Consider the following 41,102-nt stretch of genomic DNA (forward strand, 5'->3'; position numbering starts at 1 on the left):
AGCAGTCCTGGGCTCAAAACCGTCGCGTCGAACTGCGTAAGTAATTCGTCATGCGAACGTGCCGTCGTGCTGTAACTGTTCTGGCTCTCAGTCTCGCACCGCTTGCGGTGTGGGCTGCGGTTCCTGTGGTCGATAACAATTCCGGAAACAATAGCGGGACCAGTTATCCGCCTGCGGGTTACGGTACGAACGGCGCCTATGCCGGGGGAGGGGTTTCGGCCCCTGTCTCGGCACAGGGCGAGCTGTTCAACCAACTGCAATCCATGCAGGAGCAGATTTCACGCCAACAAGGTGTGATCGAAGTTCTGCAAAATGATGTAGCGCGCATGAAGCAGGAAAACCTGGAGCGATACCAGGATCTTGATCGGCGCATAGGAACCGGCGTTGCACCAGCCGCCACTCCTGATAATTCTTCCACCGGTGGCACGTTGAATGCCCCCGGCGCAGCAGCTGCTGCAGGCGCCAGTGCAGGTGCAGGAGCGGCCGCCGCTCAAGCACCAGCCGCCAGCAGTGAACCGGGTGATCCGGCGAAGGAAAAACTGTATTACGATGCAGCCTTCGACCTGATCAAAGCCAAGGATTTCGACAAGGCCAGCCAGGCTTTTGCCGCTTTCCTGCGCAAATACCCGAACAGCCAATACGCGGGCAATGCCCAGTACTGGTTGGGCGAAGTCAATTTGGCCAAAGGTGATCTGCAAGGTGCAGGTCAGGCATTTGCCAAGGTTTCGCAGCTGTACCCCAAGCACGCCAAAGTGCCTGACTCGCTGTACAAGCTGGCGGATGTAGAACGCCGCCTGGGTCATACCGACAAGGTCAAAGGCATTCTGCAGCAGGTGGTGTCCCAATATCCGGGCACTTCCGCCGCTCAGTTGGCTCAACGCGATTTGCAACGCATGTAAGCTGGCTTGACCAGAATTGAAGAAACCCGCGCTTGTCGCGGGTTTTTTCGTTAGAATTCACGCCCTTTTTCTGAAATACGCTTTTTGGGATTCGCGCGTTGGCGGGGTTCCTTGAAGAGCCTGACGGAGGCGGACAGCCTGTTTAGCTGTTACGCCCGTGGCGACTATGCAAGACACATTGAGAATTACCGAAGTTTTCTACTCGTTACAGGGGGAAACGCGGACTGCCGGGCTGCCCACCGTTTTTGTGCGCCTGACCGGTTGCCCATTGCGTTGCCAATACTGTGACAGCGCTTACGCGTTCATCGGCGGCACCATTCGCCCCCTCGACGATATCCTCGAGCAAGTGGCCGGTTTCCGTCCGCGCTACGTCTGTGTCACCGGCGGCGAGCCGCTGGCGCAACCCAATGCCATCCCATTGCTCAAGCAGTTGTGCGACGCCGGTTACGAAGTGTCACTGGAAACCAGTGGTGCGCTCGACATCTCGGCGGTAGATTCCCGGGTCAGTCGCGTCGTGGACCTGAAAACCCCAGGTTCGAAAGAAGCGCATCGCAACCGCTACGAGAACATCGAACTGCTGACGCCCAACGACCAGGTGAAGTTTGTCATCTGCTCGCGGGAAGACTACGACTGGGCTGTGTCCAAGCTGATCCAGTACGGCCTTGATCGACGTGCCGGCGAAGTCCTGTTCTCGCCAAGTCACCATGACCTGAATGCACGGGACCTGGCTGACTGGGTAGTGGCGGACAATCTGCCAGTGCGTCTGCAATTGCAGCTGCATAAATATCTTTGGAATGACGAGCCGGGGCGCTGATATGACCGAACAACTGAATACAACCGAAAAACGTGCGGTGATCCTGCTGTCCGGCGGCCTGGACTCGGCAACCGTCGTGGCCATGGCCCGCGCTGAGGGCTATGCCTGCTACACCATGAGCTTCGACTACGGTCAGCGCTCCCACGCCGAATTGCACGCCGCCGCGCGTGTCGCCCGCGACCTGGGAGTGGTCGAGCACAAGGTGATCGGCCTGAACCTGAACGGTATGGGCGGCTCGGCACTGACCGACACCAGCATCGATATTCCGGAAGAGGCGGGTGAAGGCATTCCGGTGACTTACGTGCCGGCGCGTAACACCGTGTTCTTGTCCCTGGCACTGGGCTGGGCCGAAGTGCTCGGCGCACGCGACATCTTTATCGGTGTGAACGCGGTGGACTACTCCGGTTACCCGGACTGCCGTCCCGAGTTCATCGAATCCTTCGAACGCATGGCCAATCTGGCGACCAAGGCCGGTGTCGAAGGCAACGGCTTCCGTATCCAGGCTCCGCTGCAAAACCTGAGCAAGGCGCAGATCGTCGAGGCAGGCGTGAAGCTGGGCGTTGATTACGGACTGACCGTTTCCTGCTATCAGGCGGACGATAAAGGCTATGCATGCGGCAAATGCGACAGCTGCCGCCTGCGTGCAGAAGGCTTCGCAGCCGCCGGAATCAGCGACCCAACCCCTTATTTTTGATTTATTTCAAATTAGGTGTTGAATAGTCCTTAGAAATCAGTATTATACGCGCCACCACACAGCGGGTCGTTAGCTCAGTTGGTAGAGCAGTTGGCTTTTAACCAATTGGTCGTAGGTTCGAATCCCACACGACCCACCATTTTTGTAGCAGTTTTAAAAGTCTGGAAGGCCCACGCAAGTGAGGATTTCCGGATTTTTTTTTGCCCGCGATTTGTGCTCGGCTCAACGCGGGACTACACCGCGTGACGCAGGTCAGAATCATCTTTTGCATCCGCGGGATATTCTGTAGCCTTGCCCGGCTCCAACGTTGTGCCTGATGAATACTAACGCTCCCGGCGGTACCCTCAAGGGGTCCGGAGCCGGGTGTATACTCGACTTTCGCGCGAAAGCGCCCGCAGGTCTTGCGATCATGACGCAAATTTCTGAACGTCTTCTGGTTCAAGCTCACCTCGACGCCAAGCAGCCCAAGCCGCTGACCACCGAGGAAGAGGCTTTTTACCGCGCCGCCATTGCCGCCGAGCTCAAGGCTCAGGACGCAGTGCTGGTTGCCCACTTCTATTGTGATCCGGTGATTCAGGCCCTGGCCGAAGAAACCGGCGGCTGCGTCTCCGACTCCCTGGAAATGGCCCGCTTCGGCAATGCCCATCCGGCCAAGACCGTAGTGGTCGCGGGAGTGAAGTTCATGGGCGAGACCGCGAAGATCCTCAACCCCGAAAAACGCGTGCTGATGCCGACCCTGGAAGCGACCTGTTCGCTGGACCTGGGTTGCCCGGTGGACGAGTTCTCGGCGTTCTGCGATCTGCACCCGGAACGCACGGTGGTGGTGTATGCCAACACCTCGGCGGCGGTTAAAGCTCGGGCCGACTGGGTGGTGACATCAAGCTGCGCGCTGGAGATCGTCGAAAGCCTGATGGATAACGGCGAGACGATCATCTGGGGCCCGGACAAACACCTGGGTACCTACATCCAGCGCAAGACCGGCGCGGACATGCTGTTGTGGGACGGTGCCTGCATCGTTCACGAAGAGTTCAAGTCCAAGCAGCTCGAAGACATGAAGGCGCTGTACCCGGACGCAGCCATTCTGGTGCACCCGGAGTCGCCGACGTCGGTGATCGAGCTGGCGGACGCTGTCGGTTCCACCAGTCAGTTGATCGCCGCCGCGCAAAGCCTGCCGAACAAGACCCTGATCGTCGCTACCGACCGCGGCATCTTCTACAAGATGCAGCAGCTGTGCCCGGACAAGGTGTTCATCGAAGCCCCAACGGCCGGTAACGGTGCCGCGTGCCGCAGTTGCGCGCATTGCCCGTGGATGGCGATGAATACCCTTGAGCGGACGCTGAAGAGCTTGAAGGAAGGGACGAACGAGATCTTTGTCGATCCGGCGTTGATTCCCCAGGCGATCCGGCCGTTGAAGCGGATGCTGGACTTCACCCAGGCGGCGCGGATGAAGTTGGCCGGGAACGCCTGAGTCACAAGAAAACTGTGGGAGCGGGCTTGCTCGCGAAAGCGGTCTATCAGTCGACATTTGCCGCGACTGAAACAGCGCTTTCGCGAGCAAGCCCGCTCCCACATTGATTTTTGTGTGGCGGGATTACTTGGTTTTCTTCGGAATACGAACGAGCTGCGTATTCGAATACATGTCATGCCAGCTGCGTTTCTGCTTATCAAACAGCGGCCAGAGAAAACCCAGGCCCACGCACAGCCACGACCCGATCGACACCACAAACCTTAACAACGCCTGCCACAGGCTAATGGACGAACCGTCGGCGTTCTGCACGCGGATTCCCCACACCTGCATACCCAAGGTCTGGCCGGACCAGGTCCAGAACTTGGCGAAGAAACCGAACAGCACGAACAACAGCACCGTCGACAGCAATGGATCACCGTCCAGCGCGCCGGCTTCGGTCAGGGTGCGCATTTTGTCTTCGCCGATAATCGCCATCTGGATCATCTTGTAGATGCCGCTGGTGACGATCAGCAGGGCGGTGCACAACAGGAAGTCATAGAACATCGCTGCCAGGCGACGACCCAAGGCGGCGGCGGGGAAGTCGCCCTGGGGTTTGAGCAGGTGTTTCGACATGGCAGCCTCTGGCGGAAAAAGAAGCCATTTTACGGATTTACGCGCACAAAAAAGCCCCTGATGTCAGCATCAGGGGCTTTTTCGTTACAGAAGGTTAGGCTTCTGCTTGTACTTCGTCAGCCTGCATGCCTTTCTGGCCTTGCACAGCGACGAAAGTCACTTTCTGGCCTTCTTTCAGGCTCTTGAAGCCGTTGCCCTGGATGGCGCGGAAATGCACGAACAGATCCGGACCGCTTTCAGGAGTGATAAAACCAAAACCTTTCTCGTCGTTAAACCACTTGACGGTACCGCTCTGACGTTGGGACATTTCTTATTTCCTTTGACGCAAAAATTAATGACAGTCTCTTTCTCATGAAAGAGTACTGGGGCTGGTTGCAGGAGAGTAAGAAGACGTCGAACGGGATGTAGCTAACTTGTAGGCTACTGCCCAGGTCACGATTCCAAGCGACCCATGCAAACACAGTGAACAAACTCTACGCCAACTAGCCAATAAAAAACAAGCCCCTGTGAGGGGCCCGGTTTTGCTCAGGTTGGTGGCTGTTAGACGGTCCACTAGTGCGGGCTTATACGATTGCCGTGTTCAATTGTTTTCGATCGTTATAAGCCAAGTTCATTATCGAACGGTTGCACTGTTTTATGGCGGTTGCGTTACAGATTAGTGCACTGTTAACGCAACCGCGTTACTTATAGAAACAGTCAATCAACCACGATAGTAGCGTTGTGGAACAAATGGCATTTTGCTTACAAGCAAAGGCACCTTTTTCCCACGAACAATTGCCCAAACCGGAGTGTCGAGAGCGATGTAAGCACTGTCGACGTAACCCATGGCCAGAGGACCGCCGAGGGTCGGCCCGAAGCCGCCGCTGCACACGCTGCCGATGATCTCGCCGGCTTCGTTGACGATCTCTGCGCCTTCGCGCACCGGAGTGCGTTCTTGCGGCAGCAGGCCAACACGCTTGCGGCTGACCCCGCCTTGTTGCTGGGCGAATACCGTTTCCGCACCCGGGAAGCCGCCGGCCCGCGCACCATCGGCACGACGAGGCTTGGAGATGGCCCACAGCAGACTCGCTTCGATCGGCGTGGTCTCGGTGTTCATGTCGTGGCCGTACAGGCACAGGCCGGCTTCCAGGCGCAGGGAGTCACGGGCGCCAAGGCCGATGGCGGCCACTTCCGGCTCGGCCAGCAGGGCGCGGGCGAGGGCTTCGGCATTGGCGGCCGGTACGGAGATTTCGAAACCGTCTTCGCCGGTGTAGCCCGAACGGCTGACAAAGCAGTCCACACCCAGCAGTTTCACGCGGGCGAACTGCATAAAGGTCATCTTCGACACTTCAGGCGCCAGGCGTGCGAGCACGGTCACGGCGGCCGGGCCTTGCAACGCCAGCAACGCGCGTTCTTCGAACAGCGGCTCGATGGTGCACTGATCGCCGATGTGCTGGCGCAAGTGCGCCAGGTCCTGATCCTTGCAAGCGGCATTGACCACCAGGAACAGTTCGTCGTTACCGAGGTTAGCGACCATCAGGTCGTCGAGGATGCCGCCGGTCTCGTTGGTGAACATCGCGTAACGCTGCATGCCCACCGGCAAGTCGATGATGTCCACCGGCACCAGGGTTTCCAGGGCCTTGGCGGCATTGGCACCGGTCAGGCGGATCTGGCCCATGTGCGAAACATCGAACAGCCCGGCCTGCTCACGGGTGTGCTGGTGTTCTTTCATCACGCCCAACGGGTATTGCACCGGCATGTCATAGCCGGCGAACGGCACCATGCGGGCGCCGAGTTCGATGTGCAGTGCGTGCAGCGGGGTTTTCAGCAATTGTTCGGTGGACATATTCAGCTCCTGAAAATAATGCGGATGCGTGCATCAGCACTCGATAATGTTGACCGCCAAACCGCCACGGGCGGTTTCTTTGTATTTGCTTTTCATGTCGGCGCCGGTCTGGCGCATGGTGCGGATGACCTTGTCGAGGGAGACGAAATGTTGCCCGTCGCCGCGCAGGGCCATGCGCACCGCATTGATCGCTTTCACCGAGCCCATGGCGTTGCGCTCGATGCACGGCACTTGGACCAGCCCGCCAATCGGGTCGCAGGTCAGGCCGAGGTTGTGTTCCATGCCGATTTCCGCGGCGTTCTCCACTTGCTGCACCGTGCCGCCGAGGACTTCGCACAAGGCGCCGGCCGCCATCGAACAGGCGACGCCGACTTCACCCTGACAGCCGACTTCAGCGCCGGAGATCGAGGCGTTTTCTTTATAGAGAATGCCGATGGCCGCCGCGGTCAGCAGAAAACGCACGACCCCGTCTTCGTTGGCGCCAGGGATGAAGCGCATGTAGTAATGCAGCACCGCCGGGACGATCCCCGCCGCACCGTTTGTGGGCGCAGTGACGACGCGCCCGCCATTGGCGTTTTCTTCGTTGACCGCCAACGCGTAGAGGTTGACCCAGTCCAGCACTGACAGCGGATCGCGCAGGGCCGATTCCGGGTTCTTGCACAATTGCCGATGCAGCGCGGCGGCACGGCGCTTGACCTTCAAGCCGCCGGGCAAAATGCCTTCGTTACGGCAACCGGCGGCGACGCAGTCCTGCATCACTTGCCAGATGTTCAGCAACCCGGCGCGGGTTTCCGCTTCCGGGCGCCAGGCGCTTTCGTTGGTCAGCATCACCTGACTGATCGACAAGCCGTAGGTGGTGCAATGAGTGAGCAGGTCCTTGGCGCTTTTGAACGGGAAGGTCAGCGGCGTAGCGTCTTCAACGATACGGTCGGCACCGGCCGCATCTTCATCGACGACAAAACCGCCGCCGACCGAGTAGTACTCGCGGCTGCGGATCTGAATGCCGGCGGCATCGAAGGCGCGAAAGATCATGCCGTTGGGGTGATACGCCAACGGTTTGCGGATCATCGCCAGGTGTTCTTTTTCGTTGAACGCAATGCTGTGTTCACCGAGCAGGTTCAGGCGACCGTTGCCGCGAATTTCTTGCAGGCGGGCGGCGACGGTTTCGGTGTTCACGGTGTCCGGGTGTTCGCCTTCCAGGCCGAGCAGCACAGCCTTGTCACTGCCGTGGCCCTTGCCGGTGGCGCCGAGCGAGCCGTAGAGCTCGACTTTGACGCTGGCGGTGGCGGTCAGCAACCCTTCACGGCGCAGACCTTCGGCGAAACGCGCAGCGGCACGCATCGGGCCGACGGTGTGGGAGCTGGAGGGGCCGATACCAATCTTGAACAGGTCGAACACGCTTAACGACATGAGTTGTTCTCCGGTTTCTTGTTATAGGAATTCGCGGAATCTGGGGCTTTGCACGGTCCCCTGTGGGAGCGGGCTTGCTCGCGAATGCGGTAGGTCAGGCAACATTGAGGTGACTGATCCACCGCATTCGCGAGCAAGCCCGCTCCCACAAGGGGTAATGCAGTGGGGCGGATTAACCGCCCCACACAGTTTTAAGCGTAGCTTTCGATCGACGGGCAAGCGCAAACCAGGTTGCGATCGCCAAACACGTTGTCGACGCGACCGACCGGTGGCCAGTATTTGCCTTCGATCAGCGATGCAACCGGGTAAACCGCTTGCTCACGGCTGTACGGATGCGTCCACTCGCCAACGATTTCCGCCGCGGTGTGCGGAGCGTTTTTCAACGGGTTGTCGTCCTTGTCCAGCGTGCCGTTTTCCACCGCGCGGATTTCTTCGCGGATGCGGATCATGGCGTCGCAGAAGCGGTCCAGTTCTTCCTTGGATTCGCTTTCGGTCGGCTCGATCATCAGCGTGCCGGCCACCGGGAAGGACATGGTCGGGGCGTGGAAGCCGAAGTCGATCAGGCGCTTGGCGACGTCATCGACGCTGATGCCGCTGCTGTCTTTCAGCGGACGCAGGTCGAGGATGCATTCGTGCGCTACCAGGCCGTTGCTGCCGGTGTAGAGCACTGGATAGTGCTCTTCGAGGCGACGGGAAATGTAGTTGGCATTCAGGATCGCCAGTTGCGAAGCACGCTTCAGACCCGCGCCACCCATCATCCGAATGTACATCCAGGTGATTGGCAAAATGCTCGCGCTGCCGAACGGTGCCGCGCAGACCGCGCCTTCCTTGCGTTCCATGGTGCCGTGACCCGGCAGGAACGGGGTCAGGTGCGATTTCACACCAATCGGGCCAACGCCCGGGCCGCCACCGCCGTGGGGAATGCAGAAGGTTTTGTGCAGGTTCAAGTGCGAGACGTCGCCGCCGAACTTGCCCGGCGCGCAGAGGCCGACCATCGCGTTCATGTTGGCGCCGTCGATGTACACCTGGCCGCCGTGGTCGTGAATGATGCCGCAGATTTCGCGGATGCCTTCTTCGAACACGCCGTGGGTCGACGCGTAGGTGATCATCAGCGCGGCGAGGTGTTCGCGGTGCTCGATGGCTTTGGCGCGCAGGTCTTCGATGTCGACGTTGCCACGGGCATCGCACGCGGTGACGACTACGCGCATGCCGGCCATGTTGGCGGTGGCCGGGTTGGTGCCGTGGGCGGACGATGGAATCAGGCAGATGTCGCGGCGGTCTTCGCCACGGCTCTGGTGATAGGCGCGAATCGCCAGCAGGCCAGCGTATTCACCCTGGGAGCCGGCGTTCGGTTGCAGGGAGATCGCGTCGTAACCAGTCGCGGCGCAGAGCATCGCTTCCAGTTCGTCGGTCAGTTGCTGGTAACCGGCGCTTTGTGCGGCCGGGGCGAACGGGTGCAGGGCGCCGAATTCAGCCCAGGTCACCGGGATCATTTCGCTGGCGGCGTTGAGTTTCATGGTGCAGGAACCCAGCGGGATCATGGTGCGATCCAGGGCCAGGTCCTTGTCGGCGAGCTTGCGCAGGTAGCGCATCAGCTCGGTTTCCGAGTGGTAACGGTTGAACACCGGGTGGCTGAGGATCGGCGATTGGCGCACCAGTGCCGCTGGAATCGTCGCTTGAACCGAAGCGGCGAGGGCGGCGAAGTCTGGCAGCGACTTGCCGTCGGCCAGCAGGGCCCACAGGGTTTTCACGTCGGCTTGGGAGGTGGTTTCGTCGAGGGACAGGCCCAGACGTTCGGCATCCACGACGCGCAGGTTGATCTGCTGGTCGCGGGCCTTGTCGTGCAATGCGGCAGTGTTGGCGCCGGTCTTGATTGTCAGGGTGTCGAAGAAGTTTGTTTGCTCGACATTCAGGCCGATCGCTTTCAGGCCTTGGGCCAGAATCGCGGTCAGGTGATGCACGCGGTTGGCAATCTGCGTCAGGCCTTTCGGGCCGTGGTACACGGCATACATGCTGGCGATGTTGGCCAGCAGTACTTGCGCGGTGCAGATGTTCGACGTGGCTTTCTCACGGCGGATATGTTGCTCGCGGGTCTGCATCGCCAGACGCAGGGCCGGCTTGCCGAAACGGTCCACGGAAACACCGACCAGACGGCCCGGCATGTCACGCTTGAACGCATCTTTAGTGGAGAAGTAAGCGGCGTGCGGGCCACCGAAGCCCAGCGGCACGCCGAAGCGTTGCGCGCTGCCGATGGCCACGTCGGCACCGAATTCACCCGGCGGGGTAAGTACGGTCAGGGCCAGCAGATCAGCCGCGACGGCGACCAAAGCGTTGGCGGCGTGGAAGCGTTCGGTCAGTTCGCGGTAATCGAACACGTCACCGTTGCTTGCCGGGTATTGCAGCAGTGCGCCGAAGAACGGCGTCACGTCAGTCAGCTCTTGCTCGTCGCCAACCACCACATCGATGCCCAACGGCTCGGCACGAGTGCGCAATACGTCGAGGGTTTGCGGGTGGCAATGCACGGAGGCGAAGAAGGCGTGGCTGCCCTTGTTCTTGCTCAGGCGTTTGCAGAAGGTCATGGCTTCGGCAGCGGCGGTGGCTTCATCCAGCAGCGAGGCATTGGCGATCGGCAGGCCGGTGAGGTCGCTGATCAAAGTCTGGAAGTTCAACAGCGCTTCGAGACGGCCCTGGGAAATCTCCGGTTGGTACGGGGTGTAGGCGGTGTACCAGGCCGGGTTTTCCAGCAGGTTGCGCAGGATTGGCGACGGCGTGTGGGTGCCGTAGTAGCCCTGGCCGATGTAGGTCTTGAACAGCTGGTTTTTGCCGGCAATGGATTTGATCAGCGCCAGGGCATCGGCTTCGCTCAGGCCGTCTTCGAGGCCGAGGACGCTGGTGCCTTTGATGCTTTCAGGGATGACGCTGGCGCTCAGGGCTTCCAGGGAGTCGAAACCGAGGCTGTTGAGCATCGCTTGCTCGTCACCGGAACGCGGGCCGATGTGGCGGGCGATGAATTCGTTGGCGGTGGTCACATCTACAGAAACAGAAGGTACTTGGGTCATGTCAGCGCTCCTCAGGCTTCGGCGTTGGCTTTGATCAGGCGGTCGTAAGCGTCCTGATCCAGCAGTTTGGCGACAGCCGAGGCGTCGGTTGGCTGGAAGCGGAAGAACCAGCCTTCGCCCAGCGGATCTTCGTTGACCAGTTCCGGGCTGCTGTCGAGCGCCGGGTTGACTTCCAGCACCTCGCCATCGAGCGGCATGTACACGCCGCTGGCGGCTTTTACCGATTCCACGGTGGCGGCTTCAGCGCCTTTGTCGTAGGACTGCAGCTCAGGCAGTTGTACGAAAACCACGTCGCCCAAGGCGTTCTGCGCGAAAGCGGTGATGCCGACTGTGACGCTGCCGTCAGCTTCGGTGCGCAGCCATTCGTGATCTTCAGTAAAACGCAACTCGCTCATGGAAACTCCTAAGGGGGCCAGACTCGTCTGGTGGACGCGATTGAATGCTTGGGCTAAAGCCCTTCTTTATAGGTGGCTACTAAGCAAGATCGCGGCCAAGGTTGTTAAAGCCTTATAAATCAGCATGTTGTGTACCGCGGCGGTATAGGCGGACCTAAAGCGTGTAGCGAAATCGCTACAGCCTGAAGCAAAGAAAAAAGCGTAATGGGATCAAAGCCTTGCACAGCGGTGATCAGGGGAGGGTGTAGCGATATCGTTCCGCTGTAGCGCTTTCAGTACAGATGAAGGTCGCTTTTAAACAGGTTTTCCGGCCTTACACAAAACCTGTGGGAGCGGGCTTGCTCGCGAATGCGGTGTATCAGTCGCCATCAATGTTGCCTGACACACCGCATTCGCGAGCAAGCCCGCTCCCACATTTTTGACCGAGTCAGGCTCAGGGTTTGTTTGGGATGCCGTACTTACGCAACCGATGAGCAATCGCCGTATGAGAAGTCTGCAACCGACTGGCCAGTTGCCGAGTCGAGGGATAGCTGACGTAGAGTTTTTCCAGCAACGTTTTCTCGAACTCTTCCATGGCCTGTTCGAGGCTATCCACTTCGCTGTCACTCTGCCGCGCCACTGAGGTGCCGGCGATGTCGAGATCACCAATATCCACCAGGCTGCTTTCGCAAATCGCGGCGGCGCGGAAGATCACGTTTTGCAATTGCCGCACGTTGCCCGGCCAGCGGTTGCCCAGCAATGCCGGGTAGGTGCCCGGCGCCAGGCGACAGACCGGGCGCTGAATCTGCGCGCAGGCCTGCTGCATGAAGTAGCGAGCCAGCAGCAAAATGTCCTGGCCACGTTCACGCAGGGGCGGGACTTCGACGTTGAGCACGTTGAGGCGATAGAACAGGTCTTCGCGGAAGGTGCCTTCGCTGACCATTTTTTCCAGGTCGCGGTGGGTCGCGCTGAGGATGCGCACGTTGACCTTGACCTCACGATCACCGCCCACCCGACGGAAGCTGCCGTCGTTCAAAAACCGCAGCAGTTTCGCCTGCAAGTACGGCGACATCTCGCCGATTTCATCGAGAAATACCGTGCCCTGGTTGGCCAGTTCCATCAGCCCCGGTTTGCCGCCCCGTTGCGCGCCGGTGAAGGCGCCGGGTGCATAGCCGAACAGTTCGCTTTCGGCAAGGTTCTCCGGCAATGCTGCGCAGTTCAACGCCAGGAACGGTGCACTGTGCCGCGCGCTGATGGCGTGACAGGCCCGGGCCACCAGTTCTTTACCGGTGCCGGTTTCGCCCTGAATCAACAACGGTGCATCGAGGGCCGCGACCCTTTGGGCGCGGGCCTTCAACGTACGAATCGCCGGGGATTCGCCGAGCAGCGCATCGAAACCTTCGGCGTGGTCGTGGTGAAGGGCGGAAAGGCGTTCGCCGATCCGGTTCGGCTGATACAGGGTCAGCAGGGCGCCGGCGTCGGTGATCGGCGTGGCGTCCAGCAACAGGGTCTGGCCATTGACGGTGATTTCCCGCAGCGGCAGGCGGAAGCCGTTTTCCAGCAAGGTATCGAGCAATGCCGGGTCGGCAAACAGTTCGGCGATGCTTTCTCCAGCGGGTTCACGACCGTACAGCGCGATGAGTGCCGGGTTGGCCAGCAGCACTTTGCCGGCACTGTCCAGGGCCAGCACCGGGTCGGTCATCGCCGCGAGTAACGCGTCGAGCTGCAAGTGCCGGCGCTGGCCGGGCAGGATGTCGACCACCGTCATCGCCTGCACGCCGCGCACGTTGAGCAAGGCGTCGCGCAGCTCTTCGAGCACTTCGGGGCTCAGGGTCGGGGCGTCGATGTAGACGTTCGGCGGAACCATTTCCACCGCATCCAGATTGAGATTGCGCCCACCGAGCAAGGCCAGGACTTCCTGGGTAATGCCGACGCGGTCGATGAAGCTGACGTGGATACGCATGGGGCGGTTTTTGGTTCTGGAATGCGGAGGGTGGCAAGTATGCCTTGGTGGAGGGCTGGGGTGAAATCTTGAGATTCAGGTTGGGGTTGAAAGCCACCCCTCACCCCAGCCCTCTCCCCAAAGGGGAGAGGGGGAAAGGGAGCCGATCTCTGTTGCTTTCAAGTCCTGAGTTCGACTTGATATTTCAGGTCGATGTAGCTCGAACATGCAACTCGGTCAGTTCCTTCTCCCCTCTGGGGAGAGGGTTAGGGTGAGGGGTGGCCTCAGGATTCACTCCAAATGTTCGGGCTTCACCGGATCACCCGATTTCATATCCAGCTGCACTCGCACATCTTCAAACATCGCATCGTAATGCTTGTGCACCGAGCCAATGCTGCTGTGGGTCTTGGGGATTCCGTACTTCTCGGCAATGTGCGTCACGTTGCTGGCGAAGTTGTAGGCCTGGTCCTTGGGCAGGAAGAACTGCTCTTCCATGTCCTTGCCCTGGATGCTGCCATGCAACGTGAACTGCATGCCTTTGCCTCCTTCGGGATCCTGGGTGACTTCATAGTCCAGGCACAGGTTGTAGCTGACATCATCGTCATTCAGCGCGTGGCGCTCGAAGTGCAAGTGACCCGGTTCAAACGTGGCCATTGGCGTCTCTCCTTATAAATAAGTAATGCCAGGTGTCGCCGTGCTGATGCGCGTGCCGGCCTTGCCCTGGACGATGGCTTCGATGTCCGAGAGTGAACCGATGACCGCGACTTTGCCAGTATTGCGGGCAAACTCACACGCAGCCTGGACCTTCGGCCCCATGGAACCGGCGGCGAAGCCGAGTTTTTCCATGGCGTCGGGGTGGGCCTGGGCGATGGCTTTTTGCGTTGGTTTGCCGAAGTCGATGAACGCGGCGTTGACGTCGGTGGCGATCACCAGCAGATCACTTTCCAGCTGTTCGGCCAGCAGCGCCGAGCACAGGTCCTTGTCGATCACCGCTTCCACGCCTTCGAGTTTGCCGCTGGCACCGTACATCGTGGGAATGCCGCCACCGCCGGCGCAGATCACGATGCTGCCCTTGTCCAGCAGCCACTTGATCGGGCGGATTTCGAAGATGCGTTTCGGCCGAGGACTGGCGACCACGCGACGGTATTTGTCGCCATCCGGGGCAATCGCCCAGCCTTTTTCGGCGGCAAGTTTTTCCGCTTCGGCTTTCGAGTAGACCGGACCGATCGGTTTGCTCGGGTGCTGGAACGCCGGGTCATTCGCATCGACTTCGACTTGGGTCAGCAGCGTGGCGAACGGCACTTCGAAGTCCAGTAGATTGCCCAGTTCCTGTTCGATGATGTAGCCGATCATGCCTTCGGTTTCGGCACCGAGCACGTCCAGCGGGTAGGGCGACACCGAGGTGTAGGCCGCCGCCTGCAGCGACAGCAGCCCGACCTGCGGGCCATTGCCGTGGGCGATGACCAGTTGGTTGCCGGGGTAAATCCGGGCGATCTGTTCGGTGGCGACGCGGATGTTGGCGCGTTGATTGTCCGCGGTCATGGGTTCACCACGGCGGAGCAGGGCGTTACCGCCCAGGGCGACGACGATACGCATAGTGCAGTCCTTTCAGAAAAGGGTTCGGGCAACACGGTCCTCCTGCCGAAACCCGATCCATTGTGGGAGCGAGCCTGCTCGCGAAAGCGGTGTATCAGCCGACATTGATTTTGGATGTCAGTCCGTCTTCGCGAGCAGGCTCGCTCCCACAGGGGCCGGTGTTTCGCCAGTGGGAGCCGGGCGAGGCTTTTAGATATCCGCCAACGCCGACACCAGAATCGCCTTGATGGTGTGCATGCGGTTTTCCGCTTGCTCGAAGGCGATGTTGGCCGGGGATTCGAAGACTTCTTCGGTCACTTCGACGCCATTGGCCAGGTGCGGATAGCGCGCGGCGATGTCTTTGCCGACTTTGGTTTCGCTGTTATGGAACGCCGGCAGGCAGTGCATGAACTTCACGCGCGGGTTGCCCGAGGCCTTCATCATCGCGGTGTTGACCTGGTACGGCAGCAGTTGCTCGATGCGCTCGTCCCACGCTTCCACCGGCTCACCCATCGACACCCAGATGTCGGTGTGGATGAAGTCCACGCCCTTGACCGCTTCTTTCGGGTCTTCAGTGATGGTGATGCGCGCGCCGCTTTCTTCGGCGAAGGCTTTGCACTGATCGATGAAATCCTGGTGTGGCCACAGGGCTTTCGGTGCGCCGATGCGCACGTCCATGCCGAGTTTGGCGCCGATCATCAGCAGCGAATTGCCCATGTTGTAGCGGGCGTCCCCGAGGTAGGCGTAGCTGATTTCATGCAGCGGCTTGTCGCTGTGCTCACGCATGGTCAACACGTCGGCGATCATTTGCGTCGGGTGGAATTCAGCGGTCAGGCCGTTGAACACCGGCACGCCGGCAAACTTGGCCAGCTCTTCGACGATTTCCTGTTCGAAGCCACGGTACTCGATGGCGTCGAACATTCGGCCCAACACGCGGGCGGTGTCTTTCATGCTTTCTTTGTGGCCGATCTGCGACGACACCGGGTCGATGTAGGTGACGTGGGCGCCTTGGTCGTGGGCCGCGACTTCGAAGGCGCAACGGGTGCGGGTCGAGGTTTTTTCGAAGATCAGTGCGATGTTCTTGCCTTGCAGGTGCGCACGCTCGGTGCCGGTGTACTTGGCGCGCTTGAGGTCACGGGACAGGTCGATCAGGTAGTTGAGCTCGCGGGTGGTGTGGTGCATCAAGCTCAGCAGGCTGCGGTTGCGCATATTAAAAGCCATGGTGGATCTCCTTGGGTTTCGGTTATCCCCCGACCTCACGCTTTATAAGGGTGAGGCCGGGCGCAAAAATTAATAGTCGATAGGGTCGCGAATGATCGGGCAGGTCATGCAGTGGCCGCCGCCGCGACCGCGACCGAGTTCGCCGGCACTGATGGTGATGACTTCCACGCCAGCCTTGCGCAGCAGGGTGTTGGTGTAGGTGTTGCGGTCGTAGCCGATCACCACGCCTGGTTCCAGGGCCACCACGTTGTTGCCGTCGTCCCACTGCTCGCGTTCGGCGGCGAAGCTGTTGCCGCCGGTTTCCACCACGCGCAGGGCCTTGAGATTAAGTGCGGCGGCCACGGTGTCGAGGAAGCTGGTTTCTTCGCGACGAATGTCGATGCCACCCGGTTTGCTGTCGTCAGGACGCAGGGTGAAGGCGACGATCTGGTTCACCACTTCCGGGAAAATCGTCACCAGGTCGCGGTCGCAGAAGCTGAACACCGTGTCCAGGTGCATCGCCGCCCGGGACTTAGGCAGACCGGCGACGATCACCCGTTCCACTGCGTTGTGCTTGAACAGGTTCAGCGCCAGTTGGCCGATGGCCTGGCGGGACGAACGTTCGCCCATGCCGATCAACACCACGCCGTTGCCGATCGGCATCACGTCGCCGCCTTCGAGGGTGGCGTTGCCGTGTTCCTGGTCCGGGTCGCCGTACCAGACCTGGAAGTCGGCGTTGGTGAACTCCGGGTGGAATTTGTAGATCGCGCTGGCCAGCAGGGTTTCCTGACGGCGCGCCGGCCAGTGCATCGGGTTCAGGGTCACGCCACCGTAGATCCAGCACGTGGTGTCGCGGGTGAACTGGGTGTTGGGCAGCGGCGGCAGGATGAAACTGGAGTGGCCGAGGAAGTCGCGGAACATCTCGATGGTCTTGCCGCCGAAACTGCTCGGCAAGTCATCGGCGGATACGCCGCCAATCAGGTACTCGGCGATTTTGCGCGGCTCCAGGCTGCGCAGCCATGAACCGACTTCGTTGACCAGACCCAGGCCTACGGTGTTGGCGGTGATCTTGCGGTCCAGAATCCAGTCCAGCGCTTCGGGGATCGCGACGATGTCGGTCAGCAGGTTGTGCATTTCCAGCACATCGACGTTGCGTTCTCGCATCTTGGTGACGAAATCGAAATGGTCACGCTTGGCCTGGGCGACCCACAGCACGTCATCGAACAGCAGTTCGTCGCAGTTGTTCGGGGTCAGCCGCTGGTGGGCCAGGCCTGGGGAGCAAACCAAGACTTTGCGCAGTTTGCCGGCTTCGGAATGTACGCCGTACTTCACTTTTTCCGTGGTCATTACAGTGATCCTCCAGATTGAAACGGTTACAGAGTCAGGAAGCCGTCATACAGCCCGTAGGCCGCCACCAGGGCACCGACGACGACGGCGGCGAAGATCAGCTTCTCGACAGTGGTGAAAACCGGTTTGCCCACTTCGATCTTGGCCTTGGCGAACAGGATCGCGCCGGGGGCATAGAGCAGGGCGGACAGCAGCAGGTATTTGATGCCGCCGGCATACAGCAGCCAGACCGCGTAGATCACCGCGATACCGCCGATGATCAGGTCTTTCTTGCGCTCGGCCAGGGCGTTTTCATAACTCTCGCCACGCACCGCCAGCAACAGCGCATAAGCCGCCGACCACAGGTACGGCACCAGAATCATCGAGGTGGCGAGGTAGATCAGCGACAGGTAAGTGCTGGCGGAAAACAGCGTGATGATCAGGAACACCTGCACCATCGCGTTGGTCAGCCACAGCGCATTGACCGGCACGTGATTAGCGTTTTCCTTGCGCAGGAACGCCGGCATGGTGTGGTCCTTGGCGGCGGCGAACATGATCTCCGCGCACAGCAGCACCCAGGACAGCAACGCGCCGAGCAGCGAGATGATCAGGCCGACGCTGATCAGTACCGCGCCCCAGTGACCAACCACATGTTCCAGCACTGCCGCCATCGACGGATTCTGCAACTTGGCCAGTTCCGGTTGGGTCATGATCCCAAGGGACAACACGTTCACCAGCACCAGGAACAACAGCACGGTGATAAAACCGATCACCGTGGCTTTACCCACGTCGCTGCGTTTTTCCGCCCGGGCCGAGAAGATGCTCGCGCCTTCGATACCGATGAACACCCAGACGGTGACCAGCATCATGTTGCGCACCTGGTTCATCACGCTGCCGAGGGTGGTGTTTTGTGTGCCCCAGATGTCGGCGGTGAAGATGTCCAGTTTGAACGCGAACACCGCGATCAACACAAACAGCAGCAGCGGCACGACCTTGGCGACGGTGGTCACCAGGTTGATGAACGCCGCTTCCTTGATCCCGCGCAGGACCAGGAAGTGCACGGCCCACAGCAGCACCGACGCGCCGATCACTGCGGCAACGGTGTTGCCTTCGCCGAAGATTGGAAAAAAGTAGCCGAGGGTGCTGAACAGCAACACGAAGTAACCGACGTTACCCAGCCAGGCACTGATCCAGTAACCCCAGGCCGATGAGAAACCCATGTAGTCGCCGAAACCGGCCTTGGCGTAGGCGTAGACACCGCCGTCCAGGTCTGGCTTGCGGTTGGCCAGGGTCTGGAATACGAAGGCGAGGGTCAGCATGCCGACCGCCGTGATCGCCCAACCGATCAACACGGCACCGACGTCCGCACTGGCGGCCATGTTCTGCGGCAGAGAGAAGATCCCGCCACCAATCATTGAGCCGACGACCAATGCAACGAGCGCACCGAGTTTCAGTTTTCCGGGGGATTCAGACATTGCATGACTCCAGTGCAGGAGAAGAGAGGCAACAGAATAAATCTGTTAACTGTTCAATCAGCTGACATAGATCAGTGCATGGGCACATTCCATTGTTAATGAAAGACTTATGAACTTTTCACGTGCATAACTGTATTGCTGGAAAAGCCCGGTCCAGAGGCCTCCGGCAGATCGAGGCAGGAATAACGCGTTGTGCGTTGAGTTTTTTAAGCTAGTTCGTTTTGGCGAATACGCAACTTTCAGTTGTCAGAATGTGGCCGGTTATAAATAAAAGTTGTAATAAGGTGTTAGTTGTTGAACGTTATTGCGGGTTATCTATTTAGTTAAATTAAATCACTTGGGGCTGTCTCGATGAGTTTGCTGCTGGCGTATCGACCACCTTACGACTGGGCAGCGATGCTGAATTTTTTATCGGCGCGGGCGATTGCCGGGATGGAGACGGTGGTCGATGGCGTGTATTCGCGCAGCATCGGCTTGAACGGTGTTCACGGCACATTTTCGATCACACCCGCCGGCGTGGATGCGCTGGAGGTGACGCTGGATTTCCCTGATCCGGGTGCCGTGCCCGAGATTGTGGCGCGGTTGCGGCGGATGTTTGATCTGGATGCCGACTTGCCCTCTATCCATCGACATCTGGCGGCAGATCCGTTGATGGCGCGACTGATCGCCGAGCGTCCCGGATTGCGCGTGCCGGGGGCGTGGGACGGTCTGGAACTGGCGATTCGCGCGGTGTTGGGGCAGCAGATTAGCGTGGGCGCGGCGATCAAACTGGCGGGGAAACTGGTGGCGCAGTATGGCGAGCCGTTGCGCTCACCGCTGTCGGGGCTGACCCATGTATTTCCCGGGGCGGCGGTGTTGGCGGCGGCGGACCTGGCGACATTGGGCATGCCGAAAAGCCGAGGCCGGACGCTGTCGGGTGTGGCGCAGGCGTTGCTGGATGATCCGCTGTTGTTTGAACCGGGGCGGGACAGTGGGGGGGCGCGGTTGTTGGCGTTGCACGGGATTGGTGACTGGACGGCGCAGTACATTGCGTTGCGGCAGTTGCGGGAGGGTGATGCGTTTCCGTCGGGGGATGTGGGGTTGATTAATGCGTTGGCGGCGCTTGAGGGAGAGCCGGTGACGGCGCGGGAGTTGTTGTTGCGGGCTGAAGTGTGGCGGCCGTTTCGGGGGTATGCGGCGCAGCTTTTGTGGACATCGTTGAGTCGGGCTGATTGAGCTGATCCGGAAGGATGGGTGGCTGTTATGGCCCCTTCGCGAGCAAGCCCGCTCCCACAGTGGACCGGGTTTTCCTGGAGGAATGCGATCCACTGTGGGAGCGGGCTTGCTCGCGAAAGCTATCTGAAAATCACCACCACTGCGCGCGATGGGCACCCAATTCAGACGCCGGCAGTGTCCATTGTAACGGCGTCCCGGTGATTTTCAGCGGAACGTGCAACCGATGCGCCGGCCCCCAAGGTGTCTGTTCAACCAACAGCCCTTGATCGCTGTCATCTTCCGCCCGCAACGGCTCATCCGTCCCGGCACCCTGCTCGATCAACAACTTCGCCGTCCGCGCCAACGACAACCGTGCTGACCCTCCACTGCCCAACAACATGATCGCCGCTGCCGCCATCAAATACCCGGTGGCGTGATCCAGCGCCTGCACCGGCAACGGCGTGGGTTTGTCGGCCTTCTTCCATTGCTGGCCAGCCTCGGCAATCCCGCTGCTCATCTGCAACAGGCTGTCGAAACCCCGACGATTCTGCCACGGGCCACTCCAGCCGTAGGCGTTGAGGCAGACATCGATCAACCCGGGGGCCAATGCCTGGCGTTCAGCCACGCCGTAACCCAAGCGTTCCAACGCATCGGCGCGGTAGCCGTGGAGCAAGATGTCGGCGTCCTTGAGCAGGCTTTCGAATACCGCGCGATCAACCTTGTCGTGCAAATCCAGGCGTGCGCAGCGTTTGCCGAGGGTGACTTCCGGCACGACGCCCGGCTCGTTCCAGGTCGGCGGGTCGATGCGCAAGACATCGGCGCCGAGCCCGGCGAGAAAACGGCTAGCGGTGGGGCCCGCGAGTACGCGAGTCAAGTCCAGCACCTTGATCCCGGCCAGCGGTCGCGCCACTGAGCCATGCCACGGTTTGGTGTTTTGGCCCGGATTGGCGGCGAATTGAATCAACGGCTCAGCGTTCACCGCGATGCCTTGAGGATGAGCCTGCCATTGCGCCCAGGTACGCATTTCGGCGGCGCAGCCACCGGCCTCGACCACGGCGGTTTCCAGATCGGTCTTGGCCCACTTCGCCACCTGACTGGCCATGCCGGCGCGGTCGGCACAAGCGCCGAGGACCCGTTCGGCAGCGGCGCGGTGATGCGGGGCGTTGGTGTGCAGGCGGATCCAGCCATCCTTCGTCGCATAGTCACCGGCGACCGGGTCCCACAGCGGCGGCACGCTCCAGCCCACGGGGCGAATAGAGGTGGCGAACCAAAACGAGGCCAGGCGGCGATCGACTTCAGGGCTGGGCAGGCGACGGGTTTGCTGCTGCAGCAACTGGCTGACAGCCTGGCCGGCGGCGCCGATGCTGGCGCAGGCCAGGTCGGTGACGGCGAACGCCGAGGGCAGGGCGCCGCTCGACGTGAAGGGGATTGGGGTGTGCGGCAAGCCGAGTGCGGCTTGAATGGACGTGAGTAAATCAGTCATCGAAGGCCCTCCGGAACGAGGGTTCGATCATAGATCAAAACAGATGACAGGCCGGATGAAATCCCCATGTGGGAATTAACTCCTGTGGGAGCGGGCTTGCTCGCGAATGCGGTGTGTAAGCAACATTGATATCGACTGACACGACGCCTTCGCGAGCAAGCCCGCTCCCACAGGGGGGATTTGCGGTGGATTGTTAAACGCGGAACTGATCCATTAATTTCATTTGGTGCGTGGCCAAAGCATTGAGCTGGCTGCTGATTTGCGCCGACTCTGTGGCTTGGCCGGTCAGGGTTTCGGTAACGGTACGGATCGCCGAGACGTTGCGGTTGACCTCTTCGGCCACGGCGCTTTGCTGTTCGGCGGCGCTGGCGATTTGCAAGTTCATGTCGCTGATCACCGTGACCGCGTCGCTGATCTTGCCCAGGGCCTGGACCGCTTGCTGGATTTGCCCGGCGTTGCTGTGGGCCTGGGTCTGGCTTGAATGCATAGTCGCGACGACGCCGCGAGTGCCGGTCTGGATGCGTTCGATGACGATGCGGATTTCTTCCACCGAGTCCTGGGTGCGTTTGGCCAGGTTGCGCACTTCATCGGCGACCACCGCGAAGCCACGACCGCTTTCCCCGGCCCGGGCCGCTTCAATCGCCGCGTTGAGCGCCAGCAGGTTGGTCTGTTCGGCGATGCTGCGGATCACTTCCAGCACTGAACCAATCTGCTCGCTGTTGACCGCCAGGGCTTCGACTTCGGTTACGGCTTTGCTGACTTCATCGGCCAGCAAGTTAATGTCCCGGGTGCTGCGTTCGATGATTTGCATGCCATCCCGCGCCGATTGGTCAGCGCCTTTGGCTGCGTTGGCGGCGTTCGATGCACTGTTGGCGACGTCGTGGGCGGTGGCGCTCATTTCATTGGACGCGGTGGCGACCTGGTCGATTTCGCGGAACTGCACCTGCATGCCTTCGCTGGTCTGGCGGGCGATTTCCGAAGACTGGTCGGCGGTGCCACGGGCGTCGGTGATGCTTTGTTTGATCTGCGCGATGGTCGGTTGCAGCTTGTCGAGGAACCGGTTGAACCAGCTCACCAGTTCGCCGAGTTCGTCTTTCTTGCTGTAGTGCAGGCGTTGGGTCAGGTCGCCGTCGCCGCTGGCAATCGCCTTGAGCATTTCGGCGACGCTGTTGATCGGCCGGGTGACGCCGGAGGCGGTGAGCCAGATCAGCAGCAGACCGACCAGCCCGGCCGCAATCGCCACCATCAGGGCCTTGATCGTGCCGCTTTGCTGCGCATCATCGAGCACCGCTTGCAGCTTCACCGAATCGGCCAGCAGCACCTGTTTCGGCAGGTCGATCACCACGCCCCAGGCTTTGGAATCGGGGATCGGGCTGACCGGGTACACCGCGCGGATCAGCTCGCCCTGTTCGAGAATCTTCGGCGAACCGTTGCCGAGCAGTTGCAGGACTTCCTTGCCGTCTGCGCCAAGGGTTTCGCCGATGTTTTTGCCGACCTTGCCGGCGTCGGCGCTGTAACCGGCGAGCACACCGCTGCCGGAGACGATCAGCATATGCCCGGCGTTGTTGAACAAATCACGCTGGGAATCCATCGCCGCCGCTTGCAGTGAGTCGAGGGCGATGTCCACGCCGACCACGCCAATGGCCTTGCCGTCCACCAACAGCGGCACGGAAATGGTGGTCATCAGCACTTCCTTGCCGCCGACGGTATCGGAATACGGGTCGAGCAGGCAGGTGCGTTTGTTGTCGCGAGGGCAGGTGTACCAACTGTTGTATGGGGTGCCGCTGAGGCTGAGGGTGGTTTTAGTCATGTCGTCTTCGACCATGATCGTGTTCAGCCCGACCCCGCCCGCGCGGCTCCAGTAACTGGCGAAGCGCCCGGATTCATTGGACTGTCGGGCCGCGTCATTGGCGAACTCGCTGTCCTTGCCGTCGAGGCCATTGGGCTCGAACGCCAGCCAGATTCCCAACACCTTGCTGTTGCGCTCGAACGCGGTTTTCAGGCTCTGGTTCAACTCTTCACGCAGGGCGCCAGCCTCCAGGGAACGCTTGGCGGCCATGTTGCGCATGTCCTTGATTTGATCGGCCAGGGCCGTCACCACCAGCAGGCTTTCGCCGAAGGTCTTCTGCACCCGCACGGCTTGCTCGGCGGCTTTGGCCTGCAAAAGGTTCTGCACACTGGCGGTGAGCATTTTGCTGCTGGAGGCGTTGACCAGTTCGTCGTTCTGGTTGGTCTGGTAGATGTTCATGCCGACGATCAAGGCAACGACGCCGAGCAGGCACAGACCGGACAACAGGACGATTTTCAGGCGGATGGACAGAGAGTCGAACATAGGGCGAACTCGCAAATGGATGAGGTGTTGGCCAAGAGACGGGAGAGATCCCGCTCGCCAAGTCCATTCAGCGCCATTTAATCCACATCGGCGCGCGCACAGCTTGCATGAGGGGTAAGCGGACGAACGGTATCAGGTGAACGTTTGCGCAGGAGAATCCCCTGAAACGGGCTGGAATTCAGGAGATTTGCGGTGTTGGGGCTATAGGGGATTTGTGTACGTCAGGAAGGTTGCGGGGCTGATTCCGGTCGCGACCAGATCCACAGATTGCCCAGGCTCATACCGGCAATCGCCAGGTAAATCGGCCAGCCGTGATCGAGCATCACCAGCATCAAACCGGCGCACAGCAACATGCTGACGGTGGCGCTGACCTTGGCCCGGCGGGCGATGATTTTGCCGTTGCGCCAGTTGCACAGGATCGGCCCGAACAACCGATGGTTTTCCAGCCAGGCACTCAGGCGCGGCGAACTCTTGGTCGCGGCCCACGCGGCGAGAAGGATGAACTCGGTGGTCGGCAGGCCCGGCACGACAATCGCAACCAGGCCGATGCCCAGGCTGACGTAGGCCAGCAGGCCGAAGAGGATTCGGGCGAGTTTGGAGGAGGCGAGGTGAGGCATGGGGCTTATGGTGACCAGTGTGGCGCACGATCGGCAAGTGTTGATTGGGGTATTGCGGGGTGTACTCAGTTCCCTTGTGGGAGCGGGCTTGCTCGCGAAGGCGGTGTATCAGGCAACATTGATATCGACTGACAAGACGCTTTCGCGAGCAAGCCCGCTCCCACAGGGGGGGGTGGTGTCAGGCGAGTTCCGGGGTGTAGGCCTGTTCCAGCAGTACGGTGAAGCGGTTGAACGCATCGACCGCAGCTTGCTCGATTTCGGCTTCTTCCTGAGCGCTGAACGCCAGCGAGTCGAGGGTTTTGACGAAGCTCTTCCAGCCTTCAGCGCGGCCACCGGCCGGTTCACCGAGGTGACGGGCACCAAAGGTTTCGCTCAAGCCCAGGCCCACGGCGCGCTTGATCAGAAACGCAGCACCCAGCTTCGAGCCTTCGGAAACGAACAACCAGCCCAGGGCCGCGGCTTTGGTTGGATTCTGCACGGCGCCTGCCACCGGTGCCGGAACCTCGGTGTCCAGGTCCGCCAGATCAGCCTTCGCCGCTTCGGCCCGGCAACGCGCCGGCAGGTCCGGGACGATGGCGGTCAGTTCGGCGTCGTTGTACAGCGCCACCAGTTCCGACTGGAACAGGTACTGCGCGACCACGAAACGGGCGAAGTTGGCCTGGGTTTCAAACGGCGCGTGGGCTTTGACCAGTGCATCCAGTTTGGTGTGGGGCTCGTTGGTGATCTGGTTCAAACGTTGCGAACGCAGGGCGGCGCGTTGAGCAGTGTCCGTGGAGGTCATGGGAAATCCTTGTGAAAAAAGAGGCGCTTGGTAACGAGACGAACAAGAAGACGCCCGAGCGTAAAAAAACCTCACCACGACGCATTAACAAATGTGTCGCAGTGAGGCATTCAGGCTCAGATGTCCCAGACCAGATTGACCGCGAAGTTGCGACCCGGTTGGGTCAGGCGATCGAGGTTGGCCGGTTGGGTCACCGAGGCTTCGCCGACGCTGTCGTAACCGCGTACGTCATCCCACTGCCAGTATTTCTTGTCGGTCAGGTTGTACAGGCCGGCATTGATCGTCACGTCGTCGGTGACCTTGTAGAAACCGGCCAGGTCGAGCACGCCATAACCCGGGGTCTTGAACTGGGTGCTGGTGCCGTCCGGGGTCTTGAAGCTGGTGCTGTCGACGCGGTCCTTGCGCTTGACCAGAGTCCAGCTCAACAGCGCGCCGTAGTTATCCTGGTCGTAACCGAGGCCGAACACGCCGGTCAGCGGGTTGATGCTGTTCAGCGGCTGGCCAGTGTCATCGTTGCGGCCATACAGGTACGCCATCGAGCCTTGGGTGTAGAGGCCGGTCGGAGCGCCGAAGGTGTCGAGGTTCAGGCGACCCTTGAGCTCCACGCCCTTGATGGTGGCGTGCTTGATGTTATTGCTCTGGAACGTGGTCTCGGTGTAGCCGGGCGTGATCGCATTCTCGTCGATGAAGTCGCGGTACTTGTTGTAGAACACCGCCACATCGAACGTGCCTGCCTCGAACTGGCCGCGCAGGCCGGTTTCATAGCTCTTGCTCTTTTCCGGCTCCAGGTCCGGATTCGGCGCGACCTGATAACCGCCGGCGAGGTTTTCGAAACGACCGTACAAAGCCTTGGCGGTCGGCGTGCGGAAGCCTTCGGCGTACTGGCCGTACCAGGTGTAGTTATCGTTGAAGCTGTAGGTGGTGCCGAACTTCGGCGACAGACGATGCCAGGTCTTGGTCTTGTCGCTCACCACGCCGTTGCCGCTCTGGTCGGCGGTGGCCAGGAACTCGTCGGTTATGTGCGGCTTGAGTTGGGTGTAGTCGTAGCGCGCGCCCGGCAGGAAGGTCCAGTTGCCCCAGCTGATCTGATCCTGAGCAAACAGGCTGTAGCTGTTGATGGTCGGGTCCGGGAAGTCGCTGGCCGGTTTCAAGGTGTCGGCGGCGCTTGGTGCACCAATGACGCGGCAGGCGCCGGCCACGGTCAGGCAGGTGCCGGTGCCGGTACGCAGGCCGGTGACTTTGTCCTGCTTGATGGTGGTGCCGTAGGTGACGGTGTGATCGGTGTCAGCAATGGCGAAGGACTTGTCGGCCTGGGCGTCGAACACCCATTGGCGATCCTTGTAATTGGTGTTGCGCTCACGCAGTACGGTGCGGGACGGCGCGTAGATTTCTTCGGTGCTCTGGTCGGTCTTGGCGATCTGGTAGTTGAGCGACCACTTGATATTGTCGGCCAATGCACTGTCGAGGCCGAAGCTGTGCTCAATACCAAAACGTTCGCGGCTGACCGTGTCATTGCCGGTGCGGGACTTGTAGAAACCGAACCCGCGTCCGGCGTTGAACGGACCACCCACGGCGCTCAGTTGATTGGTGTCGCGGTCGTCTTTGTATTTTTCGTAGGTCAGGCCCAGGCGTGCGTCGTCGGCGTAATTCCAGCCGAGTTTGGCCAGCACGTTGGTGGTGCGCACGTCTTCGGGGTTGGCCTCGGTGCGGTTGAGGCCGGTGCCGCCGGTTTCGCCGTAGGATTCGGTTTCATGGCCATTGCGTTGGCTCAAATGCAGCAAGCCGTCGAAATCGCCGGTGCGGCCAGCGACGGTGCCGGACGTCAGCCAACTATCGTCTGCCGAGCTGTAGCCGGTTTTCAGGCGCGCGCCGACGTCTTTGCCGGGCTTGATGATGTCGTCCGGATCGAGGGTGTAATAGCTGACCGCGCCGCCGATCGCATTGCTGCCGTACAGAACCGACGCGGGGCCACGGAGGATTTCGACGCGTTTGACGATTTCCGGGTCGACGTAATTGCGGTTGGTCTGGGCGTAAGGGCCGTTGAAAAAACTGTCCGGCACTTGCACGCCATCGACTTGTGTCAGTACGCGGTCGCCGTCGATGCCGCGGATGTTGTAACCGGTGAGCCCGGCGCGCTGGCCTGCACCACCTACCGAAACACCCGGTTCGTAGCGCACCAGATCCTTGATGTTGTTGACGTTGTTGCGGTCCAGCTCTTCGCGGGTCTGCACAGTGACGGTGGCCGGCACGCTGTCGATGCTCTGTTCCTGGCGGGTGGCGCTGATCGTCACTTGTTGCAGATTAAGCGCGCCACTGCTGTTGCGCTTTTCCAGCACGATGTTGTTATTGCCCAGTTTGCGATAACCGAGGTTGGTCCCCACCAACAGGCGATCCAGGGCTTTTTCCGGTGGCAGCGAACCGCGCACACCCGGCGAGGCGACACCTTGCGCCAGTTCGGCGGGCAAGCCGACCTGCCAGCCAGTTACGGCGGTAAAGGCATTGAGGGCCGACACCAGCGACTGCTGTGGAATGGCGAACGAATAATCGCCCATGTTGCGGCTTGGCTGCTCGGCGGCAGTGGCGGCCATCAGCGGCGCGGCACCGGCCATCAGGATGGCGGCGGTCAGCAGCGACAACACGCGGGAAGGTGAAGAGGACTGGCGGGTATGGCGAGAGGACATCGATAGCGCTCCGTGTCGCACGAATCTTTATAGGTGCAGATTGGCATCCTTAGATGCGAATCAATTGCATTGGCTATAACGAGACGAACGAGCTTCAGCTATCGAGTAAAAATAATTCTCATTTAGTTCAGGATCACCAGCGCAGGGAATTCCTGGAGCCGGGCAGAGGTGATATGAGCGAGGGAGCGGACCACGTCCAGCGGCTGGTCGAGACGGTAATTACCCGTGACGGCGACGTCGGCCAACTGCTCATTGTTGTTGATGATCCAGCCCGGATAGTAGCGACGCAGCTCCGCCAGCACTTGGCTCAGCGGGCAGTTTTCGAATACCAGTCGGCCCTGGACCCAGGCCAGGTCGGTGGCGGCATCGAGCTTGGCCGGGCGGTCGAAACCGTTGGGGCCGATGCGGATGCTTTCGCCCGCCGAGAGCCGCACCCGCGCATCGTCACGGGTCGCACGCAAATCCACGTCGCCGCGCTGCACCCGAACCTGCGCCACGCCGTCGAGGTAACGCACGGCAAACGCGGTATCGCGCACGCTGGCCTTGACCGGTCCGGCGTCGATCTCCAACGCCTGGCCACGGTTGGCCGGCACCTCGAAAAACGCCTCGCCCTGGTACAACCGGGCCACGCGCTGCTGGTCGTTGATGGTGCTGGAAAATGCCGAGTTGGTATTGAGCAGGACTTTGGAGCCGTCCTCCAGTTGCAGGCGTTGGCGCTCACCGACCACGGTCAGGTGATCGGCCTGCAAGCGCATCGGCAAATTACTGAAGCTGAACAAACCGAGGATCAACACCGCCGCCGTGGCCAGGGGTTTCCAGTGCGGACGCAGGCGCGACAGCACGCTGACTTTCGCCGGTTGCGCGGCGAGGCTTTGCGCGCACTGCGTGACCAGCGGACCGTCCCAGATCGCCTGGGCCTTGGCGAAGGCTTCGGCGTGCAGCGGATCGGCGGCCAGCCAGTCGTGGAACTGTCGGGTCTGTTCTTCGCTCGGACTGCCCAGCACGATCAGCCAGTCCAGGGCCTGGTCCATCGCGCTGGCGGGGTCTCCAGCGGAGCGGTGGGTGTCCGTCACGGTGTTTCCTCGGCTGTGTCTGTGCACGGCTGGTTTTTTATGGCGCTTGAAAGTGAGCAAGGGTAGCAAAGCCTTGCGTGCTCAGTCGCCGTTTAAGCGTTCCGCAACGCCGATGCAGATCGCCATGATCAATTTCAATTCTTTCTGCACCGTGCTCAACGAAACGCCGAGCTTCTCGGAAATCTCCAGATAACTGTGCCCATGCAAGCGGCTGAGGATGAAAATCTGCTGCTGGCGCTGGCTGAGTTCACTGAGGCTCACGTTCAAACGCTCCAGCAATTGTTCGGCATGGGCGGCGTCCTCGGCGCTGCTGGCGGGGGCGGCGATGCTTTCCACCACCTCCAGCGGGACGTCATCGAGCATGGTGCGCGACTGGATGCGCCGCGCACGCAAATGGTCCAGCGCCAGGTTGCGGGCGGTCTGGAACACAAAGGGTTCGAGGTGATCGATGGCCCGTTCACTGAGCGCCCGGGTCACGCGCAGGTAAGTTTCCTGCAGCAGGTCTTCGGCGGTGCTGTGATTGTTGACCATCCGCTCCAACGTGCGCAGCAGGGAAACCCGCTGGGCGATGAAGACGTGATTGAAGCGCGATTGACTCACGGGAGGACCTGATCCATTTCGAGCGAATGATAATGCTTATCATCCGCCCGAGTGGTCAAGTGCTGATTTGTGAAGCTTTACGCGCGACCCAGCAGATAGGTCGCGTAATCCGGAATCCGGTGCTGGTGGGCCTGATCCATCATCGGGCTGCTCAGCAAGTAATCGGCGCTGCATTCGTTGCAGGCCACCGGGATGTTCCAGACCGCCGCGACCCGCAGCAACGCCTTGATGTCCGGGTCGTGGGGTTGCGGTTCGAACGGGTCCCAGAAGAACACCAGCATGTCGACCCGCTGCTCGGCGATGCGCGCACCGAGTTGCTGGTCGCCGCCCAACGGGCCGCTGATCATGCTTTCCACCGGCAGGTCGAGGCGTTGTTGCAACAACAACCCCGTGGTGCCGGTGGCGACCAGTTCATGTTGCGCCAGCTTGTCTTTCTGCCGCTCGGCCCAGTCCAGCAAAAACACTTTGCAATGATCATGGGCCACCAAGGCGATACGCTTGCGCGCCGCCATGGTTTTTTGCGTGAAGCTGATACCGATCATCGGTGTTGCTCCACGTGTTATTCAGCGTTGCAGAGCGCCAGGCAGTTATCGAGCATGCGGTTGGAGAAGCCCCATTCGTTGTCGTACCAGGCCAGCACCTTGAGCAGCTTGCCGCTGGATTTGGTGTGGTTGGCGTCGAAGATCGACGACAGCGGGTTGTGGTTGAAGTCACTGGAGACCAGCGGCAGGGTGTTGTAGCCGAGAATCTTCGAATGCTGGGCCGCTTCTTTCAGCAGCGCATTCACTTCGTCGGCCGACGCTTCGCGCTTGAGCTGCACGGTCAGGTCCACCAGCGACACGTTGATCACCGGTACACGCACCGCCATGCCGGTCAGTTTGCCCGCCAGTTCCGGCAGCACCAGGCCGACCGCTTCAGCGGCGCCAGTCTTGCTCGGGATCATGTTCTGGGTGGCCGAACGAGCGCGGTACGGGTCGGTGTGGTAGACGTCGGTCAGGTTCTGGTCATTGGTGTAGGCATGGATCGTGGTCATCAGACCGCTCTCGATGCCCAACTCGCGGTGCAGCACCTGGGCCACCGGGGCCAGGCAGTTGGTGGTGCACGAGGCGTTGGAAATAATCTGGTGCGACTGGCGCAGGATGTCGTGGTTGACCCCGTAAACCACAGTGGCGTCGGCGCCTTTGGCCGGGGCCGAGATGATCACTTTGCGCGCGCCGGCCGTAATATGCGCGGCGGCTTTGGCCCGGTCGGTGAACAGACCGGTGCATTCAAATACCACGTCAATCTTCTCGGCAGCCCACGGCAGTTCGGCCGGGTTGCGGATTGCGCTGACCGAAATACGGTCGCCGTTGACGGTCAGGCTTTCGTTATCGTGCTGGACATCGGCGTCGAATGTGCCGTGAACGGTGTCGTACTTCAGCAGATGAGCGTTGATCGAGCTGTCGCCCAGGTCATTGATGGCAACGATCTGCAAATCCTGGCGGTAGCCTTGGGTATACAGTGCGCGAAGGACATTGCGGCCGATACGGCCAAAACCATTGATTGCGATTCGAAGAGTCATTTAACAGGGCCGCCGTCGTTTTGTTGTTGGAATTACAAGATTATTCGCATAAAAATAGAAAACAAGCCTTTTTAATGGCAATATTTTGTTCAATCTACAACGAGTGACCTGAATCAACTGGTCCGATCGATCAAGAAAGCCGCCCGTCACCCCATCGACAACGGCCCTTGATCAGCATAGACAATCAGGTCGCCACATCCGTTAGCCTGGAGTTCTACACATGCATCCCCGCGTCCTTGAGGTCACCGAACGGCTTATCGCCCGTAGCCGAGCTACGCGTGAGGCTTACCTTGCGCTGATTCGCGGCGCTGCCAGCGACGGTCCGATGCGCGGCAAGCTGCAATGCGCCAACTTCGCCCACGGCGTGGCGGGTTGCGGCACCGAAGACAAGAACAGTCTGCGGATGATGAACTCCGCGAACATCGCCATTGTTTCTTCGTATAACGACATGCTCTCGGCGCATCAGCCATACGAAGTCTTTCCTGAACAGATCAAGAAAGCCCTGCGCGAAATCGGCTCGGTCGGCCAGTTCGCCGGCGGCACCCCGGCCATGTGCGATGGCGTGACCCAGGGCGAGCCCGGCATGGAACTGAGCCTGCCGAGCCGTGAAGTGATCGCGTTGTCCACCGCCGTGGCGCTGTCCCACAACATGTTCGACGGCGCGTTGATGCTCGGCATCTGCGACAAGATCGTGCCGGGCCTGATGATGGGCGCGCTGCGTTTCGGTCATCTGCCGATGATCTTTGTACCGGGCGGACCAATGGTCTCCGGCATTTCCAACAAGCAGAAAGCCGATGTGCGCCAGCGCTATGCCGAAGGCAAAGCCTCGCGCGAGGAGCTGCTGGAATCGGAAATGAATTCCTACCACAGCCCCGGTACCTGTACTTTTTACGGCACCGCCAACACCAACCAGCTGCTGATGGAAGTCATGGGCCTGCACTTGCCGGGCTCTTCTTTCGTCAACCCGAACACCCCGTTGCGCGAGGCCCTGACTCGCGAAGCGGCGCATCAAGTCACGCGCCTGACCAAGCAAAATGGCAACTTCATGCCGATCGGTGAAATCGTCGATGAGCGTTCGCTGGTCAACTCCATCGTGGCGCTGAACGCGACTGGCGGCTCGACCAACCACACCCTGCACATGCCGGCCATCGCGATGGCTGCCGGTATTCAATTGACCTGGCAAGACATGGCCGACCTCTCCGAAGTCGTGCCGACCCTGAGCCACGTCTATCCGAACGGCAAAGCCGACATCAACCACTTCCAGGCGGCGGGCGGCATGTCGTTCCTGATCCGCGAACTGCTGGAAGCGGGCTTGCTGCACGAAAACGTCAACACCGTGCTCGGCCATGGCCTGAGCCGCTACACCCAGGAACCGTTCCTCGATAACGGCGAACTGGTCTGGCGCGAAGGCGTGACCGACAGCCTCGACGAAACCATCCTGCGCCCGGTCGCGCGCGCGTTCTCGTCAGAAGGCGGCTTGCGCGTGATGGAAGGCAACCTCGGTCGTGGCGTCATGAAGGTTTCCGCTGTCGCGCTAGAAAACCAGATCGTCGAAGCACCGGCCATGGTGTTCCAGGATCAGCAGGATTTGGCCGATGCATTCAAGGCCGGTTTGCTGGAGAAGGATTTTGTCGCGGTGATGCGCTTCCAGGGTCCGCGCTCCAACGGCATGCCGGAACTGCACAAGATGACGCCGTTCCTCGGTGTGCTGCAGGATCGCGGCTTCAAAGTGGCGCTGGTGACCGACGGACGGATGTCCGGCGCGTCCGGGAAAATCCCGGCGGCGATTCACGTCAGCCCCGAAGCTTACGTCGGCGGCGCTCTTGCGCGAGTGCAAGAGGGCGATATCATCCGCGTCGATGGCGTCAAAGGCACCCTGGAGCTTAAGGTGGACGCCGAAGAATTCGCAGCGCGCACACCGGCCAAGGGTTTGTTGGGTAACAACATCGGCAGCGGGCGCGAACTGTTTGGTTTCATGCGCATGGCCTTCAGCTCCGCAGAGCAGGGCGCCAGCGCCTTTACTTCTGCCCTGGAGACGCTTAATTGAAACTGGCTTTGGTCGGTGACATCGGTGGGACCAACGCACGTTTCGCGTTGTGGAAAAACCAGCAACTGGAGTCGATCCAGGTATTGCCGACGGCGGAACACGCCAGCCCGGAGGAGGCCATTGGGGTCTACCTGAGCGGGTTGGGGCTCAAACCGGGTGACATTGGTTCGGTGTGCCTGTCGGTCGCCGGCCCGGTGAGTGGCGATGAATTCCGCTTCACCAACAATCACTGGCGCCTGAGCCGCAAGGCGTTCTGCCAGACCTTGCAGGTGGATCAACTGCTGCTGGTCAACGACTTCTCGGCCATGGCTCTGGGCATGACCCGTTTGCAGCCGGGCGAATTCCGCGTGGTTTGCGAAGGCACGCCGGAGCCATTGCGCCCGGCGGTGGTGATTGGTCCGGGCACCGGTTTGGGCGTCGGCACTTTGCTTGATCTGGGCGAAGGCCGTTATGCGGCGATGCCGGGGGAGGGTGGTCACGTCGATTTGCCGTTGAGCAGCCCGCGAGAAACCCAGTTGTGGCAACACATCTTCAACGAGATCGGGCATGTCAGCGCCGAGACCGCGTTGAGTGGTGGTGGATTGCCGCGGGTTTACCGGGCGATTTGTGCGGTGGATGGACACGAACCGGTGCTCGACACCCCGGAAGCGATTACCGCTGCCGGTCTGGCGGGGGATCCGATTGCCCTGGAAGTGCTGGAGCAGTTCTGCTGCTGGCTCGGCCGCGTGGCCGGCAATAACGTGCTGACCACCGGTGGTCGCGGTGGCGTGTTTATCGTGGGCGGTGTGGTGCCACGGTTTGCCGATTTCTTCGTTGAAAGCGGTTTCGCCCGGTGCTTCGCCGACAAGGGTTGCATGAGCGATTACTTCAAAGGCATCCCGGTGTGGCTGGTGACGGCGCCGTATTCCGGGCTGGTTGGCGCAGGTGTGGCGCTCGACCAGGCCTGAAACGCAATCCAACCTGTGGGAGCGGGCTTGCTCGCGAAGGCGGACTGACATTCAACGCTGATGTCGACTGATACACCGCCTTCGCGAGCAAGCCCGCTCCCACATGGTTCTGCGGTGTTTGTAGATTCTGTGGTTCAGGCATAATCCGCCCAATTCAAACAACAAGGATGCCGCCCCTGTGAGCTCAGTCAACAAGTCGATTTTGTTGGTCGATGACGATCAAGAGATACGCGAGTTGCTGGACACCTACCTGACCCGTGCAGGTTTTCAGGTGCGCACGACGCCGGACGGCGCAGGCTTTCGCCAGGCGATGAACGAAGCGCCGAGCGATCTGGTGATCCTCGATGTGATGCTGCCGGACGAAGACGGTTTCAGCCTCTGCCGCTGGATTCGCCAGCACCCGCGCCAGGCCCAGGTGCCGATCATCATGCTCACCGCCAGCTCCGACGAAGCTGACCGCGTGATTGGACTGGAACTGGGCGCTGACGACTACCTCGGCAAACCCTTCAGCCCTCGAGAATTGCAGGCCCGCATCAAGGCGTTGTTGCGCCGCGCCCAATTCGGTCAGGAACGTTCCGGCGGTGAAGTGCTGGCCTTCGATGACTGGCGGCTGGACATGGTCAGCCATCGGCTGTTCCACATCGACGGCGAAGAAGTGATTCTCTCCGGCGCCGATTTCGCCCTGCTGAAACTGTTCCTCGATCATCCCCAGGAAATCCTCGACCGCGACACCATCGGCAACGCCACCCGTGGCCGCGATTTGATGCCGCTGGATCGCATTGTCGACATGGCCGTCAGCCGTTTGCGCCAGCGCCTGCGCGACACCGAAAAACCGCCGCGACTGATCCGGACCGTGCGCGGCAGTGGTTATCAATTGGCCGCCAATGTGGTTGCCAGCAATGGCCACTGAGATGTTGCGCCGGCTCGCTGCCAAAGTACCGGTGCCGCGTTCGCTACTCGGACGGATGTTGCTGTTGACCTTGTTGGTGGTGATGTTCGCCCAGGCGTTATCCAGCGTGATCTGGGTCTCGCAACTGCGCGCCACGCAACTCGAAGGCCTGGTCACCAGCGCCCGCAGCCTGGCGCATTCGATGACCGCCAGCGTCAGTTATTTCCGCTCGTTGCCGGTGGCGTTCCGGCCGCTGGTGCTCGATCAATTGCGCAGCATGGGCGGCACCCGGTTTGTGGTGACCCTCAACGACAAACCGTTAGGCATGGAAGTGCTGCCGATCACCCCGCGCAAAGCGGCGGTGCTCAAGGCTGTGGACGAAGTGCTGCGCGAATCCCTGGGCCACGACACCGATATCTCGGTGACCTTCGTCAGCCCCGAAGACCTGCGGATCTTCAACAGCGGGTTGAAACTCGATGAATTGCCACGCTCATGGGCGCATTACGCGTTGACCCTGGAACCGGTGAACCCGCCGGTGCTGGTCACGCAAATCCAGATGGCACCGGGGGAATGGCTGTACATCGCCTCGTTGCTGCCCGAGCCGTACACCAGTCTTGAAGAGCAAGGCCTGCCGGCGCAGCAGGTGTGGTTTATCGTGCTCACCAGCGGCTTCTTGCTGTTGTTTATCGGCCTGCTGGTGCACTGGCAGAGTCGTCCCCTCAAACGCCTGGCCCGGGCGGCGCGGGACATGTCCCTCGGTGCTGAAGTCGAACCGGTGCCCGAGGGCGGTGGCAGTGAAGTGGTCGAAGTGGGCCGCGCCTTCAACGCAATGCGCGAACGCATCAGTCGTTACCTGACCGAACGCAGCCAGTTATTCAGCGCCATCTCCCACGACTTGCGCACGCCGATCACACGCTTGCGCCTGCGGGTCGAATTGCTTGAAGACGAAAAACTGCAAGCCAAGTTTGGCCGCGATCTGGATGAATTGGAGCTGCTGGTCAAAGGCGCGCTGCAATGCGTGAAAGACACCGACATTCACGAAAACATTGAGCCAGTGGACCTCAATCATGTGCTCGATTGTTTGGTGGAACCGTACTTGGCGCCCAATGGAAATGGCCGCGTGACTCAACAGGGCCGGGCGTTTGCGGCGTATCCGGGCAAGCCGCTGGCGCTCAAGCGCTGCATCGGCAACCTGATCGACAACGCCTTGAAGTACGGACAGAACGCCCATCTGCACATCGATGACGACCAGAGCGCGTTTATCCTGCATGTGGACGATGAAGGCCCGGGCGTGCCGGAGCAGCGGATGGAGCAAGTGTTCGAACCGCACTTCCGCCTGGCCGGGCAGCAGCAGGGTTATGGGTTGGGCTTGGGCATTGCGCGCAACATTGCCCATAGTCATGGCGGTGAAGTGAGTCTGCAGAATTTGCGTGAGGGTGGGTTGCGGGTGACGTTGCAGCTTCCTCGGTCGCTTGATTAAAGACTGCGTTATCGTTCTTCGCGAGCAAGCCCGCTCCCACATTGGAATGCGCTCACCTGTGGGAGCGGGCTTGCTCGCGAAGGCGTCAGCCCCTTCAACACATTCCTCAAGCCGAATGTCACAACCCTGTGACAAACCCCGCCCCCTTCGTTACCTGCCGCACCGCACCCGTTGTTTAGACTGCCCCCAGTCATAACAACAAAAAAGGTACCCCATGGACACCTTCCAACCAGCCTTCAGCAGTTGGCTGAACGCGCCTGCCCATCAGCAATGGCTCGCCGCCGAAGGCCTGCGCCTGTTGGCGTTCGCCAAGGCGTCGAAGCTTCCAGAAGGCTTCGGCAATCTCGATGAAAAGGGCCGCCTCCCGGCCAACGCCCACGCCGAAACCATGAACACCGCGCGCATGACCCACAGCTTCGCCATGGCCCACATCCAGGGCCTGCCGGGGTTTGCTGAACTGGTGGATCACGGTGTCCAGGCCCTCAGCGGTCCGCTGAAGGATGCCGAGCACGGCGGCTGGTTCGCAGTTGCACAGCATCGCGATGACAACACCGGCAAAGCCGCCTACCTGCACGCGTTCGTCGCCCTGGCCGCGAGTTCCGCCGTGGCCGCACAACGCCCCGGCGCACAAGCCTTGCTCGACGAAGCGATCCGCGTCATCGACACGCATTTCTGGAGCGAGGAGGAGGGCGCGATGAGCGAATCCTTCAACCGCGACTGGCGCGAAGAAGAGGCCTATCGCGGCGCCAACAGCAACATGCACGCCACCGAAGCTTTCCTCGCGCTGGCGGATGTCACCGGTGACAACCGCTGGCTGGTCCGCGCGCAACGCATCGTCGAGCGGGTGATTCATGGTCACGCCGCCGCCAACGATTACCTGGTGGTCGAGCATTTCGATCGCGACTGGCAGCCGCTGCGCGAGTACAACCACGACAACCCGGCCGACGGTTTTCGCCCTTACGGCACCACGCCGGGCCACGGTTTCGAATGGGCGCGACTGTTGCTGCACCTCGAAGCCGCACGGGTACAGGCCGGGATGCTGACGCCGGGCTGGCTGGCGACCGACGCGCAAAAACTCTTCGACCACAACTGCCGTCACGGCTGGAATGTCGATGGCGCACCGGGGATTGTTTACACGCTGGACTGGGACAATCGCGCCGTGGTTCGCCATCGCCTGCACTGGACCCATTGCGAAGCCAGCGCCGCCGCCAGTGCGCTGCTGAAACGCACCGGCGATGAGCAATATGAAACCTGGTACCGACTGTTCTGGGAATTCTGTGACAGTCATTTCATCGACCGCTGCGACGGCAGTTGGCACCATGAACTCGATCCGCAAAACCGCCCGAGTGCCGATATCTGGGCGGGTAAACCGGATCTGTATCACGCCTGGCAAGCCGTGCTGATTCCGCGCCTGCCGTTGGCGCCGAGCATGGCGACTGCCTTGGGGCAGTTGTCCCAGAGCGCTCCTGTGTAACCATGTGGTGACATTCAAGCGTCCCTTCGTTACCTGCGAAGGGATAAGTCCTGTTTAAAATCCCATGCAGCGCAAGCACCAGACTTGCATGCATAACAACAAGAAAGGTAATTCTAGATGAATGCGATTTCTCGCCTCGCTACTGTCATTTCTCTTGCCTCATTGCTTCCTATCTCTGCATTCCCTGTCAGTGCACTTGCCGCCGATTCCAAAGGTTCGGTAGAAGTCGTTCACTGGTGGACGTCCGGTGGCGAAAAAGCCGCCGTTGATGTGCTCAAGGCCCAAGTCGAAAAAGACGGTTTCACCTGGAAGGACGGCGCTGTGGCCGGTGGTGGCGGTGCGACTGCCATGACCGTACTGAAAAGCCGCGCCGTTGCCGGTAACCCGCCGGGCGTAGCGCAGATCAAAGGTCCGGACATCCAGGAATGGGCGTCCACCGGTCTGCTCGACACCGACGTCCTGAAAGAAGCCGCCAAGTCCGAGAAGTGGGACAGCCTGCTCGACAAGAAAGTCTCCGATACCGTGAAGTACGACGGTGATTACGTAGCCGTGCCGGTGAACATTCACCGCGTCAACTGGCTGTGGATCAACCCGGAAGTCTTCAAGAAAGCCGGGATCGAAAAAGCGCCAACCACCCTTGAAGAGTTCTACGCCGCCGGCGACAAGCTCAAGAAAGCGGGCTTCATTGCCCTTGCCCACGGCGGCCAGCCTTGGCAGGACAGCACCGTGTTCGAAGCGGTGGTTCTTTCGGTCATGGGCGCCGACGGCTACAAGAAAGCCCTGGTTGACCTGGACAACGCTGCACTGACCGGCCCTGAAATGGTCAAGTCGCTGACCGAGCTGAAGAAAGTCGCGACCTACATGGACGTCGACGGCAAAGGCCAGGACTGGAACCTGGAAGCGGCCAAGGTCATCAACGGCAAGGCCGGCATGCAGATCATGGGTGACTGGGCCAAGAGCGAATGGACCGCAGCCAAGAAAGTCGCCGGCAAGGACTACGAGTGCGTAGCGTTCCCGGGTACCGACAAGGCCTTCACCTACAACATCGACTCCCTGGCGGTGTTCAAGCAGAAAGACAAAGGCACGGCTGCTGCTCAGCAGGACATTGCCAAGGTCGTTCTGGGTGAGAACTTCCAGAAAGTCTTCAGCATCAACAAGGGCTCGATCCCGGTTCGAATCGACATGCTGAACGACATGGGCAAGTACGGTTTCGACTCCTGCGCCCAGACCGCGGCCAAGGACTTCCTGACGGACGCCAAGTCCGGCGGCTTGCAGCCGAGCATGGCGCACAACATGGCGACCACGCTGGCGGTACAAGGCGCGTTCTTTGATGTGGTGACCAACTTCATCAACGATCCGAAAGCCGATCCGGCCACTGCGGCCAAGCAACTCGGTACTGCGATCAAAGCGGCCAAGTAACCGTTAAAGCCGCAGCTCCCCCTGTGGGAGCGGGCTTGCTCGCGAAAGCGGAGTGTCAGGCAACACTTTATGAACTGACACGACGCCTTCGCGAGCAAGCCCGCTCCCACACCGGGAATGCGCTTGTAATCCTTTTTCTACGTACGGGATCTTCCCATGAGTTCTGTTGCTGTGTTCAGCAAGGCCTCGCCGTTCGATGCACTGCAGCGCTGGCTCCCAAAACTGGTGCTGGCGCCCAGCATGTTCATCGTCCTGGTGGGCTTCTATGGCTATATCCTGTGGACGTTCGTCCTGTCGTTCACCACATCGACCTTCCTGCCGACTTACAAGTGGGCAGGGCTGGCGCAATACCAACGTCTGTTCGACAACGACCGTTGGTGGGTAGCGAGCAAGAACCTGGCGGTGTTCGGCGGCATGTTCATCGGCATCACCCTGGTGATCGGTGTGCTGCTGGCGGTGTTCCTCGACCAGCGCATTCGTCGCGAAGGCTTTATCCGCACCATTTACCTGTACCCGATGGCGCTCTCGATGATCGTTACCGGTACAGCCTGGAAATGGCTGCTCAACCCGGGCATGGGCCTGGACAAATTGTTGCGGGACTGGGGCTGGGAAGGCTTTCGCCTGGACTGGCTGATCGACCCGGATCGCGTGGTGTACTGCCTGGTGATCGCCGCCGTCTGGCAAGCCTCGGGCTTTATCATGGCGATGTTCCTCGCCGGCCTGCGTGGCGTTGATCAATCGATCATCCGTGCCGCCCAGATTGACGGCGCGAGCATGCCGCGTATCTACCTCAAAGTGGTGTTGCCGAGCCTGCGTCCGGTGTTCTTCAGCGCCGTGATGATCCTCGCTCACATCGCAATCAAGAGTTTCGACCTGGTGGCGGCAATGACGGCCGGTGGCCCGGGTTATTCCTCCGACCTGCCTGCGATGTTCATGTATTCCTTCACCTTCAGTCGCGGCCAGATGGGCATGGGCTCGGCCAGTGCGATTCTGATGCTCGGTGCGATTCTCGCAATCATCGTGCCTTACCTGTACTCCGAGCTGAGGACCAAGCGTCATGACTAGTTTCGCTGCCAAACCGGCCATCAGCCTGAGTCGCATCGCGATCTATGGCGTGCTGATCCTCGCCGTGTTCCTGTACCTGATTCCGCTGGTGGTCATGCTGTTGACCAGCTTCAAGACCCCGGAAGACATCAACTCCGGCAACCTGCTGAGCTGGCCAACCGTGGTCAGCGGCATCGGCTGGGTCAAGGCCTGGGGCACGGTTGACGGGTACTTCTGGAACTCGATCAAGATCACCGTTCCGGCGGTGCTGATCTCCACCGCCATCGGTGCGCTGAACGGCTACGTGCTGTCGATGTGGCGCTTCCGTGGCTCGCAACTGTTCTTCGGTTTGCTGCTGTTCGGTTGCTTCCTGCCGTTCCAGACCGTGCTGCTGCCAGCCTCGTTCACCCTCGGCAAGATGGGCCTTGCCAGCACCACCACCGGCCTGGTGTTCGTGCACGTGGTCTACGGCCTGGCGTTCACCACGCTGTTCTTCCGTAACTACTACGTCAGTGTTCCCGATGCGCTGGTGAAAGCCGCGCGGCTCGATGGCGCGGGTTTCTTCACCATCTTCCGGCTGATCATCCTGCCGATGTCCACCCCGATCATCATGGTCTGCCTGATCTGGCAGTTCACCCAGATCTGGAACGACTTCCTGTTCGGTGTGGTGTTCTCCAGCGGTGATTCGCAACCGATTACGGTGGCGCTGAACAACTTGGTCAACACCAGTACCGGGGCCAAGGAATACAACGTTGATATGGCGGCGGCGATGATCGCCGGGCTGCCGACCCTGCTGGTCTATGTGGT

34 protein-coding genes, 1 tRNA gene and 1 pseudogene are annotated in these 41,102 nt (G+C 60.5%); 14 read left to right on the forward strand and 22 right to left on the reverse strand.

The features are described 5' to 3' along the window. The first annotated feature begins 50 nt into the window (after positions 1–50). The 5 genes from ybgF (at position 51) to nadA (ending at position 3,875) form a co-directional block, all read left to right on the forward strand. Positions 51–899: a tol-pal system protein YbgF gene (gene ybgF, locus ACIQY3_RS22245; RefSeq protein WP_403023637.1), complete on the forward strand. Its 849-nt coding sequence runs from the start codon at positions 51–53 to the stop codon at positions 897–899. Positions 900–1,065: 166 nt separating this feature from the next. Beyond that, positions 1,066–1,713 (forward strand): 7-carboxy-7-deazaguanine synthase QueE, encoded by a 648-nt coding sequence (gene queE / locus ACIQY3_RS22250; RefSeq protein WP_403023640.1) that lies wholly within the window; start codon positions 1,066–1,068, stop codon positions 1,711–1,713. A gap of 1 nt (position 1,714) precedes the next feature. Further along, entirely contained in the window at positions 1,715–2,407 is a 693-nt protein-coding gene (gene queC, locus ACIQY3_RS22255) for a 7-cyano-7-deazaguanine synthase QueC (protein WP_054044981.1), read from the forward strand. Between the two features lie 63 nt (positions 2,408–2,470). Next, positions 2,471–2,546 (forward strand) — tRNA-Lys (locus ACIQY3_RS22260). Positions 2,547–2,816: 270 nt separating this feature from the next. After that, a complete protein-coding gene (gene nadA / locus ACIQY3_RS22265) occupies positions 2,817–3,875 on the forward strand; it encodes a quinolinate synthase NadA (protein WP_403023644.1) in 1,059 nt (352 codons plus the stop codon). Between the two features lie 123 nt (positions 3,876–3,998). Here nadA and ACIQY3_RS22270 read toward each other — a convergent pair whose 3' ends face one another. The 12 genes from ACIQY3_RS22270 to arcD form a co-directional block, all read right to left on the reverse strand. Further along, positions 3,999–4,487, reverse strand: a complete 489-nt coding sequence (locus ACIQY3_RS22270; protein ID WP_403023647.1) for an RDD family protein — start codon at positions 4,485–4,487, stop codon at positions 3,999–4,001. Positions 4,488–4,581: 94 nt separating this feature from the next. Next, positions 4,582–4,794: a cold-shock protein gene (locus tag ACIQY3_RS22275; protein WP_003175786.1), complete on the reverse strand. Its 213-nt coding sequence runs from the start codon at positions 4,792–4,794 to the stop codon at positions 4,582–4,584. Positions 4,795–5,187: 393 nt separating this feature from the next. Further along, a complete protein-coding gene (gcvT, locus tag ACIQY3_RS22280) occupies positions 5,188–6,312 on the reverse strand; it encodes a glycine cleavage system aminomethyltransferase GcvT (RefSeq protein WP_403023650.1) in 1,125 nt (374 codons plus the stop codon). A 33-nt stretch (positions 6,313–6,345) separates the two neighbouring features. Beyond that, positions 6,346–7,722, reverse strand: coding sequence for an L-serine ammonia-lyase (locus tag ACIQY3_RS22285; protein ID WP_403023653.1), 1,377 nt, complete (start codon positions 7,720–7,722; stop codon positions 6,346–6,348). Between the two features lie 191 nt (positions 7,723–7,913). Further along, positions 7,914–10,781: an aminomethyl-transferring glycine dehydrogenase gene (gcvP, locus tag ACIQY3_RS22290; protein ID WP_403023656.1), complete on the reverse strand. Its 2,868-nt coding sequence runs from the start codon at positions 10,779–10,781 to the stop codon at positions 7,914–7,916. 11 nt (positions 10,782–10,792) lie between these two features. Beyond that, positions 10,793–11,176: a glycine cleavage system protein GcvH gene (gene gcvH / locus ACIQY3_RS22295; protein ID WP_008027813.1), complete on the reverse strand. Its 384-nt coding sequence runs from the start codon at positions 11,174–11,176 to the stop codon at positions 10,793–10,795. Positions 11,177–11,609: 433 nt separating this feature from the next. Beyond that, positions 11,610–13,118, reverse strand: a complete 1,509-nt coding sequence (locus tag ACIQY3_RS22300; RefSeq protein ID WP_403023660.1) for a sigma-54-dependent transcriptional regulator — start codon at positions 13,116–13,118, stop codon at positions 11,610–11,612. A 270-nt stretch (positions 13,119–13,388) separates the two neighbouring features. Further along, positions 13,389–13,751 carry a DUF5064 family protein gene (locus tag ACIQY3_RS22305; RefSeq protein WP_403023663.1) on the reverse strand — a complete coding sequence of 121 codons (363 nt, stop codon included), beginning with the start codon at positions 13,749–13,751 and terminating at the stop codon, positions 13,389–13,391. Positions 13,752–13,763: 12 nt separating this feature from the next. Continuing rightward, complete coding sequence (arcC, locus tag ACIQY3_RS22310) at positions 13,764–14,693, reverse strand: carbamate kinase (protein ID WP_403023666.1); 930 nt, start codon at positions 14,691–14,693, stop codon at positions 13,764–13,766. Between the two features lie 189 nt (positions 14,694–14,882). Beyond that, complete coding sequence (locus ACIQY3_RS22315) at positions 14,883–15,893, reverse strand: ornithine carbamoyltransferase (RefSeq protein ID WP_403023669.1); 1,011 nt, start codon at positions 15,891–15,893, stop codon at positions 14,883–14,885. A 69-nt stretch (positions 15,894–15,962) separates the two neighbouring features. Next, complete coding sequence (gene arcA / locus ACIQY3_RS22320) at positions 15,963–17,219, reverse strand: arginine deiminase (protein ID WP_403023672.1); 1,257 nt, start codon at positions 17,217–17,219, stop codon at positions 15,963–15,965. A 26-nt stretch (positions 17,220–17,245) separates the two neighbouring features. Further along, positions 17,246–18,673 (reverse strand): arginine-ornithine antiporter, encoded by a 1,428-nt coding sequence (gene arcD, locus ACIQY3_RS22325; RefSeq protein ID WP_403023675.1) that lies wholly within the window; start codon positions 18,671–18,673, stop codon positions 17,246–17,248. A 351-nt stretch (positions 18,674–19,024) separates the two neighbouring features. Here arcD and ACIQY3_RS22330 point away from each other — a divergent pair, with 351 nt between their 5' ends. Further along, positions 19,025–19,888: a DNA-3-methyladenine glycosylase family protein gene (locus ACIQY3_RS22330; protein ID WP_403023678.1), complete on the forward strand. Its 864-nt coding sequence runs from the start codon at positions 19,025–19,027 to the stop codon at positions 19,886–19,888. Positions 19,889–20,018: 130 nt separating this feature from the next. Here the strand turns inward: ACIQY3_RS22330 and ACIQY3_RS22335 are convergent, their stop codons facing one another. The 10 genes and pseudogenes from ACIQY3_RS22335 to gap form a co-directional block, all read right to left on the reverse strand. Continuing rightward, positions 20,019–21,350: a CoA transferase gene (locus ACIQY3_RS22335; RefSeq protein WP_403023681.1), complete on the reverse strand. Its 1,332-nt coding sequence runs from the start codon at positions 21,348–21,350 to the stop codon at positions 20,019–20,021. 193 nt (positions 21,351–21,543) lie between these two features. Then, positions 21,544–22,299 (reverse strand): methyl-accepting chemotaxis protein, encoded by a 756-nt coding sequence (locus ACIQY3_RS22340; protein ID WP_403023986.1) that lies wholly within the window; start codon positions 22,297–22,299, stop codon positions 21,544–21,546. A gap of 150 nt (positions 22,300–22,449) precedes the next feature. Beyond that, positions 22,450–23,682: pseudogene (locus ACIQY3_RS22345) on the reverse strand (chemotaxis protein); the annotation flags it as partial. A 221-nt stretch (positions 23,683–23,903) separates the two neighbouring features. After that, a complete protein-coding gene (locus ACIQY3_RS22350; protein ID WP_403023684.1) occupies positions 23,904–24,299 on the reverse strand; it encodes a YbaN family protein in 396 nt (131 codons plus the stop codon). Positions 24,300–24,477: 178 nt separating this feature from the next. Beyond that, positions 24,478–25,080 carry a biliverdin-producing heme oxygenase gene (locus ACIQY3_RS22355; protein WP_403023687.1) on the reverse strand — a complete coding sequence of 201 codons (603 nt, stop codon included), beginning with the start codon at positions 25,078–25,080 and terminating at the stop codon, positions 24,478–24,480. 116 nt (positions 25,081–25,196) lie between these two features. Beyond that, positions 25,197–27,761, reverse strand: coding sequence for a TonB-dependent receptor (locus tag ACIQY3_RS22360; protein WP_403023690.1), 2,565 nt, complete (start codon positions 27,759–27,761; stop codon positions 25,197–25,199). Positions 27,762–27,883: 122 nt separating this feature from the next. After that, the gene (locus ACIQY3_RS22365; RefSeq protein WP_403023693.1) at positions 27,884–28,834 is read right to left on the reverse strand and encodes a FecR family protein; all 951 of its coding nucleotides are present in this window, start codon (positions 28,832–28,834) and stop codon (positions 27,884–27,886) included. An 81-nt stretch (positions 28,835–28,915) separates the two neighbouring features. Beyond that, a complete protein-coding gene (locus ACIQY3_RS22370) occupies positions 28,916–29,434 on the reverse strand; it encodes an RNA polymerase sigma factor (RefSeq protein ID WP_054044943.1) in 519 nt (172 codons plus the stop codon). A 77-nt stretch (positions 29,435–29,511) separates the two neighbouring features. Continuing rightward, entirely contained in the window at positions 29,512–29,976 is a 465-nt protein-coding gene (locus ACIQY3_RS22375) for a methylglyoxal synthase (protein ID WP_054044942.1), read from the reverse strand. Between the two features lie 17 nt (positions 29,977–29,993). Beyond that, positions 29,994–30,995, reverse strand: coding sequence for a type I glyceraldehyde-3-phosphate dehydrogenase (gap, locus tag ACIQY3_RS22380; RefSeq protein ID WP_054044940.1), 1,002 nt, complete (start codon positions 30,993–30,995; stop codon positions 29,994–29,996). Between the two features lie 220 nt (positions 30,996–31,215). Here gap and edd point away from each other — a divergent pair, with 220 nt between their 5' ends. The 8 genes from edd to ACIQY3_RS22420 all read left to right on the forward strand — a co-directional run. Continuing rightward, a complete protein-coding gene (gene edd / locus ACIQY3_RS22385) occupies positions 31,216–33,042 on the forward strand; it encodes a phosphogluconate dehydratase (protein ID WP_054044938.1) in 1,827 nt (608 codons plus the stop codon). Continuing rightward, positions 33,039–33,989: a glucokinase gene (locus ACIQY3_RS22390; RefSeq protein WP_403023698.1), complete on the forward strand. Its 951-nt coding sequence runs from the start codon at positions 33,039–33,041 to the stop codon at positions 33,987–33,989. Before edd ends, ACIQY3_RS22390 begins: the two co-directional genes overlap by 4 nt. Before the next feature lie 178 nt (positions 33,990–34,167). After that, on the forward strand, positions 34,168–34,899 hold the full coding sequence (locus ACIQY3_RS22395) for a response regulator (RefSeq protein ID WP_010457397.1): 732 nt from the start codon (positions 34,168–34,170) through the stop codon (positions 34,897–34,899). Then, positions 34,889–36,358, forward strand: a complete 1,470-nt coding sequence (locus ACIQY3_RS22400) for an ATP-binding protein (RefSeq protein ID WP_403023702.1) — start codon at positions 34,889–34,891, stop codon at positions 36,356–36,358. Before ACIQY3_RS22395 ends, ACIQY3_RS22400 begins: the two co-directional genes overlap by 11 nt. A 214-nt stretch (positions 36,359–36,572) precedes the next feature. Further along, positions 36,573–37,832, forward strand: coding sequence for an AGE family epimerase/isomerase (locus ACIQY3_RS22405; protein ID WP_403023705.1), 1,260 nt, complete (start codon positions 36,573–36,575; stop codon positions 37,830–37,832). Positions 37,833–37,949: 117 nt separating this feature from the next. Further along, on the forward strand, positions 37,950–39,251 hold the full coding sequence (locus ACIQY3_RS22410; protein WP_403023708.1) for an ABC transporter substrate-binding protein: 1,302 nt from the start codon (positions 37,950–37,952) through the stop codon (positions 39,249–39,251). A gap of 156 nt (positions 39,252–39,407) precedes the next feature. Then, entirely contained in the window at positions 39,408–40,316 is a 909-nt protein-coding gene (locus ACIQY3_RS22415) for a carbohydrate ABC transporter permease (RefSeq protein ID WP_054044927.1), read from the forward strand. After that, positions 40,309–41,102: carbohydrate ABC transporter permease (locus ACIQY3_RS22420; RefSeq protein WP_403023713.1), on the forward strand; the 794-nt coding region annotated here is incomplete at its 3' end. The genes ACIQY3_RS22415 and ACIQY3_RS22420, both read left to right, overlap by 8 nt.

It is taken from the genome of Pseudomonas sp. NPDC096950 (genome assembly GCF_044762525.1).
In the GTDB taxonomy this organism is placed as follows: domain Bacteria; phylum Pseudomonadota; class Gammaproteobacteria; order Pseudomonadales; family Pseudomonadaceae; genus Aquipseudomonas.

Coding starts and splice junctions, on each gene's coding strand:
- ACIQY3_RS22285 (WP_403023653.1), bottom strand. CDS start 7,722: ATGTCGTTAAGCGTGTTCGACCTGTTCAAGATTGGTATCGGCCCCTCC.
- nadA (WP_403023644.1), top strand. CDS start 2,817: ATGACGCAAATTTCTGAACGTCTTCTGGTTCAAGCTCACCTCGACGCC.
- arcA (WP_403023672.1), bottom strand. CDS start 17,219: ATGACCACGGAAAAAGTGAAGTACGGCGTACATTCCGAAGCCGGCAAA.
- ACIQY3_RS22415 (WP_054044927.1), top strand. CDS start 39,408: ATGAGTTCTGTTGCTGTGTTCAGCAAGGCCTCGCCGTTCGATGCACTG.
- queE (WP_403023640.1), top strand. CDS start 1,066: ATGCAAGACACATTGAGAATTACCGAAGTTTTCTACTCGTTACAGGGG.
- edd (WP_054044938.1), top strand. CDS start 31,216: ATGCATCCCCGCGTCCTTGAGGTCACCGAACGGCTTATCGCCCGTAGC.
- gcvH (WP_008027813.1), bottom strand. CDS start 11,176: ATGAGCGAGTTGCGTTTTACTGAAGATCACGAATGGCTGCGCACCGAA.
- gap (WP_054044940.1), bottom strand. CDS start 30,995: ATGACTCTTCGAATCGCAATCAATGGTTTTGGCCGTATCGGCCGCAAT.
- ACIQY3_RS22355 (WP_403023687.1), bottom strand. CDS start 25,080: ATGACCTCCACGGACACTGCTCAACGCGCCGCCCTGCGTTCGCAACGT.
- ACIQY3_RS22410 (WP_403023708.1), top strand. CDS start 37,950: ATGAATGCGATTTCTCGCCTCGCTACTGTCATTTCTCTTGCCTCATTG.
- ybgF (WP_403023637.1), top strand. CDS start 51: ATGCGAACGTGCCGTCGTGCTGTAACTGTTCTGGCTCTCAGTCTCGCA.
- ACIQY3_RS22270 (WP_403023647.1), bottom strand. CDS start 4,487: ATGTCGAAACACCTGCTCAAACCCCAGGGCGACTTCCCCGCCGCCGCC.
- ACIQY3_RS22360 (WP_403023690.1), bottom strand. CDS start 27,761: ATGTCCTCTCGCCATACCCGCCAGTCCTCTTCACCTTCCCGCGTGTTG.
- ACIQY3_RS22300 (WP_403023660.1), bottom strand. CDS start 13,118: ATGCGTATCCACGTCAGCTTCATCGACCGCGTCGGCATTACCCAGGAA.
- queC (WP_054044981.1), top strand. CDS start 1,715: ATGACCGAACAACTGAATACAACCGAAAAACGTGCGGTGATCCTGCTG.
- gcvT (WP_403023650.1), bottom strand. CDS start 6,312: ATGTCCACCGAACAATTGCTGAAAACCCCGCTGCACGCACTGCACATC.
- ACIQY3_RS22375 (WP_054044942.1), bottom strand. CDS start 29,976: ATGATCGGTATCAGCTTCACGCAAAAAACCATGGCGGCGCGCAAGCGT.
- ACIQY3_RS22335 (WP_403023681.1), bottom strand. CDS start 21,350: ATGACTGATTTACTCACGTCCATTCAAGCCGCACTCGGCTTGCCGCAC.
- ACIQY3_RS22315 (WP_403023669.1), bottom strand. CDS start 15,893: ATGGCTTTTAATATGCGCAACCGCAGCCTGCTGAGCTTGATGCACCAC.
- ACIQY3_RS22350 (WP_403023684.1), bottom strand. CDS start 24,299: ATGCCTCACCTCGCCTCCTCCAAACTCGCCCGAATCCTCTTCGGCCTG.
- ACIQY3_RS22405 (WP_403023705.1), top strand. CDS start 36,573: ATGGACACCTTCCAACCAGCCTTCAGCAGTTGGCTGAACGCGCCTGCC.
- ACIQY3_RS22275 (WP_003175786.1), bottom strand. CDS start 4,794: ATGTCCCAACGTCAGAGCGGTACCGTCAAGTGGTTTAACGACGAGAAA.
- gcvP (WP_403023656.1), bottom strand. CDS start 10,781: ATGACCCAAGTACCTTCTGTTTCTGTAGATGTGACCACCGCCAACGAA.
- ACIQY3_RS22305 (WP_403023663.1), bottom strand. CDS start 13,751: ATGGCCACGTTTGAACCGGGTCACTTGCACTTCGAGCGCCACGCGCTG.
- ACIQY3_RS22340 (WP_403023986.1), bottom strand. CDS start 22,299: ATGCAGGTGCAGTTCCGCGAAATCGACCAGGTCGCCACCGCGTCCAAT.
- arcD (WP_403023675.1), bottom strand. CDS start 18,673: ATGTCTGAATCCCCCGGAAAACTGAAACTCGGTGCGCTCGTTGCATTG.
- ACIQY3_RS22330 (WP_403023678.1), top strand. CDS start 19,025: ATGAGTTTGCTGCTGGCGTATCGACCACCTTACGACTGGGCAGCGATG.
- ACIQY3_RS22400 (WP_403023702.1), top strand. CDS start 34,889: ATGGCCACTGAGATGTTGCGCCGGCTCGCTGCCAAAGTACCGGTGCCG.
- arcC (WP_403023666.1), bottom strand. CDS start 14,693: ATGCGTATCGTCGTCGCCCTGGGCGGTAACGCCCTGCTCCGCCGTGGT.